The 53484-nt window shown below is 70.0% G+C and carries 59 protein-coding genes (1 of these 59 only partly in view); 31 read left to right on the plus strand and 28 right to left on the minus strand.

Going from position 1 to position 53484, the window contains the following annotated elements:
- The 3 genes from AFL01nite_RS00005 to AFL01nite_RS00015 all read right to left on the minus strand — a co-directional run.
- Positions 1-624 (minus strand): DUF6801 domain-containing protein (locus tag AFL01nite_RS00005; protein WP_146825042.1); only part of this gene is annotated, 624 nt, incomplete at its 3' end.
- Positions 625-978: 354 nt separating this feature from the next.
- Positions 979-2256 carry a fatty acid desaturase family protein gene (locus AFL01nite_RS00010; protein ID WP_146825043.1) on the minus strand — a complete coding sequence of 426 codons (1278 nt, stop codon included), beginning with the start codon at positions 2254-2256 and terminating at the stop codon, positions 979-981.
- 11 nt (positions 2257-2267) lie between these two features.
- On the minus strand, positions 2268-3359 hold the full coding sequence (locus tag AFL01nite_RS00015) for a ferredoxin reductase (protein ID WP_146825044.1): 1092 nt from the start codon (positions 3357-3359) through the stop codon (positions 2268-2270).
- Between the two features lie 158 nt (positions 3360-3517).
- On the opposite strand from AFL01nite_RS00015, the gene AFL01nite_RS00020 reads away from it, so the two are divergent.
- The 4 genes from AFL01nite_RS00020 to AFL01nite_RS00035 all read left to right on the plus strand — a co-directional run bounded on the left by AFL01nite_RS00020 (position 3518) and on the right by AFL01nite_RS00035 (position 7151).
- Complete coding sequence (locus tag AFL01nite_RS00020) at positions 3518-4144, plus strand: TetR family transcriptional regulator (protein WP_186813756.1); 627 nt, start codon at positions 3518-3520, stop codon at positions 4142-4144.
- A 43-nt stretch (positions 4145-4187) separates the two neighbouring features.
- Complete coding sequence (locus tag AFL01nite_RS00025; RefSeq protein ID WP_146825046.1) at positions 4188-4892, plus strand: GTP pyrophosphokinase; 705 nt, start codon at positions 4188-4190, stop codon at positions 4890-4892.
- Between the two features lie 51 nt (positions 4893-4943).
- Entirely contained in the window at positions 4944-6740 is a 1797-nt protein-coding gene (locus AFL01nite_RS00030; protein ID WP_146825047.1) for an acyl-CoA dehydrogenase, read from the plus strand.
- A gap of 105 nt (positions 6741-6845) precedes the next feature.
- On the plus strand, positions 6846-7151 hold the full coding sequence (locus tag AFL01nite_RS00035; RefSeq protein ID WP_146825048.1) for a hypothetical protein: 306 nt from the start codon (positions 6846-6848) through the stop codon (positions 7149-7151).
- A gap of 127 nt (positions 7152-7278) precedes the next feature.
- Here AFL01nite_RS00035 and AFL01nite_RS00040 read toward each other — a convergent pair whose 3' ends face one another.
- Positions 7279-7830, minus strand: a complete 552-nt coding sequence (locus tag AFL01nite_RS00040) for a MarR family winged helix-turn-helix transcriptional regulator (RefSeq protein WP_146825049.1) — start codon at positions 7828-7830, stop codon at positions 7279-7281.
- Positions 7831-8036: 206 nt separating this feature from the next.
- Here AFL01nite_RS00040 and AFL01nite_RS00045 point away from each other — a divergent pair, with 206 nt between their 5' ends.
- The 5 genes from AFL01nite_RS00045 to AFL01nite_RS00065 all read left to right on the plus strand — a co-directional run bounded on the left by AFL01nite_RS00045 (position 8037) and on the right by AFL01nite_RS00065 (position 12669).
- The gene (locus tag AFL01nite_RS00045; RefSeq protein ID WP_146825050.1) at positions 8037-9224 is read left to right on the plus strand and encodes an ABC transporter substrate-binding protein; all 1188 of its coding nucleotides are present in this window, start codon (positions 8037-8039) and stop codon (positions 9222-9224) included.
- A 76-nt stretch (positions 9225-9300) separates the two neighbouring features.
- Positions 9301-10167 carry a branched-chain amino acid ABC transporter permease gene (locus tag AFL01nite_RS00050; RefSeq protein ID WP_146825051.1) on the plus strand — a complete coding sequence of 289 codons (867 nt, stop codon included), beginning with the start codon at positions 9301-9303 and terminating at the stop codon, positions 10165-10167.
- Positions 10164-11186: a branched-chain amino acid ABC transporter permease gene (locus AFL01nite_RS00055; RefSeq protein ID WP_146825052.1), complete on the plus strand. Its 1023-nt coding sequence runs from the start codon at positions 10164-10166 to the stop codon at positions 11184-11186. Before AFL01nite_RS00050 ends, AFL01nite_RS00055 begins: the two co-directional genes overlap by 4 nt.
- The gene (locus tag AFL01nite_RS00060; RefSeq protein WP_146825053.1) at positions 11186-11965 is read left to right on the plus strand and encodes an ABC transporter ATP-binding protein; all 780 of its coding nucleotides are present in this window, start codon (positions 11186-11188) and stop codon (positions 11963-11965) included. Before AFL01nite_RS00055 ends, AFL01nite_RS00060 begins: the two co-directional genes overlap by 1 nt.
- Positions 11962-12669 (plus strand): ABC transporter ATP-binding protein, encoded by a 708-nt coding sequence (locus AFL01nite_RS00065; RefSeq protein ID WP_146825054.1) that lies wholly within the window; start codon positions 11962-11964, stop codon positions 12667-12669. The genes AFL01nite_RS00060 and AFL01nite_RS00065 overlap by 4 nt, the downstream gene beginning before the upstream one ends.
- Here AFL01nite_RS00065 and AFL01nite_RS00070 read toward each other — a convergent pair.
- Positions 12654-13253, minus strand: a complete 600-nt coding sequence (locus AFL01nite_RS00070) for a TetR/AcrR family transcriptional regulator (RefSeq protein WP_146825055.1) — start codon at positions 13251-13253, stop codon at positions 12654-12656. The genes AFL01nite_RS00065 and AFL01nite_RS00070 overlap by 16 nt on opposite strands.
- A gap of 188 nt (positions 13254-13441) precedes the next feature.
- Between AFL01nite_RS00070 and AFL01nite_RS00075 the strand changes: the two genes are divergently transcribed.
- The 4 genes from AFL01nite_RS00075 (at position 13442) to AFL01nite_RS00090 (ending at position 17940) form a co-directional block, all read left to right on the plus strand.
- Positions 13442-14551: a ScyD/ScyE family protein gene (locus AFL01nite_RS00075; RefSeq protein WP_146825056.1), complete on the plus strand. Its 1110-nt coding sequence runs from the start codon at positions 13442-13444 to the stop codon at positions 14549-14551.
- Between the two features lie 151 nt (positions 14552-14702).
- Positions 14703-16418 (plus strand): AMP-binding protein, encoded by a 1716-nt coding sequence (locus AFL01nite_RS00080; protein ID WP_146825057.1) that lies wholly within the window; start codon positions 14703-14705, stop codon positions 16416-16418.
- A 43-nt stretch (positions 16419-16461) separates the two neighbouring features.
- Positions 16462-17055, plus strand: a complete 594-nt coding sequence (locus tag AFL01nite_RS00085) for a DUF8817 family protein (RefSeq protein WP_146825058.1) — start codon at positions 16462-16464, stop codon at positions 17053-17055.
- A 45-nt stretch (positions 17056-17100) separates the two neighbouring features.
- Entirely contained in the window at positions 17101-17940 is an 840-nt protein-coding gene (locus AFL01nite_RS00090) for a sulfurtransferase (protein ID WP_146825059.1), read from the plus strand.
- Here the strand turns inward: AFL01nite_RS00090 and AFL01nite_RS00095 are convergent.
- Positions 17937-19238 carry a DUF7168 domain-containing protein gene (locus tag AFL01nite_RS00095; RefSeq protein ID WP_146825060.1) on the minus strand — a complete coding sequence of 434 codons (1302 nt, stop codon included), beginning with the start codon at positions 19236-19238 and terminating at the stop codon, positions 17937-17939. The two genes, AFL01nite_RS00090 and AFL01nite_RS00095, sit on opposite strands and share 4 nt — an antisense overlap.
- A gap of 92 nt (positions 19239-19330) precedes the next feature.
- Between AFL01nite_RS00095 and AFL01nite_RS00100 the strand changes: the two genes are divergently transcribed.
- Entirely contained in the window at positions 19331-19807 is a 477-nt protein-coding gene (locus tag AFL01nite_RS00100; RefSeq protein ID WP_146825061.1) for a TspO/MBR family protein, read from the plus strand.
- Between the two features lies 1 nt (position 19808).
- On the opposite strand, the gene AFL01nite_RS00105 is transcribed toward AFL01nite_RS00100, so the two are convergent.
- A complete protein-coding gene (locus AFL01nite_RS00105; RefSeq protein ID WP_146825062.1) occupies positions 19809-20858 on the minus strand; it encodes an FUSC family protein in 1050 nt (349 codons plus the stop codon).
- A 173-nt stretch (positions 20859-21031) separates the two neighbouring features.
- Between AFL01nite_RS00105 and AFL01nite_RS15515 the strand changes: the two genes are divergently transcribed.
- Together AFL01nite_RS15515 and AFL01nite_RS00115 are read left to right on the plus strand one after the other, a co-directional pair.
- Positions 21032-21295 (plus strand): dihydrofolate reductase family protein, encoded by a 264-nt coding sequence (locus AFL01nite_RS15515; RefSeq protein ID WP_246119526.1) that lies wholly within the window; start codon positions 21032-21034, stop codon positions 21293-21295.
- Positions 21296-21393: 98 nt separating this feature from the next.
- Positions 21394-22029: an alpha/beta hydrolase family protein gene (locus AFL01nite_RS00115; RefSeq protein WP_146825064.1), complete on the plus strand. Its 636-nt coding sequence runs from the start codon at positions 21394-21396 to the stop codon at positions 22027-22029.
- A 72-nt stretch (positions 22030-22101) separates the two neighbouring features.
- Here the strand turns inward: AFL01nite_RS00115 and AFL01nite_RS00120 are convergent, their stop codons facing one another.
- The 4 genes from AFL01nite_RS00120 to AFL01nite_RS00135 form a co-directional block, all read right to left on the minus strand.
- Positions 22102-22569, minus strand: coding sequence for a hypothetical protein (locus AFL01nite_RS00120; protein ID WP_146825065.1), 468 nt, complete (start codon positions 22567-22569; stop codon positions 22102-22104).
- Positions 22570-22647: 78 nt separating this feature from the next.
- Positions 22648-24213 (minus strand): peptide chain release factor 3, encoded by a 1566-nt coding sequence (locus AFL01nite_RS00125; RefSeq protein WP_146825066.1) that lies wholly within the window; start codon positions 24211-24213, stop codon positions 22648-22650.
- A 45-nt stretch (positions 24214-24258) separates the two neighbouring features.
- On the minus strand, positions 24259-25125 hold the full coding sequence (locus AFL01nite_RS00130) for a PhzF family phenazine biosynthesis protein (RefSeq protein ID WP_146825067.1): 867 nt from the start codon (positions 25123-25125) through the stop codon (positions 24259-24261).
- Positions 25126-25282: 157 nt separating this feature from the next.
- On the minus strand, positions 25283-25915 hold the full coding sequence (locus AFL01nite_RS00135) for a TetR/AcrR family transcriptional regulator (protein ID WP_146825068.1): 633 nt from the start codon (positions 25913-25915) through the stop codon (positions 25283-25285).
- Positions 25916-26107: 192 nt separating this feature from the next.
- On the opposite strand from AFL01nite_RS00135, the gene AFL01nite_RS00140 reads away from it, so the two are divergent.
- The 5 genes from AFL01nite_RS00140 (at position 26108) to AFL01nite_RS00160 (ending at position 31965) form a co-directional block, all read left to right on the plus strand.
- Positions 26108-27127 carry an ABC-2 transporter permease gene (locus tag AFL01nite_RS00140; RefSeq protein WP_146825069.1) on the plus strand — a complete coding sequence of 340 codons (1020 nt, stop codon included), beginning with the start codon at positions 26108-26110 and terminating at the stop codon, positions 27125-27127.
- Between the two features lie 43 nt (positions 27128-27170).
- The gene (locus AFL01nite_RS00145) at positions 27171-28175 is read left to right on the plus strand and encodes an alpha/beta fold hydrolase (protein WP_186813757.1); all 1005 of its coding nucleotides are present in this window, start codon (positions 27171-27173) and stop codon (positions 28173-28175) included.
- A complete protein-coding gene (locus AFL01nite_RS00150; protein WP_146825071.1) occupies positions 28172-29074 on the plus strand; it encodes a 3-hydroxyacyl-CoA dehydrogenase in 903 nt (300 codons plus the stop codon). Before AFL01nite_RS00145 ends, AFL01nite_RS00150 begins: the two co-directional genes overlap by 4 nt.
- 5 nt (positions 29075-29079) lie before the next feature.
- Positions 29080-30846, plus strand: coding sequence for an oleate hydratase (locus tag AFL01nite_RS00155; RefSeq protein ID WP_146825072.1), 1767 nt, complete (start codon positions 29080-29082; stop codon positions 30844-30846).
- Positions 30847-30960: 114 nt separating this feature from the next.
- On the plus strand, positions 30961-31965 hold the full coding sequence (locus tag AFL01nite_RS00160; protein WP_146825073.1) for a zinc-binding dehydrogenase: 1005 nt from the start codon (positions 30961-30963) through the stop codon (positions 31963-31965).
- A 132-nt stretch (positions 31966-32097) separates the two neighbouring features.
- Here AFL01nite_RS00160 and AFL01nite_RS00165 read toward each other — a convergent pair whose 3' ends face one another.
- From AFL01nite_RS00165 to AFL01nite_RS00185, 6 genes are all read right to left on the minus strand, one after another.
- Positions 32098-32403, minus strand: coding sequence for a HigA family addiction module antitoxin (locus tag AFL01nite_RS00165; RefSeq protein ID WP_146825074.1), 306 nt, complete (start codon positions 32401-32403; stop codon positions 32098-32100).
- Between the two features lie 25 nt (positions 32404-32428).
- A complete protein-coding gene (locus tag AFL01nite_RS00170) occupies positions 32429-32710 on the minus strand; it encodes a type II toxin-antitoxin system RelE/ParE family toxin (RefSeq protein ID WP_146825075.1) in 282 nt (93 codons plus the stop codon).
- Between the two features lie 170 nt (positions 32711-32880).
- Positions 32881-33090, minus strand: a complete 210-nt coding sequence (locus tag AFL01nite_RS00175) for a site-specific integrase (protein ID WP_146825076.1) — start codon at positions 33088-33090, stop codon at positions 32881-32883.
- A 98-nt stretch (positions 33091-33188) separates the two neighbouring features.
- Positions 33189-33842 carry an amidohydrolase family protein gene (locus AFL01nite_RS00180; protein ID WP_222593333.1) on the minus strand — a complete coding sequence of 218 codons (654 nt, stop codon included), beginning with the start codon at positions 33840-33842 and terminating at the stop codon, positions 33189-33191.
- Positions 33815-34012 carry a hypothetical protein gene (locus AFL01nite_RS15410; RefSeq protein ID WP_222593334.1) on the minus strand — a complete coding sequence of 66 codons (198 nt, stop codon included), beginning with the start codon at positions 34010-34012 and terminating at the stop codon, positions 33815-33817. The genes AFL01nite_RS00180 and AFL01nite_RS15410 overlap by 28 nt, the downstream gene beginning before the upstream one ends.
- On the minus strand, positions 34009-34740 hold the full coding sequence (locus AFL01nite_RS00185) for an enoyl-CoA hydratase/isomerase family protein (protein WP_222593335.1): 732 nt from the start codon (positions 34738-34740) through the stop codon (positions 34009-34011). The genes AFL01nite_RS15410 and AFL01nite_RS00185 overlap by 4 nt, the downstream gene beginning before the upstream one ends.
- 79 nt (positions 34741-34819) lie before the next feature.
- Here AFL01nite_RS00185 and AFL01nite_RS00190 point away from each other — a divergent pair, with 79 nt between their 5' ends.
- Positions 34820-35431, plus strand: a complete 612-nt coding sequence (locus AFL01nite_RS00190; RefSeq protein ID WP_146825078.1) for a TetR/AcrR family transcriptional regulator — start codon at positions 34820-34822, stop codon at positions 35429-35431.
- 179 nt (positions 35432-35610) lie between these two features.
- On the opposite strand, the gene glnA is transcribed toward AFL01nite_RS00190, so the two are convergent.
- Entirely contained in the window at positions 35611-37032 is a 1422-nt protein-coding gene (glnA, locus tag AFL01nite_RS00195; protein ID WP_146825079.1) for a type I glutamate--ammonia ligase, read from the minus strand.
- A 217-nt stretch (positions 37033-37249) separates the two neighbouring features.
- On the opposite strand from glnA, the gene AFL01nite_RS00200 reads away from it, so the two are divergent.
- A complete protein-coding gene (locus AFL01nite_RS00200; protein WP_146825080.1) occupies positions 37250-37768 on the plus strand; it encodes a hypothetical protein in 519 nt (172 codons plus the stop codon).
- A gap of 61 nt (positions 37769-37829) precedes the next feature.
- Entirely contained in the window at positions 37830-38210 is a 381-nt protein-coding gene (locus AFL01nite_RS00205; RefSeq protein ID WP_146825081.1) for an RDD family protein, read from the plus strand.
- On the opposite strand, the gene AFL01nite_RS00210 is transcribed toward AFL01nite_RS00205, so the two are convergent.
- Both AFL01nite_RS00210 and lipA read right to left on the minus strand, forming a co-directional pair.
- A complete protein-coding gene (locus AFL01nite_RS00210; RefSeq protein WP_146825082.1) occupies positions 38211-38918 on the minus strand; it encodes a DUF4191 domain-containing protein in 708 nt (235 codons plus the stop codon).
- 15 nt (positions 38919-38933) lie between these two features.
- Positions 38934-39830: a lipoyl synthase gene (gene lipA, locus AFL01nite_RS00215; protein WP_078701445.1), complete on the minus strand. Its 897-nt coding sequence runs from the start codon at positions 39828-39830 to the stop codon at positions 38934-38936.
- Positions 39831-39925: 95 nt separating this feature from the next.
- Between lipA and AFL01nite_RS00220 the strand changes: the two genes are divergently transcribed.
- Entirely contained in the window at positions 39926-41128 is a 1203-nt protein-coding gene (locus AFL01nite_RS00220; protein WP_246119527.1) for an MFS transporter, read from the plus strand.
- A gap of 9 nt (positions 41129-41137) precedes the next feature.
- On the opposite strand, the gene lipB is transcribed toward AFL01nite_RS00220, so the two are convergent.
- Both lipB and AFL01nite_RS00230 read right to left on the minus strand, forming a co-directional pair.
- On the minus strand, positions 41138-41830 hold the full coding sequence (gene lipB / locus AFL01nite_RS00225; RefSeq protein WP_146825083.1) for a lipoyl(octanoyl) transferase LipB: 693 nt from the start codon (positions 41828-41830) through the stop codon (positions 41138-41140).
- Positions 41831-41834: 4 nt separating this feature from the next.
- Positions 41835-42332: a GNAT family N-acetyltransferase gene (locus AFL01nite_RS00230; protein ID WP_146825084.1), complete on the minus strand. Its 498-nt coding sequence runs from the start codon at positions 42330-42332 to the stop codon at positions 41835-41837.
- A 68-nt stretch (positions 42333-42400) separates the two neighbouring features.
- Between AFL01nite_RS00230 and AFL01nite_RS00235 the strand changes: the two genes are divergently transcribed.
- Positions 42401-42796 carry a hypothetical protein gene (locus AFL01nite_RS00235; RefSeq protein ID WP_146825085.1) on the plus strand — a complete coding sequence of 132 codons (396 nt, stop codon included), beginning with the start codon at positions 42401-42403 and terminating at the stop codon, positions 42794-42796.
- A 3-nt stretch (positions 42797-42799) separates the two neighbouring features.
- Here the strand turns inward: AFL01nite_RS00235 and AFL01nite_RS00240 are convergent, their stop codons facing one another.
- From AFL01nite_RS00240 to lpdA, 3 genes are read right to left on the minus strand one after another with little or no spacing between them, the layout of a single operon-like run.
- On the minus strand, positions 42800-43693 hold the full coding sequence (locus AFL01nite_RS00240; RefSeq protein WP_146825086.1) for a TIGR01777 family oxidoreductase: 894 nt from the start codon (positions 43691-43693) through the stop codon (positions 42800-42802).
- 2 nt (positions 43694-43695) lie between these two features.
- On the minus strand, positions 43696-45507 hold the full coding sequence (gene sucB, locus AFL01nite_RS00245; protein ID WP_146825087.1) for a 2-oxoglutarate dehydrogenase, E2 component, dihydrolipoamide succinyltransferase: 1812 nt from the start codon (positions 45505-45507) through the stop codon (positions 43696-43698).
- A gap of 19 nt (positions 45508-45526) precedes the next feature.
- Positions 45527-46903, minus strand: a complete 1377-nt coding sequence (gene lpdA, locus AFL01nite_RS00250; RefSeq protein ID WP_146825088.1) for a dihydrolipoyl dehydrogenase — start codon at positions 46901-46903, stop codon at positions 45527-45529.
- Positions 46904-47038: 135 nt separating this feature from the next.
- On the opposite strand from lpdA, the gene AFL01nite_RS15415 reads away from it, so the two are divergent.
- Entirely contained in the window at positions 47039-47587 is a 549-nt protein-coding gene (locus AFL01nite_RS15415; protein ID WP_222593336.1) for a hypothetical protein, read from the plus strand.
- Positions 47588-47666: 79 nt separating this feature from the next.
- On the opposite strand, the gene AFL01nite_RS00260 is transcribed toward AFL01nite_RS15415, so the two are convergent.
- Together AFL01nite_RS00260 and AFL01nite_RS00265 are read right to left on the minus strand one after the other, a co-directional pair.
- Complete coding sequence (locus AFL01nite_RS00260) at positions 47667-48977, minus strand: serine hydrolase domain-containing protein (protein ID WP_146825089.1); 1311 nt, start codon at positions 48975-48977, stop codon at positions 47667-47669.
- A 5-nt stretch (positions 48978-48982) separates the two neighbouring features.
- A complete protein-coding gene (locus AFL01nite_RS00265) occupies positions 48983-50398 on the minus strand; it encodes a leucyl aminopeptidase (RefSeq protein ID WP_146825090.1) in 1416 nt (471 codons plus the stop codon).
- 33 nt (positions 50399-50431) lie between these two features.
- Between AFL01nite_RS00265 and gcvT the strand changes: the two genes are divergently transcribed.
- Entirely contained in the window at positions 50432-51532 is a 1101-nt protein-coding gene (gene gcvT, locus AFL01nite_RS00270) for a glycine cleavage system aminomethyltransferase GcvT (RefSeq protein ID WP_146825091.1), read from the plus strand.
- A 1-nt stretch (position 51533) separates the two neighbouring features.
- Positions 51534-51728 (plus strand): hypothetical protein, encoded by a 195-nt coding sequence (locus tag AFL01nite_RS00275; RefSeq protein WP_146825092.1) that lies wholly within the window; start codon positions 51534-51536, stop codon positions 51726-51728.
- 10 nt (positions 51729-51738) lie between these two features.
- Here the strand turns inward: AFL01nite_RS00275 and AFL01nite_RS00280 are convergent, their stop codons facing one another.
- Positions 51739-52287, minus strand: a complete 549-nt coding sequence (locus AFL01nite_RS00280; RefSeq protein ID WP_146825093.1) for a DUF3043 domain-containing protein — start codon at positions 52285-52287, stop codon at positions 51739-51741.
- Positions 52288-52342: 55 nt separating this feature from the next.
- On the opposite strand from AFL01nite_RS00280, the gene AFL01nite_RS00285 reads away from it, so the two are divergent.
- Both AFL01nite_RS00285 and htpX read left to right on the plus strand, forming a co-directional pair.
- Positions 52343-53062, plus strand: a complete 720-nt coding sequence (locus tag AFL01nite_RS00285) for a PspA/IM30 family protein (RefSeq protein ID WP_146825094.1) — start codon at positions 52343-52345, stop codon at positions 53060-53062.
- A protein-coding gene (htpX, locus tag AFL01nite_RS00290) for a zinc metalloprotease HtpX (RefSeq protein ID WP_146825095.1) crosses the window boundary here: on the plus strand, positions 53037-53484 show its 5' portion. 443 nt of this gene lie beyond the right edge of the window; the window shows 448 of its 891 coding nt (coding positions 1-448); its start codon is at positions 53037-53039; the stop codon falls past the right edge of the window. Before AFL01nite_RS00285 ends, htpX begins: the two co-directional genes overlap by 26 nt.

A 53484-nucleotide genomic window follows, 5' to 3' on the forward strand; every position in this document is an offset into this window, starting at 1 on the left:
CTCCGTCGTGGGCTCCGTGGTCGGCTCCGTCGTGGGCTCCGTGGTCGGCTCCTCGTCCGGCGTGACGGCGATCGAGCCCAGGGTCAGGTCCGAACCGGCGGCGGCGGTGCAGGCCAGGGTCGCGGGGACCTGGTCGTCCGGGGCGGGCGCGGCCGTGTAGATCGTCGCGACGACGTTGAAGGACGCCGGCAGGCCGACGGCGATCGAGTCGACCGCGTAGTCGGGGGTGGTGATGTCCGGCACCGTGCCCGCGGCGGGGATGATCCACGGCGTGCCGGCCTCCTGCGGGATGTCCCGGCGCGGTGAGTCGAGGCTCGGGATCGCCACGTTGGTGGTCTGTCCGCCCGTGGTCAGCGTGACCACGGAGTCGGTCGATCCGCCGCTGGCGGCGATACCGCCGATGATGTCCACCGTGGAGGACCGCAGCACCTCGGGCATCGACAGCGTGATGGTGACGGGGGTGGCCGGGATGACCTCGCCGGGGCTGACGCTGTCGGGCACCGTGGTCTGAGCGCGGACGCCGACGGGGCGGTTGCCGAGGTTCAGGCCACCGGCCTTCACGACGCACATGTAGTTGAAGTTCTTGTCGAGTTCAGCCGCGTTCGCGACGCTGCTCCCGATCACAGTGAGGGTGCCGGCGCTGAGGGCTGCAACTGCCCCTGTCGCCAGGACCCTTCCGGTTGTTGTCATCTTCTTCACAGGGTGTCCTTCTATGGGAGTTGGGCCGACTCCGTGAGGGCGCGAGAGGTGCTCTCAGAGGAGGCGGCTGTGACAGACACCACACAACCTAGGACGGCGAAAACGAAAGTGCAACAGTGTGTTACAAAGTCAGTGATCACTCCAGTCACATGAGTCACACACCCCGCTGAGGCCGCTGCGCCCCCTTGGACAGGAACGGCAAAACGCACCGAATCACAGGGGATTCGGCGCGTTCTGCGGTGGTGCGAACGATCCGGCGCGGGTGGCCAGATGGTGGGATCAAGCGGCCTGCGTGGCCTTCATCGCCTCGCGCTTGGCGCGTCGCAGGGCTCGGGACTCCGGCGAGCGGCCGACCTTGTACGGGTCGGACGGCTTCTTGGAGTACATCGCCAGCTGACGCACGACGCTGGCGAGCTGCTTGGAGAACCGGCCCTCGTTGTAGCGCAGGCCGTACTTCTCGACGAGGCGCTGCACGTCCACCTTGACCTCGCGGTAGCGACGAGCCGGGATGTCGGGGAACAGATGGTGCTCGATCTGGTGGCTCAGGTTGCCGGTCATGACGTGGAACGGCTTCGAGCCGGAGATGTTCGCCGAGCCGAGCAGCTGGCGCAGGTACCACTGGCCGCGGGTCTCGTTCTGGGCGTCCTCCTCCTGGAAGGTCTCGGCTCCGGCGGGGAAGTGGCCGCAGAAGATGACCAGGAACGTCCAGATGTTGCGGACCAGGTTGGCGACGAAGTTGGCGCCGAGCACGGCCACCGGGGCCCACCAGCCGACGAACGGGATGGCGGCGCAGGCGATCAGCGGGTAGACGACGTAGTCCTTGAACAGCTGGCGACGGACCTTCACGTAGGCGCGCTTCTTGCGGGCCTGGAACTCTTCCTTGCTCATCTTGCCGCCGAGGTACTCGTCGAGCTCGATGCCGTGGTACATGACGCCCCACTCGAAGAACAGCATCAGCACGAACGACAGCGGCAGGTTGAAGCGGTGGTTCGGGTACCAGGGCTGGTCGTCGTCGATCCGCAGCAGGCCGTAGCCGATGTCGCGGTCCATGCCGTGGATGTTCGTGTACGTGTGGTGGATGAAGTTGTGGCCGTGCTTCCAGTCCTGCGCGGGGGCCACGTTGTCCCACTCGTAGCGCTTGCCGTCGATCATCGGGTCGTTCATCCAGTCGTACTGACCGTGCATGATGTTGTGCCCGATCTCCATGTTCTCGATGATCTTCGAGAGGGAGAGGAACACGACGCCGGCGATGAACGCGGGCGGGAAGATCGGCAGGAAGATGCCGATGCGGCCCAGCACCTCGAACCACTTCTGCAGCCGGATGACGCGACGGATGTAGTCGGCGTCCTCCTGGCCGAGGTCGTCGAGCACGCGCTGGCGCACGGCGTCGAGCTCGCGGCCGAACTCCTCGAGCTGCTCGTAGCTCATGTACTCGAGGCCGACCGTCGACTTGCGGTTCGGATCATAGACGTCGACCAGCGGGATGGGCGCCTCGTTGTGGCCCGAGGCGCTGAGCTTCTCGATGGGGGCGGGGCGGGTGCGTTGGAACAGGGACATGTGTCTCTCCTTCACAGATCAACCGCGACGTCGCCCACGGGGACGTTGACGCAGACCTTGATGGTTTCGTCGGTGTCGGCACAGACCTCACCGCTGATGACATGGCGCACAGCGCCGTGGAGCTTCTTGACCGCGCAGGTGTTGCAGACGCCCATGCGGCAGCCGTAGACGGGGGACAGGCCCGCCGCCTCGGCCTGTTCGAGGATGGTGGCGCCGGAGTTGGCGGCCGCGACGCCGCTGGCGTCGAAGGTGACGCTGCCGGTCGCGTCCTCGGCGTCGAGGTTCACCGACGGCACCTTGAAGTACTCGGCCGTCAGCTGGTCGGCGGCGCCGAGCTCGTCGTAGAGGTCGCGCACGGTCGCGATGAGCCCAGCGGGTCCGCACACCCAGGTGGGGGTCGTCCGCGGGTCGAGGCCCAGGCGCTCGAGGTGGTCGAGCGTGATGCGGCCGTTGAGCGCGGCGCCCGGCTCGGGGTCGCGGGTGTAGACGCGCACCATGTCGACGAAGGGCAGCTCACCGAGGGCGTCGAGCTCGATCGAGAACATCTCGTCCTCGCGCGAGCGGGCGTAGTGCAAGAAGGTGACGTGGCCGGTGTGCCCGCGGTCGGCGAGCGTGCGGAGCATGCTCATGACCGGGGTGATGCCGGAGCCGCCGCTGATCAGCAGCATCTCGCCGGGCACCTGCTTCGGGAGCACGAAGTCGCCCGAGGCGGGGGACAGGAACACGACGGTGCCGGGCTTGAGGTGGCCGGCGTGCAGGAACTGCGAGACGTAGCCGTCGGGGTGGGCCTTGACCGAGACGCTGAACAGGCCGTCCTTGCGCTCGGCGGAGCTCGAGACGCTGAAGACCCGGACCCGGCGGGTGCCGTCGACCTCGACGCCGAACTCGACGTGCTGGCCGGGCACGAAGCCGGACCAGGCGCCGTTGGGGCGCATCAGGACGGTGCTGGCGGCGCCGGTCTCGCGGATGACGTCGACGACGCGGCCGCGGACGGCCTCGACCGTGAGCATGGGGTGCACGAGCGACAGGTACTCGTCGGGGTGGTGAGGAGACGTCACCTTGGCGATGACCGGGGAGGCCAGGGCCTTGCGGATCAGTCCCATGGGACTCCTGTCGGGTCGGGTGTCGCACCTGCGAAATCAGTGAACAACTGTTCACCCAACTATCTCAGGTGCTCCCCGCGTCGGTCAACACGACTGGCCGTGTCGTGGAACACGTGTTCACCGAAACGCGAGGCGTCGGAACGCCCTAGGCTGTGGCCGTGTCCGAGGCCGTCAGTGCGCGTCAGCTGCAGAAGGAGCGCACCCGCGGTGCGCTGCTCGAGGCGGCCCTCGAGCTGAGCAGCGAGCAGGGCTTCGCCCAGACCAGCCTGCGGCAGGTGGCCAAGCGCGCGGGCGTCGTCCCGGCCGCCTTCTACCGGCACTTCGAGTCCATGGACGAGCTCGGCCTGGCGCTCGTCGAGCGGTGCTTCGGCACCCTGCGCACCATGATCCGCGACGCGTCGCGCGATCCCCAGGTCTTCCTGCAGATCATCGACGCCGCGGCCGAGATCCTGGTCGAGGCCGTCAAGCAGAACAAGGCCGACTTCGCCTTCGTCGCCCGCGAGCGCATCGGCGGGTCGGAGGTCGTGCGCCGGGCCATCGGCCACGAACTCGACCTCTTCGTCTCCGAGCTCGCCGTGGTGCTGGCGCGCCTGCCCAACATCGAGACGTGGAGCGCCGACGACGTCCAGATGGTGTCGCGGCTCTTCGTCCGCAACATGGTCGCGAACGCCGAGGAGGTCGTGGAGATGCCCGAGGGGCGGCCCGACCTGGAGGAGCGGATCCGCGAGGGCGCCCGTCGTCAGATGCGCCTGATCGTGCTCGGCTTCAAGGACTGGCGCAGCTGACGCTCGCCGCGCGCTTCACGGGTCGGGCGACACAATGGAGCCCATGACGAGCCCAGACGCGTCCGACTCGCTCGACCTGGGGATCCTGCGCCAGCTGGCCGGGACGCCTCACGGTCCGGTCGAGTGGCGCCGCCGGCTGCGCGAGACCCAGCAGCAGATGTCCGCCTTCCTGATGGAGTACAAGTTCGCCCTCGACGAGGTCGAGACGAAGATCTCGATCCTGCGCGAGGAGTTCGAGCTGGCCCACGAGTACAGCCCGATCGAGCACGTGAAGTCGCGCCTGAAGACGGTCGAGAGCCTCGTGGCCAAGGTCGATCGGCTCGACGTCCCGCGTGATCTGCCGACGATCCGCGAGACCATCCGCGACATCGCGGGCATCCGCGTCTCCTGCGTCTTCGTCGAGGACACCTACCGCTTCGCGAAGATGCTGACCCAGCAGCAGGACCTCACGGTGCTCGACACCAAGGACTACATCGCGCACCCGAAGCCCAACGGCTACCGCAGCCTGCACCTGATCGTGGAGCTGCCGGTCTTCCTGTCCGACCGCACGGTGCACGTGCCCGTCGAGGTGCAGATCCGCACGATCGCGATGGACTTCTGGGCCAGCGTCGAGCACCGGATCTACTACAAGTACCGCACCGCGGTGCCCGAGGACCTGAGCGCCCGGCTGCACGACGTCGCCAGCACGGCCGCCGAGCTCGACGCCCAGATGGGCCGGCTGCGCGAGGAGATCCAGTCGCTGTCCTGACGGGGGATCGGTTAGGGTCTGACTAAGCAAGCGCTTAGTCAGGAGACTCTCATGTCCGTGGTGCTGTCCCGTCGCGATGTCGACTTCCTGCTGTTCGAGTGGCTCGACGCCGCCGGTCTCACCGAGCGGGAGCGGTACGCCGAGCACTCGCGCGACACGTTCGACGCCGTCCTCGACCTGGCCGAGACGATCGCGACGCGCCAGTTCGCGCCGATCAACCGGCTGCTCGACACCCAGGAGCCCGTGGTGGGCGAGGACGGCAAGGTCGTCCTGCCCGCGGAGCTCTCCGAGGCCCTGCGCGTCTACGCCGAGTCGGGCATGCCGGCCGCCACGTTCGACGCCGAGGTCGGCGGGATGCAGCTGCCCTTCGCGGTGGGCCAGGGCGCGTTCGCGTTCCTGCAGGCCGCCAGCGCCGCCGCCGCGTCCTACCCCTTCCTGTCGACGGGCAACGCCAGCCTCCTGGTCGAGCACGGGTCGCCCGAGCAGGTCGAGCGGTACGCGCTGCCGGTGATCGAGGGTCGCTGGTACGGCACGATGGCGCTGTCCGAGCCGCAGGCCGGCTCGTCGCTCGGAGACATCACGACGCGCGCGGTGCGTCAGCCCGACGGCACCTACCGCCTGTTCGGCACCAAGATGTGGATCTCGGGCGGCGACCACGAGCTCAGCGAGAACATCGTCCACCTGGTCCTGGCGAAGGTCGAGGGAGCCCCGGCCGGCGTCAAGGGCATCTCGCTGTTCATCGTGCCCAAGTTCCTGGTCGAGCCGGACGGCTCGCTGGGCGAGCGCAACGACGTGGCGCTGGTCGGCCTCAACCACAAGATGGGCTGGCGCGGCACCACGAACACCCTGCTCAACTTCGGCGAGGGCCTGGCCACGCCGGGAGGGGCGGCCGGCGCGGTCGGAGACATCGTCGGCGAGGAGGGTCACGGCCTGGCCCAGATGTTCCACATGATGAACGAGGCCCGCATCTCGGTCGGCATGGGCGCGGTCGCCCTCGGCTACACCGGCTACCTCCACTCCCTGGAGTACGCGAAGCAGCGGACCCAGGGTCGCGTCGCCGGCGCCAAGGACCCGTCGCTGCCCCAGGTGCCGCTCACCGAGCACGCCGACGTCCGCCGCATGCTGCTGGCGCAGAAGTCCTACGTCGAGGGCGGGTTGGGCCTCTTGCTCTACTGCGCCCGGCTCGTCGACGAGCAGGTCAGCGGCGCCGACGAGGCGGCCCGCACGCGGGCGCACGACCTGCTCGAGGTGCTCACGCCGATCGCGAAGTCCTGGCCCTCGCAGTGGTGCCTGGCCGCCAACGACCTCGCGATCCAGGTGCACGGCGGGTCCGGTTACACCCGCGACTACGCCGTCGAGCAGTTCTACCGCGACAACCGGCTCAACCCGATCCACGAGGGCACCCACGGCATCCAGAGCCTCGACCTGCTCGGCCGCAAGGTCGTGGCCGGTGGGGGAGCCGGGCTCGCGACCCTCGTCGGGGCGATCAAGGACACGACGGGCCGCGCCGTGGCGGGCGACGCCACGCTGGCGGCCTATGCGGCCCAGCTCGACGAGCGCGTCGACCGGCTCGCCGAGGTGACGGGCACGCTGTGGGCCGGCGGGGATCCCGCCGTCGCCCTGGCCAACTCCGCGGTCTACCTCGAGGCCGCGGGCCACGTCGTGATGGCGTGGATCTGGTTGGAGCAGCTGCTGGCGGTGGGCGACCGCCGGGACGCGTTCTTCGACGGCAAGCGCGCCGCCGCGCGGTACTTCTTCGCGTTCGAGCTGCCGAAGGTGGGGCCGCAGTTCGACCTGCTGGCCTCGCTGGACCGCACCGTCCTGGACGTCGATCCCGCCGTTCTGTGACCGGGTGCGACACCCGCCCGCGGTGGGTTTGAGAGGCGCCGCGGAACCGCCTAGACTGGCAGAAAGTTGTAGATACAACTATCTGGTCGTCGAAAGGGGATTCCCATGGGCACCTCGGAGGAGCTGGCTCTTCGCCACCGTGACGAGATCGACCTGACGGGTCGAGGAACCGAGTCGGACACCGATGTCGTTGCCCCGGGTGAGCCGACCAGGCTCGGCGGCCGCTTCCTCGTGGGCTTGATGACCTTGGCGGCGGTGGTGTGGGTGGTGTCGCTCGTCCAGCTCGTGCAGCTCCCGGCCCAGCAGGGATCGACCACCACGGAGTGGAACATGGCGATCTGGGTGGCGCTGGCGCTCGCGTCAGCGATCTCTACCTTCATCCTGGGGTTCTGGAAGGTCCACCGGATCTGATCAGCGCCCGGTGCCGGTGTCGGCTCGACGCGGCGCGCGACCGGACGCATGGGTTCGGGCGACGTGGATACGTCACCTCCGAAGCAGGCCGGTGACAGGTCGTCGTCCCGACGGCGACCCGGCGCGATCAGTCTTCGGTCCGCGGCCGCGTGGGGAACCGAGAGAGTCCCTGACGGCCGCGGGCCGAGCCCCTCGTCCCGGCCAGCACGCGCTGCGCCGGGTCGATCCCCGCGAGGATGCGGTCGCCGATCCGGCGCACCTGCCGCACCTGCTCGCGGGTCAGGCGCTCGACGAAGAGCTCGCGGATGCGGGCGACGTGCCCCGGCGCGGCCTGCGCGAGCCGTTCCCACCCCGTGTCGGTGAGGTGCGCATGCCGCGAGCGCGCATCGTCGGAGCTGACCTGTCGCGTCACCAGGCCGTCGGACTCCAGGCCGGCGAGCACCCGTGACAGCCGGGGCAGGGTCGCGTGGGTCGCCGACGCGAGCTCGGAGAGGCGCATCGGCTCGTCGCCCACCTCGGCCAGCTGTGCCAGCACGAGGAACTCGAAGAACGTCAGGTCGGCGTCGTGGGTCAGCTGGGCGTCCAACGCCGCCGGCAGCACCTGGAGGATCGACGCGAGCGCCAACCAGGCTTCGGCCTCGTCGTCGTCCAGCCACGATGTGGACGCGTTCGCCGTCATGCCGCGACGCTAACAGGGCTCGTCACGGCAACCATTTTCCCCCGTCGTCCCCGCGGGGACGCCCACTCGCTCTATCAGATGAAGTCCGGCCACGTGGCCAAGTCCATGTGTCATGGGTCACCCCGGTGGTTGATCCCTGTGACTGCTGTGCTTACAGTTGAGTTCAGTTTCAGGTGATCTACACCACACCGAGGGGAAGAGTGACGATGACCCATTTGACAGGGCGCACGTTCAAGAAGATGGCCGCCATGGCCAGTGTCGGTCTGCTCGCCACCGTCGCCGCGTGCGGCGGCTCGGGCGAGGGCGGCGAGGAGACGATCGTCATCGGCTATTCCGCCGGTCTGAGCGGTGGCGCGGCCGAGTACGGCGTCAACGTCCAGAACGGACTGAAGATGGCGATCGACGAGGTCAACGAGGAAGGCGTCGAGATCGACGGCAAGAAGTACCAGGTCAAGCTCGAGTCGCTCGACGACCAGTACCAGCCCGGCACGACGGGCACCAACGTCCAGCGCCTCGTCGAGAAGGAGGGCGCCTCGGTGGTGTTCATCCCGCACGCCGGTGGCATCAAGGCGGCGCAGGAGCTGAACTCCGGACGCACCGAGTTCCTCATCGGCGCGTACTCGTCCGACCCGGCGATCCTGGACGCCGACAACCCGCTGACGGTCATGATCCCGCCGAGCTTCGACAGCTACGTCCAGCCCTTCATCGACAAGGTGAAGAAGAAGGACGACGCGAAGCTCGGGCTCATGGCGACGGCGAGCGAGTTCGGCCAGGAGTGGACCAAGACCACGATCAAGAAGTGGGAGGAGTCCGGCGGCGAGGTGCTCGCCAAGAACAACATCGACTACGGCACCGTCTCCGACTTCGCCGGCCCGGTGGCCAAGACGCTCGCGGGCAAGCCCGACGTGATCCTGGTCGGCGGTCCCTCGCAGCCCACCGCGCTGCTCATCGAGGAGGCCCGTGAGCAGGGCTTCACGGGCGCCTTCCTGATCGCCGACCAGGCGAAGTTCGAGGAGCTCGAGGAGTTCACCGACCCGAAGAACCTCAACAACTCCGTCGGCATCATGCCGCTGCCGCTGTTCGAGGGGACGAAGGACTTCATCGCGGACTACCAGGAGAAGTACTCCTCGGAGAAGCCCGTCAACGCCGACATCGCCCTGAACTACCAGGCGCTGCCGATCTTCATCGAGGCGATGAAGATCGCCAAGTCGGTCGACGACCCGAAGGCCATTCGCCAGGCGATGCCCGAGGCCGTCAAGTCCGTCGAGGGCGTCTTCTTCGTGCCGAACGCGGTCACCGACAAGGGCCACCTCCAGGCCGACGGCCTGCAGGCCGCCTACCGCAACGCCGACGGCCAGTACGAGCCGTTCGACATCGAGCAGCCCAAGGAATGACCCGCTGGGCCCCGCCGCCGGTGACGGCGGCGGGGCCCCTCGACCCCACCCTCCCGCTTTCCCTCGAAGGTGACCGATGACCCTCTTCGTTCAGCAACTGGCCAACGGCTTGGCCCTGGGCGGCATCTACTGCCTCGCCGCCATCGGGCTGACGCTCGTGTTCGGCGTGCTCGGCTTCCCGAACCTGGCGCACGGCGCCCTCTACATGCTCGGCGCGTACCTGACGTTCTTCTTCCTGACCGACGTGGGCCTGCCGTACGTCGTCGCGATCCTGGCCGCGGCCGTCGTCCTGGCCTTCCTGGGCGTCGTGCTCGAGCGGCTGGTGTTCCATCCCCTACGGAACTCACCACACACCCACCACATGATCGCGACCGTGGGCGTGATGTTCTTCCTCGTCGCGGTCGTCCAGGAGATCTGGGGGACCGGGTTCCTGCGGATGGAGTCGCCGGTCAACGGTCAGGTGAGCGTGGCCGGGGCCCAGGTCTCGTGGCAGCGCATCATCATCATCGTCACCGCGGTCGTCGTGCTGCTCCTCCTGACGTGGTTCCTCAAGCGCTCGCCGCACGGGCAGGCCATCGAGGCGATCGAGCAGGACCGCACCGGCGCCGCGCTCGTCGGCATCAACCCCAGCATGGTCTCGATGGTGACCTTCGCGGTCTCCCTGGCCCTCGTGGCCATCGCGGCCGGGCTGGTCGCGCCCATCAACCTGCTCTCGCCGGGCATGGGCGACTCCCTGAGCCTCACGGTCTTCGCCATCATCATCCTGGGCGGGCTCGGCTCGCTCCCCGGCGCGATCATCGGCGGCTTCACGATCGCGATCGCCGAGGTCATGGCGGCCACGTACATCTCGGTCGGCGCCGGCGAGGCCGCGATCTTCATCATCCTCATCGCCGTTCTGGCGATCAAACCCACGGGCATCTTCGGGACGGTGACGCAGCGATGACGAATCGACTCAACCCGCGACTTCTCGGCGTCGCGCTCATCGCGATCGCGCTGCTCGTCGCGCCCTTCGCCCTCAGCGGCCAGCAGTACCTGCTGCGGGTCGTGACCACGGCGGCCATCTACGCCATCGCGGCGTACGGCCTGAACATCATCCTCGGCCTGACCGGGCAGCTCTCGCTCGCCCACGGCGCGTTCTTCGGCGTCGGCGCCTACACGGTGGGCCTGCTCACGACCGACTACGACTGGTCGTTCTGGACCGCGTTCCTCGCGGCCATCGTGGGCACGACGGTGCTGGGCTACGTCTCGGGACTCATCGCACTGCGAACCCAGGGCGCCTACTTCGCGATCTTCACGATGGCGCTGGGGTTCCTGATCTTCATCATCGTCGTGCGGTGGGAGTCGGTGACGCACGCCCACTCCGGCGTCAGCGGCGTCAAGTTCCCCGAGAACATCGGCCCGATCGACTTCACCGAGCCCGCGACCATGTACTACTTCGTGCTGCTGTTCCTGGCCGGCGCGGCGTACACCACCCACGCGCTGCTGCACTCCAACGCGGGGCGGTCGCTCGTCGCGATCCGCACCTCCGAGGACCTGGCGAAGTCGATCGGCGTGAACGTCGCCGTGAGCAAGCAGCTGGCGTTCACGGCCTCGGCCACGATCGCCGGACTGGCGGGCGGGCTGTTCGCGTCGCTGAACGGGTTCATCGGCCCGGACTCGACGGGCATCGACCGCACCTTCGAGATGCTGCTGTTCCTGCTCATCGGCGGCCTCGGCACGGTCATGGGGCCGATCCTCGGTAGCCTGCTGGTCGCGTTCCTGTTCGAGATGCTGCAGGACCTCGAGACCTACCGGTTCATCGTCCTGGGTCCGATCATCGTGCTGCTGGTGATCTTCGCCCCGCGCGGACTCATCGGCTACCTCAACGAGCTCGTGCCGGCGCGGTTCCGGCACCGCGACACCACGCCCGAGCCGGTCGCCTCGACGACCGTCTCCGACACCACGAAGGACGGGGCGCTCTGATGCTTCTCGAAGTACGCGGACTCGGCAAGAAGTTCGGCGGCCTGGACGCCGTCAAGGGCGTGGACCTCGACGTCCCGGAGGGTCAGGTCACGGCGATCATCGGCCCCAACGGCGCCGGCAAGTCGACGCTGTTCAACCTGCTGGCCGGCTTCTACCGGCCGACCTCGGGCACGGTGACGTTCGAGGGCAAGGACATCACGGGGATGAAGCCGCACCGGACGGTTCGCGAGGGCATCGCCCGGACGTTCCAGACGACCAAGCTGTTCGACGACGCCACCGTCCTCGACAACGTCCTCGCGGGGCGGGTCGTCCGCTCGAAGTCCAACGCCCTCGACGCCGTCTTCCACACGCCGCGGCACCGCCGCGACGAGCGGGCGAGCAAGGCCCGGGCGATGGAGGAGCTGGAGTTCGTCGGAGCCGCGCACCTGCGCGACCGGCTGGCCTCGAAGCTGCCGCAGGAGGCGCAGAAGCGCGTCTCGATGGCGCAGGCCCTGGCCACCGAGCCGCGCCTGCTGCTGCTGGACGAACCGGCGGCGGGCACGAACGACGAGGAGACCGAGGCGTTCGGCCTGCTCATCCGCCAGATCGTGGCGCGCGGCATCACCGTGTGCCTCGTCGAGCACAAGATGTCGATGGTGATGAACCTGGCCGACCAGATCGTCGTCCTGGACCACGGCCAGCGGATCGCCACAGGGACGCCCGCGCAGATCAAGAGCGACCCGCTCGTCATCGAGGCCTATCTGGGCGCCAACACCGATCAGGCAGGAGCACCGGCATGATCACCATCACCGGACTGAGCGCGAGCTACGACGCCGTCGACGTGCTGCACGCGGTCGACATCACCGCCAACGACGGTGAGCTGACCGTCATCCTCGGCGCGAACGGCTCGGGCAAGTCGACACTGTTCAAGGCCATGAGCGGTGTGCTGCGTCCCACCGCCGGACAGGTCGAGTTCAACGGCGAGGACATCACCCGCAGCAGCCCCGCGGGGATCGTCAAGAAGGGACTCGCGCACTGCCCGGAGGGCCGGCACTTGTTCCCGCAGATGTCGGTCGAGAAGAACCTCATGCTGGGCGCCTACGTCCGGCGCGGTGACAAGAAGCGCGTCAAGGCGCTGCTGGAGCGGTCGTACGAGCTCTTCCCGATCCTGCACGAGAAGCGCAAGCAGGCGGCCGGGTCGCTGTCGGGCGGTCAGCAGCAGATGGTGGCGATCGGCCGCTCGCTCATGTCCGATCCCACGATGCTGATCCTCGACGAGCCGTCGATGGGGCTGGCGCCGCTGATCACGCAACAGGTCTTCGACACGATCGTCGAGATCAACAAGGAGGGCATCGGCGTGCTGCTCGCGGAGCAGAACGCGAACTCGGCGCTGCAGATCGCCACCTCGGGCTACGTCCTGGCCGAAGGCCGGGTCGTGCTGTCGGGCACCGCGAAGGAGCTGCAGAACGACCCGCGCGTGCAGAGGGCCTACTTGGGCGTCTGACGCGAGGCGGGCGAGCCCATCAGGCCCTGTGTCGCGACGGTCACGAGCACCTCGGTGACGTGATCGAGGTCCAGTTCGACGCCGCGGAAGTGGGCGTCCACCGTGACGCCCCAGCTCATGCCGATGCACATCGGTGTCGTGATGGCCGGGTCGAGCGTCTGCGGCCACGGCTCGCCCGCCGTGCGGGCCCGCGCTGCCAAGGCGTCGATGAACGGTTCCAGGCGGCGGTTGAAGAAGGCCTGCCCGTGGGCGCGATCGCTGAACAGGACCATGTTGAACAGGTCGAGGTAGTCGTCGAAGATCTCCAGCAGCGAGCGGAAGAAGACGTCGACCGAGGCCGCCGGGCCGTCGTCGTCGACGGTGTCGTCGAGCATGGTCGACAACAGCACGTCGAGCGGCTCGACGATGGCCTCCTCGAAGAGCTGCTCCTTGGAGTCGAAGTAGCGGTACAACAGGGCCACGTTGACCCCGGCACGATCGGCGATGTCACCGATCCGGGTGCCGTCGGGGCCGCTGCGCAGGAACTCCTCGCGTGCGGTCGCGAGCAGCTGCCTGCGACGTTCCTCGGCATGCAATCGAGCCACGGGTCACCTCTCCTCAGCTCCCCCGAGACTAGGCCCGAATCACCAGCCGCACCCGGTGCGCGCGCGTGGTGTGCGTAGGCCCTTTGGACCATACCTGTCCATAAGTCTTCCGTCGCGCCGAAGCGTGTGGTTAACGTGACGAGGAATCGAAGATCTCGGGAACCGTCGTCCATGCCGAGGAGTCCCAGATGAGCCCAGCAGTCAAAGTTCTTACGACCGTCGCCACCGTCACCTGCGTCGCGCTGACGTTCGCCCCGACGTCCGCGTCGGCCCACGGCGGCAAGCACCGTCCTCACCATCGTGCTGCGATCACCGTGGTGGCCGACGGCCTCGAGAACCCGTTCCAGGTCGCCCGGGCCGGGGGGAAGCTGCTGGTCACCGAGTCCGGCGCCGGACGGATCGTCACGGTCGACCCGCGCCGCAAGAACCGGGTGCGGACCGTGGTGGACGGGCTCGGACCGAACGCCGCTGCGGGTGCGGTGGCCGCGGACGGACGGATCTACATCGGCACCGGCGAGGCCGACTCCTCGGCGCCTCCCGGCCCGTACCCGGGGTCCTCGGTCCTGGTCGCGAGGAAGGGCAAGGTCACCCGGCTCGCCGACCTCATGGCGTACGAGCTGGCGAACAACCCCGACGGGCAGACCCAGTTCGGCCCCGGCGGTGAGCAGCTCGACGCGCTGTCGAACCCCTTCAGCCTGCTGGCCGTGCGCGGGCACGGTGGCGGTGTCCTGGTCGCCGACGGCGGTGCGAACACCGTCTTCCGGGTCAGCGCCAAGGGCAGGATCTCGACCTTCTTCGTGCCACCCACGGTGAACACCGGTGCCTGCGAAGGTCGCCCGAACAACGACGAGGCGCACACCGGCTGCGACGCGGTGCCCACGGGTCTGGCCTACGGACCGAGGAACACGATCTACGTCTCCGCGCTGACCGGCGAGGCGCCCGGCGAGGGACGTGTCTACGTGCTCGATGCCAGGACCGCGAAGGTGCGCAAGGTCATCTCGGGCTTCACGGCCCCGACCGGGATCGCGGTCGGGCGGGACGGCACGATCTTCGTCTCGGAGGTGCTCGAGGGCATGCCCGAGGGTGAGCCCGGTCCCGAGTTCGATCCGTCCACGGTGGGTCAGATCGTCCGGGTCTCGCCGAGCGGGAAGCGCAGCTACGCGCAGGTGACCATGCCGACCGGTCTGGTGCTCGCCGGGCGACACCTCTACTCGACGGCGTGGTCGATCGCCGGGTTCCTCGGCATCGAGGGCGCCGGGCAGGTCGTGAAGGTCTCGCCGAAGGCCTTCCGCCGCTGAGGGACAGGGCGTGGCCCGTGTGCCGGTGGGGAGCCGGCACGCGGGCCACGACCTTCCTGCGCGGGCGCTCCGCCGGGGCCGGAGAGCGGCTCCTAGACTCGGAAGGTCGGTCGCACCGTCGCGCCCGATCCCGATTCGCAAGGCAGGAACGATGCACGAGCACGCTGAGCGCCCTTGGTCCGTCCACTACGGCCCGGGGGTGCCGACGCAGATCGACATCCCGGACGAGCCCGTCACGGCGGGGCTCGCGCGGGCCGCCGAGCGCTGGCCCGACCGGATCGCGACCGACTTCCTCGGCGCCACGGCGACCTACGCGCAGACCGAGCAGGCCGTCCGCCGCGCGATGGTCGTGCTGGACGACCTCGGCGTCCGCCTCGGCGACGCCGTCGCGCTGGTGCTGCCGAACTGCCCGAGCCACCTCGTCGCGTACCACGCGGCCCTGCGCCTGGGCGCGGTCGTCGTCGACCTCAACCCCACGTACACCGAGGCCGAGCTGGCCCACCTGCTGGCCGACTCCGGTGCGAAGGTGGCCCTCGTCTTCCACCGGGCGGTCGCTGCCGTCGTCGCGGCGAAGCCCTCGACCGAGCTGCGGGCCGTGGTGAGCGTCGACGTCAGCCGCGACCTGCCCGCCTCGGCGCAACTGCTGCTGAAGCTGCCGGTGAAGGCGGCGCGGGAGAAGCGCGCGGCGCTGCTGGGCACGGTTCCGGACGGGGTCCGGGACTGGCACACACTCATCAAGCGGGCCCGGGGCGAGGTACCGGCCGCGCCCGTGGGCGCCGACGACCTGGCCCTGCTGCAGTACACCGGCGGCACCACCGGCACGCCGAAGGCCGCGATGCTCTCGCACCGGAACCTCGTGGCCAACGTCGTGCACGGGCAGGCGTGGGCGTCCTTCCGGGAGGGCGAGGAGACGGTCTACGGCGTGCTGCCGTTCTTCCACGCCTTCGGCATGACGTTCTGCCTCAACCTGGCCGGGCACATCGGCGCGACGCTCGTGATGTTCCCGAACTTCGAGCCCGAGACCGTGCTCAAGGCGTTCGGCCGCCGCCCCGCCACGTTCATGGCCGGCGTCGCGCCGATGTTCGACCGGATCGCCGCCGCCGCCGAGGCCTCGTCGCGGCCGCCCACCGAGGGCCTGCGCCAGGCGCGGCTCGGCTTCGCCGGGGCGATGCCGATCCCGCCGTCGGTCGTCGAGCGGTGGGAGCGGCTGACCGGGGGACTGCTCATCGAGGGCTACGGCATGACCGAGTGCGCACCCATCGCGCTGGGCAACCCGTGCGCGCCGACGCGCCGGCCGGGCACCCTGGGTGTGCCGTTCCCCAACACCGACATGAGGGTCGTCGACATCGACGACCACACGCGCGAGGTCGAGCCGAACGAGGACGGCGTGCGTCGCGGCGAGCTCCTGGTCCGCGGACCCCAGGTCTTCGCCGGCTACCGCAACCGTCCCGAGGAGACCGCGCACCAGCTGCTCGAGGGCGGCTGGCTGCGCACGGGCGACGTCGTCGAGGTCGACCCGACCGGCTGGGTGACGCTGGTCGACCGGGTCAAGGAGATGATCATCGTCGGCGGCTTCAAGGTCTACCCCTCCACCGTGGAGGAGCACCTCCGCTCGATGACCGGCATTGCCGACGTGGCCGTGGTGGGCGTCCGGGCGCCCGGCGGTGACGATCACGTGCTGGCCGCGTTCGTGCTCGAGGACGGGGCCCAGGCGCCGACCGTCGACGAGGTGCGCGCCCATGGAGAGCAGCGCCTCGCCCGCTACGCGCTGCCGCGGCGGATCGAGTTCGTCGCCGAGCTGCCGCGCTCGCAGATCGGCAAGGTCATGCGTCGTCAGGTGCAGGAGATGTTCACCCGGGACGAGTAGGCCGGCTCTTGTCGGCGGGCCCGTCCGGGCGCACGCTGGAGGGATGGCGCCCCAGGTCGTCGCCGCCCTGCCGTGTGGTGACATCGACGAGATCGCCGAGTTCTTCGGCGTGCTGGGCTTCGACGTCACGTACCGGCAGGTGAGGCCGAACCCCTACGTCGTCGTGGAGGGGCACGGCTTCCCGCTGCACTACTACGGCCTTGCCGGACACCGGCCCGAGGCGTCGCACAGCACCTGCATCGTCCTGGTGGACGACACCGAGCCGATCTTCAGCGCGTTCGCGGACGGCCTGCGCGCGGCGTACGGCAGGCTGCTGGTGAGGGGATTCCCGCGCATCACCCGGCCCCGACCGCGGAAGAACGCCGAGGGCCGGACGGGGTTCAGCCTGATCGACCCGGCGGGGAACTGGATCCGCTTCATGCGGGTGACACCCGAGGAGGCCGAGCGGGAGGAACCGGCGGCGTCGAGGCTCGGCGAGGCCTTGCTGAACGCGATCGTGCTGGCCGACAGCAAGGGCGACGTGGAGCAGGCGCTCAAGGTCCTGCGCGGCGCGGTCGGGCGTGCTGATCCGCGCGACGAGGCGCTGCCGCGGGCGCTGGGGTTCCTCGCCGAGCTGGAGGAGCGCAGCGACGCCTGATGAGACGCGGTCGGCCGGGGCGCCCCGTCGACCTAGGCTCGCACCATGAGCGCCTCGCACCCCCGCCTCGTCGACGCCCGATGGGTCGCCGACCATCTCGACGACCCGTCGATCCGTCTCGTCGACGCGACCGTCCACCTCACGTTCGACGCCGACGGCGCGCACACCGAGTCCGGTCGCGAGACCTATCGTCAGGCGCACCTGCCGGGCGCGGTGTTCGCCGACCAGCTCACCGACCTCACCGTCCACGGCGGTGAGGCGCCGTTCGAGGCCACGTCGTCGCAGGAGCTCGCCCGGGTGATCGGCGGGCTCGGGATCGGCGACGAGCACACGGTCGTCGCCTACGACACGGTCAACGGCATCTGGGCCACGCGGCTGTGGTGGCAGTTCGCGTTCGAGGGTCACGACGACGTCGTGGTGCTCGACGGCGGACTGAAGGCGTGGCGGGACGCGGGCCTCCCGGTCGAGTCCGGCGACGTCCAGCACGAGCCGGCCTCCTTCACCGCCGAGCGCCATCTGGAGCGCAGCGTCGGCACCACCGATGTCGAGGCCGCGACCCGGGACTCGGGGGTCCTGCTGATCAACGCGCTCGACCGCGAGTCGTTCGCGTCGGGTCGCATCCCCGGCAGCGTGAACGTGCCGTTCCCCGAGCTCGTCGACGAGCAGGGCCGACTCAAGAGCCTCGACGAGCTGCGCCCGCTGTTCGAGTCCGTCGGCGCGCTCGATCCCAAGGTCGCCCCCGTCACGTACTGCGGGGGAGGCATCGCCGCGACCGCGGTCGCCTTCGCGCTCAAGGGCCTGGGCCGAGACGACGTCGCGGTCTACGACGGCTCGCTCAACGCGTGGACGGCCGATCCCGACCGGCCGATCGAGAAGGACGCCTAGGCCGAGAGCTCCTTCTCACGGCCGAGGCGCGCCCGTTCGGCCGCGTCGCGTCCGTGCTCGGACGAGCGCTCGTCGGCCACGGCGCTGCTGCCTCGCCACGTGCCGCGGACGCCGTGCTGGCGCCTCATGTGGTCGAAGAAGTCGCGCACCTCGACCTCCTTGGCGACCAGCGCCGGGAGCTGGGCGCCGCTGGGCTCGCCGGTGACCTGGTCGATGCCCCGCTCGTACGCACCCGCGCTGGCCTGCGCGGCCCAGCGGGCGCGCTGGAGGCGCTGCTCGATCCGGGTGGTCCAGCCCGAGTAGAACGCCGCTCGCGCGGTGCGGCCGTGCACGGGTCGATGGGCACCGGACCGGATGTAGGCGTCCGCGTCGGCCACCATCTGCACGACCAGCGACACGTACAGGGCCTTGGCCACGTCGATGTCGCCCGGGAACCCGTACAGCGTGACGGCCGTGTTGTCGCCACGGATCGTGCAGCGCAAGTCGTTGGTGCGGGCGATCGCCAGCATCAGCTCGATGTAGCGCACGTTGGACTGCTGGCCGCGGTGACCGAGTCGGACGGCCTCGAAGCGCGGGGCCGGCGACACCTCGCCCGCTGCGTGGGCCGCGCGCGCGACCGCGAGCTCGATGGAGTGCGTGGTGGCCAGCTCCTGGGCCTTGGTGAGGAAGGCGTCGCGCTCGGCCTCGGTGGCGGCGCCCTCGGCATGGCGGAGCATCTTGCCGACCTTGGCGAGCATGCCGTCGCCACTCGGGCCCTGGCCGTCGAGGCCCAGCTGGCGGTGCGCCTCACGCAGCATCGCAGCGATCTCGGTCCATCCGATGTCCTCGAGCAGCTGCAGCATCGTGGCGCGGAAGCCGGCCCCGTGCGCGTCGATGATGGCGCCGTCGAGGCCGGTGTTGAGGTGGTGCGCCAGCTCGTGCACGACCACGAGGCCGCGCAGCGCCCAGGCGCCGCCGCGCTCGCGCTCGGGCAGCAGGATCATCCCGTCGCGGTACGTGGCCTTCTTCCAGCCGCGGAACGCCTGGACCTCGACGGGCTTCTTCTCGCGGCCGCGATAGTTCGATCCGTAGGTGCGGGCCTGCTGACGCAACCGCTCCAGGACCTGGTCGACGAACTGCGTGACGTCCGGCGGGTTCGAGAAACGCGGCTCGGTCTCGGGGGTGAAGTCGACGGAGCGTCGCCGTCCGCCACGACTCACGGCGACCTGCACCACGCCGGTGTCGGAAGAGACGGCGTCCAGCCACGTGGTCACCATGTCCTCGGCGGCGTAGGTCGACTTCTGGTCCGCGTCATCCATGTCGCAGACGATGCCACCCGGCACCGACACCGCCGTGGCCGGAGGGCCGCGGTCGAGTCGCGAGGGCTCGACGGCCTGCCTAACGTGGCCGCATGGAGCCTCGCAACCTCGCCACCAGCATCGGACTGCCCGTCGCCGCCGCGGCCCTGGGATCGGTCGCGACGTCCACCGGGATGAGGAGCCTCTGGTACCGGACGCTGCGCAAGCCGTCGATCCAACCGCCCGGACCGGTGTTCCCGATCGTCTGGACCGGGCTCTACGCCTCCACCGCGTGGGCGTCCGCGGACGCGCAGTCGATGATGACCCCCGCCGAGGCCACGGTCTACCGGCGCAAGCTCGCGCTCAACATGGCGCTGAACGCCGGGTGGTGCTTCTCCTTCTTCCGCGGTCAGCAGCTCGCGCCGTCGATCGCGGTGGCCGGCGCGCTGGCCGCGAGCACCGCCGACCTCGCCCGCACCGCGGGAGCGGCGTCGCCGCGCGCCGGCTGGGCCCTCGTGCCGTACACGGTGTGGAACACGTTCGCGACCGTCCTCACCACGGCCATCTGGCGCAGGAACCGGGGCCGCTGACCTACACGAACGTGTCGAGCGCCCGCCTCAACGAGAGCACGACGCTGTGCACCAGCAGCTGCTCGTGCGTCTGGTCCGGCTCGGCCTGCAGCAGCCGCTGGAGCTCGGCGTCCGCCGCCTCCAGCTGGGGGTCGGTGTCCGAGCCGTGACCGTAGGCGTCCAGCGCGTCGGCCACCCGGTGCATGGCCCTGGCGATCGGCTCGCGCAGGGAGTCGCTGAGCGTCGTCGCGGTGGCGGACGACTCGCTGGGCACGCCCCGCGGGCGCAGGATGAGGTCGCTGACGTCGGCCACCAGCAGCGAGACCCGGTCGAGCGAGTCGGCCTCCTCGGCGAGCTGCTCCATGGCGTCGCGGTGTCGCCGGGCCCGCGCGTTGCCGGCGCGCGACTCCTGGACGCGCGACATCGCGTCCCGCATCGCCGTCCGGGCGCGGCGCAGCTCGGTGTGCTCGCGGTGCCACTGCTCGAGGGTGGGGAGCTCGTGCGCGACCATCAGGTCGCCGAGCTCGCGCAACTGCTTGGCCAGCACGCCCCGGGTGCGACCCACCGTCTGGCGGGCCGGGGCCAGCGGCAGCGGCGGCGCGATGATGTTGATCAGGATCCCGACCACCGCGCCGAACAGGGTGAGGCCGCCGTACGCGCCGATGAAGAACGCCTCGCCGTGCCCGATGATCAGGGTGAAAAGGGCGGCGGTGGGCGCCCACCCGCCCATGACGCCCAGCGGTCGCCACCCGGCGACACTGACCGAGAGCAGCACGACGATCCCCACCGTGAGGGGAGCGGCGTCCCCGGTGACGAGGTCGACCAGCCACGCGATCGTGCCGCCGACGACGATCGCGCCGACGGCCTGCAGCGACTCGCGGACGGAACCCGCCAGCGTGGACGTCGTGGCGATGATCGCGCCGAACGGCGCGTAGTACGGGTAGTCCTGGGCTCCGGGCACGAACCGCACGAGGGTCCACGCGATCGCGGCCGCGCACGCTGCCCGCAACGCGAGGGCGATGCGCGGATGGTGCGCCCACCGGTCGAGGAGCCAGGTACGTGCGGGATGCATCCCTTCACCGTGGCACGGTTCGGCCCCGGTGGCATGTCAGGCCTTCCCCGACGGCGACGACGGTGGTGGGATCGCTGCCGGGGGAGGACCGCCATGGGCACCGTGATGATCGATCTCAGCGTCTCGCTCGACGGCTACATCGCCGGGGGACCTGGAGCCCGCGCGTCACCTTCGTGACGGAAGGGTTCGAGCGTGCCCTCGCGCTGGCGCGCGAGGCGGCCGGCGACGGTGTGATCTCGCTGGCGGGCGCCGACGTGGCGCGCCAGGGCCTCGAGGCCGGGGCCGTCGACGAGATCCAGCTCAGCCTCGCGCCGGTCCTGCTGGGCGGCGGCGTCCGGCTGCTCGACGAGATCGGTCCGGTGACCCTCGAGCAGGTGCGCGTCATCGAGGGCGACGGCGTCGCGCACGTGCGCTACCGGCTCGTCACACCCGCCTGAGCGTCGACCGACGGAGCAACTCGGACGCGGCGGGTTCAGGTCGCGCGGACCCATCGCTTCCACGAGCGCCCGTGCTCGACGCTCCGTAGGGTGCGAGCATGATCCCGTTCCTGCTGACGCACGACGCAGCCCGCGGCATCCTGCTCTTCGCCCCCGGAGCCGGCGGCGATCCGACCCGGTACGAACGCCTGCTCACCGCGGCGAACGAGGCCGGGTTCATCGTCGCCGCGCCGGCGCACGACCTGGCCGAGTCCTACCCGGACGACGTGCTGCGCGGGAGGGTCGCGGCGCTCCAGGCGCTCCTGTCCGAGATCGCGCGCGACGAACTGCCCGTGGTGGCGGCCGGCCATTCGCTGGGCGGCTTCGCGGCCGTGAGCCTGGCGGGCGGGCGGCCTCGTGATCTCGACGGACGCCTGATCGAGGTCCCCAGCGTGCCCCGCATCGCCAAGGTGGTCGTGCTGGCCCCGGCGGCCGGCTGGTTCCGCGGCCCCGACGCGCTGACCGACGTGACCGTGTCGGTCACCGCCTTCGTCGGCTCCGAGGACGACGTGACGCCGCCGGAGTCGGCCGAGGTCCTGAGCGCGGCTCTCGCGGGTCTCGACCTGCGCCGCTACGAGGGCGTCGGCCACTTCGACTTCATGGCGCCGCTGCCCCCGAACAAGGTGCCCGTCGTCGACGACCACGACGCCTTCTACGAGCGCTTCACCCAGCACTTCGTCGCCGCGCTGGGGTGAGACGAACGATGATGCCGCCGGCGCCGTTCGGGTACCCGAATGCCTCACCTCTTCGAGCGAAGCGAACGTCTTCTACGCGTCGCGGAGCGTCGAGATGAGGCGCTTTGCGGCCGCCGCGACATCGGCGGCTTGTTCCTCACGTTCCTCCGCGGGGGAGACCGGCCACGCCACCATCAAGGCGTTCGACCTCTGAACCAGGACCTCGGCAGCATCACGAATTCGCATGAGCCACGCCGAGTCGGTGGACGGAGGTAAACCGAATCCGAGGAGAACGTCAGGTACGACCGAGGGGTCCGTCCCAGTGAGTCGGACGACCAGCTCTTCAGCGGTCATGACCACGGGGCGCAGTTCGCTGGCGAAGCCGTCGACCCGGGGAATCATCGCGCTCGGAGATCCGGTGATGTCGACGTCCGGATTGGACTCGACGTCAACCAGCCACTGGCACGAGGCGCGGAACGATGACCACTTCTTCACTCGCTTCTCCGCTTCCTTGGCGTCGGCCAACTCGCGAAGATCCTTCAACCACGTGGACAGCCCCATGTGGACATGCTGGCAGCGAGAAGCGCGATCACGCAGATGTTTGCTTCACTCCCACCCCGTGTCCTGGCAGGACCGAGGTCAGTTGCCGCCGGCGGGCAGCTCCTCGAGCAGGACGTCGGGGTTGTCGCGGGCGACCTTGTTCGCGCGCCACTTGTCGGTGAACAGCGCCAGGTAGGTGCCGTCGGTGCGCTGCAGGATCTCCATGCTGCGCGTGCCGGCCAGCTCGCGCGCGCCGTCGGCGTCGGTGCGCCGCGCCACCTGGTAGTCCAGGCGCGAGAGCCGGATCGGCGAGTTGAACTCGTTCTTCATCCGCTCCTCGACGACCTCGAACTGCAGGGGGCCGACGGCGGCGAGGACCGGGCTCTGGTCGCCGCGGAGGTCCGATCGCAGGACCTGGACGACGCCTTCCTGGTCGAGCTGCTCGATGCCGCGGCGGAACTGCTTGTACCGGCCGATGTCGGCGGCGGTCGCGGTCATGAAGTGCTCGGGCGCGAAGCTCGGCACCGGCGGGTAGTCGATCGGGTCGCCGTCGTAGACCGTGTCGCCGACACGCAGCGCCTGGGCGTTGACGAAGCCGATGATGTCGCCCGGCGACGCCTGCTCGACCGAGGAGGTGGTCCGGCCGAAGACGGCCTGGGCGTACTTCGTGGCGAAGGGCCGGCCGGTCGAGGCGTGGGTGACGATCATGCCGCGGTCGAAGGTCCCCGACACCACCCGTGCGTAGGCCAGGCGGTCGCGGTGGGCGCTGTTCATGCCGGACTGCACCTTGAACACAAACGCGCTGAAGGCGTCGTCGACCTCGCGGACCGTGCCGTCGACCCCGGCGGTGGCGCCCGGTCCGGGCGCCAGCTCGAGCAGCAGCTCCAGCAGCTGGGCCACGCCGAAGTTCTGCAGCGCCGAGGCGAACATGACCGGCGTGGTCTCGCCGCCGAGGAAGCGCTCCTGGTCGTGGTCGGCGCCGTCGAGCGAGAGCAGCTCGCTCTCGTCCATCGCGGCGGCCCAGACATCGGCGTCGACGTCCTCGACCTCGGACGCCGTCATCCGGCGCTCGGGCGCGCGCTCGGCGCCGCCGGCCGTGCGCGTGTACTTCACGAATTCGCCCGTGCGGCGGTCAAGGACACCGCGGAAGTCGCCCGCCTCGCCCACCGGCCAGGTCAGGGGAGTGGGGCGCAGCTTGATCTGCTTCTCGATCTCGTCCATCAGCGCCAGCGGCGACAGGCCGGGCCTGTCCCACTTGTTGATGACGGTGATGACGGGGATGCCGCGCAGGGCGCACACGCGGAAGAGCTTGAGGGTCTGCGGCTCGAGCCCCTTGCCGGCGTCGACCAGCATCACGGCGGAGTCCACGGCCGAGAGCACGCGGTAGGTGTCCTCGGAGAAGTCGCTGTGGCCCGGGGTGTCGACGAGGTTGACCACGTGGTCGCGGTAGACGAACTGCAGCGCCGCCGACGTGATGGAGATGCCGCGCGCCTTCTCCATGTCCATCCAGTCCGAGACCGTCGCCTTGCGGTCGTCCTTGCCGTGGACGGCGCCGGCCTGGTTGATCACGCGGGCGTGCAGCGCGAGTGCCTCGGTGAGCGTGGACTTGCCCGCGTCGGGGTGGCTGATGACGGCGAAGGTACGCCGGGGGCGCTTGTCGGACACCCATCGAATCTACTCGGCGGGCATGGGGGGCAGGGACGGCACGGGTCAGGCGCCGGAGCCGGACTGCTCGATCGGGGCGGCGCGGCCGCTGACGGCGACGGTCTCCGCGTCCTCGACGAGGTCGACCAGCAGCTCGCTCGGCCGTCCCATGTCGTGCCCCTGGTGGATCGTGACGCGTGACGGGAGCGGGACGAGCGCGAGGTCGCGCAGGTACCCGCCGAAGGCCGCTGCGGCGGCGCCTGTGGCAGGGTCCTCGATCACGCCGCCCGGCGGGAACGGGTCGCGGGCGTGGAAGGTGGTGACGTCCTCGGCCCAGAACAGGTGGGCCGTCGTCCACCGCTCCTGCGCCATGAGCGCCTGGAGGGCGGCGTAGTCGTAGTCGAGCGCAGCCAGCGTCGCGCGGTCGCGAACGGCCACGAGGAGGTGGTCGTTGCCGGCGAACCCAACGTGCGCGGGGTAGGCGGGGTCGAGGTCGTCGCGGCTCCATCGGAGGGCGTTCAGCGCCTCGTCCAGGACTTCCGGGTCCACGGGGCGCGTATGCGCCGGGGGAGACGTGAGGGTGCCGACGAGGTGCCCGTCCTCGAGCCGGGTGTCGACGCTGACCGGCCCCGCGGGGGTGCTGAGCCGGAGGGCTCCGGGGCCGTGGCGCTCGGCCCGGGCGACCGCGGTGGCCACCGTGGCGTGCCCGCAGAAGGCGACCTCGGCGACAGGGCTGAAGTACCGCACGTCCGCCGCGACCTCGCCGTCCTTCGATCCGCCCGCCACGAGGAAGGCCGTCTCGGAGTAGCCGACGTCCTGCGCGATCGCGAGCATCTCCGCGTCGGACAGGCCGTGCGCGTCCAGGACCACGCCGGCGGGGTTGCCGCCGCCCTGGTCGGTCGTGAACGCGGCGTACCGCAGCACCTCGGTCATCGTGGCTCCTCTTCGTCGGGCGGCTGCTCCACGTCGATGATCTCGCCGTTGCGGGGCAGCCGGCCGCATCACGCGATCGGGACGGCCGTGGCGTTCGGCACGGTCGAGTGCGCCAGCGCCCCACCGTGCCACCCGCCCGGTGGCGGTGCGCCTTGCCTCAGGGACTGGCCGACGAGGAGCCGAGGAGGACGGCCCTGACAGCGCTCTGGAGGAAGGCGTGGGCACGGTCGGGGTAGAGGACAGCGTGCAGCATGGCGCCGTCGTAGGCGGCGAGCATCGCCTCGGCCAGTGCCGACTCCGGCACGGTTGACGTTCGCCGGGCCGCGCGCAGGCTCGCGGTGCCGAGTGGGCCGAGGCGATCCACGAGGTCTTCGTGGTGTCGGCGCAAGAGGTCGGCGGCCATCGGTCGGGCGGCGGCTTGGGCGATGAACACACTGCGTGCTGCGACCCAGGAGGGGTCGAGCGGTAGGACCTCCACGACCTCGCTGACTGCGTGGTCGAGGTCGAGCGGACCCGGGCGCGCGGTGATGCGCTCGTCGATGGCTGCTTCGAGACGGTCCAGCAAGGCTCGTGCCCGGTCGTCGCAGACGGCGAGGTAGAGCTCGTCCATGGAGGCGAAGTTCGAGTAGAACGCGCCACGGGTGTAGCCGGCGCGGGAGCAGACGTCGTTGACGCCGGCGCCGGTGGTGCCGGTCTCGTCGAAGAGCTCACCGGCGGCCCGGACCAGGCGAGCGCGCGTCTCTTCGCGTCGCCTGGTCCGCAGTGGACTACGTGTCTCGGCCCCGGCCATCGCGATGCTTCCCTTCGCCCTGCGAGTCAACCGTCATGTGGCGGTCCCGCCTCGCTTCAACGTTATGACGACGACCACAATAATACGTATTGCATTGAATACGTTTTGCATCGTATCGTCCGTGGTATGGGCAGTCCTCGTTTTCCTGACTCCTGGCGCGGTGAGCTGCGGCTGTCGGTCGCGCCCCGGACGGTGGCGCTGCTCTTCGGCACGCTGCTGCTCTCCCTGGGCTTCATCTACAGCTACGCGGCCGCGTTCCATGACCCCACGCCGCACGGCGTCCCCGTCCAGGTTTCCTCGACGTCCGCGAACGGTGAGGCGGCTGTCGATCGCGTGGTGGCACAGCTCAACGGGCTCGAGGGCGCGCCGCTTGAAGCCAGTGCCGCAGGCTCGGCCGATGCGGTGCGAGAGGCGGTTCGAGATGGCGGCGCGAGCGCCGGGCTCGTGATCGATCCGGCGGGTGACTCCGACGTGCTCTATGTCGCCTCGGGCGGCGGCGCATCCGTCGTCACCGCCGTCGAGCAGGTTGTCGAGGGTGTCGCCCACGCGCAAGGCCGTACCTTCACGGTGACCGATCTGGTTCCGGTGGCCGAGGGTGATGCTCGTGGTCTGACGGGGTTCTACCTGGCGGTGGGCTGGGTCGTCGGCGGCTACCTGGTCGCCAGCCTTCTCGCGATCGCCGAGGGGGCGAGGGCGACGACGCGGCGCCACGCGGTGGTGCGTCTCGGGTTCCTGGTGCCCTACGCCCTGCTCCTGGGCTTCGGAGGTGCGTCGATCGTCGGACCAGGCCTGGACGTCTGGACCGGACATGTGCTGCCGCTTGGACTGGTCGGGTCCCTGACGGTGTTCGCTGTCGCGGCCGCGACGGTGGGGCTGCAGGCCGTGCTGGGCACGTTCGGCATCGGTGCGGCGGTGCTGCTGTTCGTGGTGCTCGGCAATCCCAGCGCAGGCGGCCCGTATCAGTCGAGTCTGCTCCCGGGATTCTGGAGCGCGATCGGCCCCTTCATCCCGACCGGGGCCGTCACGGAGCTGGTGCGCGACACCGTCTACTTCGGTGCCGGGGGAGTGGGGTGGGAGCTGTGGGTCCTGGTGGCCTACCTGGTGATCGGCTCGGTTCTGGCGATCACGATCACCCACACCCTGGGTGAGCCGGCTGCGGACCGTGCCGGTGACGACGAGTCCACCGACGAGCCGGTCGGCGCGGGGGTGTGATCGCATGCGGCCGGGAGGATCGACGTCGGCGTCGGACTGCGAGATGAGGCGGATCGAGCTGTGGGGCCACGAGGTCGGCTATCTCGAGCGCCCGGGATCCGGCCCAGCAGTGGTCCTCGTGCACGGGCTCGGCGGGACCCACGATGCCTGGACGCGTCTCGTGGACCATCTGCCCACCGACTTCCACGTCCTTGCACCTGATCTACCCGGGCACGGCACCTCACAGGCCGGACACGGGGATCACTCGGTGGGCGCGGCCGCTTCCGCGATCCGCGATCTGATGGTGGCCGTTGGCCTGCGGAGCGCGACGTTGATCGGGCACAGCCTGGGGGGCGGGGTCGTGATGCAGTTCGCCTACCAGTTCCCGGACCGGACCGAGCGACTGGGCCTGATCGGGAGCGCGGGCCTGGGCGCGGAGGTGGCCGCGGGCCTCCGCATCGTCAGTACGGTTCCCGGCTCGTCCGCGGCGCTGTGGGGCGCGAGCAGGGCGCCCCGGCGTGTCCAGGAGACCCTGCTGCGACCCGCGACCTGGTGGGCGGCGAGCCGCGCGGAGACCACCGCGATCACCGATGACCTGCGCCGGCTTCGCGACTCCGGACACCGTCGTACGTTCCTCCAGACTGCGCGGAGCGTCATCGACCATCGCGGCCAACGCGTCGACGCCGTGTCCCGGCTGCCGGCGTTCGCCGACCTCCCGATGCTGATGGTGTGGGGCGCACGCGATCCCGTGATCCCACCAGCACAGCAGCAAACGGCCGCTCGCGCCGCGCAGCTGCCTTCCGCACTCGCCGTCGAGCTGCGCACAGCCGGCCACTATCCACACCGCACCCACCCCGCCGAGGTCGCCGAACTCGTCACCCGACTGGTCAGGACGACCAGGCCGTATCGGCACGACGACGCGACCTGGCGGGCCGCCCTGACCGGCGATCGGCGCGAAGCCGACGCGGCACCACCGGCACCCCAGGCACCACGGACGCTGTCAGCATCAGCAGCGCGGCGACCAGACCAGATCAGCACCAGCAATCACAGGAGTAGGACCCGATCATGAGCAGCAGCTTCACCAACGTCACAGTCCTGGGCACCGGGGTTCTCGGCGCCCAGATCGCCTTCCAGGCCGCAAGCCACGGCTTCGAGGTGACCGCCTACGACATCGACGACCGCGCTCTCGCGACCGCCACCGAACGGCTCGACGACCTGGTCGAGGTCTACGAGGCCGAAGCGCCCGGGGTGACCAGAGCCGCCGCGGCGGCGCGCGCCTCGATCACGCTCACCACCGACCTGGCGCAGGCGGCCGAGCACGCGGACCTGGTGATCGAGGCGATCCCCGAGGTCCTCTCGATCAAGCAGGAGACCTATCGCAGGCTCTCCGAGCTCCTTCCGGAGCGGACCGTGCTGGCCACCAACTCCTCGACGCTGCTGCCCAGCGACCTTGCGGATGCCACCGGACGACCGGACCGGTTCCTCGCCCTGCACTTCGCCAACCAGGTGTGGAAGTACAACACCGCCGAGGTGATGGGCACCGCACAGACCGACCCCGCGGTCTTCGATCGCGTCGTCGAGTTCGCCGGCGAGATCGGCATGGTGGCCATCCCGATCCACAAGGAGAAGGCTGGCTACGTGCTCAACTCCCTGCTGGTGCCGTTCCTCAATGCGGCCGCCGGACTCGCCGCGTTCGGGTACGCCGAGCCTGCGGACGTCGACAAGGTCTGGCGGATCGGGACGGGCGCGCCGCTGGGTCCGTTCCAGATCTACGACGTGATCGGACTGATGACGCCGTACAACATCCTCTCCCACGGCGACGAGACCGACCAGCAGATCGCCGCCTGGCTCAAAGAGCGCTACATCGACCAGGGCAAGCTCGGAATCGCCAGCGGCGAGGGCTTCTACGCCTACCCGTCCCCCGACCAGTCGAGCCCCGACCAGCAGACCACCGAGAAGAAGGGATGAGGCACATGCGATACACCAGTGGCAACTATGAGGCGTTCGCCCGGCCCCGCAAGCCGGTCGGAGTGGAGGACAAGACGGCCTGGTTCGTCGGCGCGGGTCTCGCCTCCCTCTCGGGTGCGGCGTTCTTGATCCGCGACGGTCAGATGGACGGCTCCAAGATCACGATCCTGGAGCGACTCGACCTTCCCGGCGGCGCACTCGACGGGATCAAGGAGCCCAAGAAGGGCTTCGTGATCCGAGGGGGCCGGGAGATGGAGGACCACTTCGAATGCCTGTGGGACCTGTTCCGGTCCATCCCCTCGATCGAGATCGAGGGCGCCAGCGTGCTGGACGAGTTCTACTGGCTCAACCGCGATGACCCCAACTACTCCCTCCAGCGGGTCACCGAGAAGCAAGGCCTCGACGCGCGCACCGATGGTCTCTTCACCCTCAACGACAAGGCTCAGAAGGACGTCGTGAAGGTCTTCCTCGCCACTCGGGAGGAGATGGAGAACAAGCGAATCGACGAGGTGTTCGGTCCCGACTTCCTGGCCAGCAACTTCTGGCTGTACTGGCGCACCATGTTCGCCTTCGAGGAGTGGCACTCCGCGCTGGAGATGAAGCTCTACCTGCACCGCTTCATCCACCACATCGGGGGGCTCCCGGACTTCTCGGCGCTGAAGTTCACCAAGTACAACCAGTACGAGTCTCTCGTGCTGCCGCTCTACCGCTGGCTGCTCGACCAAGGCGTCACCTTCCACTTCGGCACCGAGGTCACCGACGTCGACTTCGACATCACCAAGCAGGCCAAGCAGGCCACCCGGCTGCACTGGGTGCGCGACGGTGAGCCCGGCGGTGTCGACCTCGGAGTCGACGACCTGCTGTTCATGACGATCGGGTCGCTCACCGAGAACTCCGTCAACGGAGACCACCACACCCCTGCCGAGCTCGACGAGGGCCCCGCGCCCGCCTGGGACCTGTGGCGTCGCATCGCCGCCAACGACCCCGCCTTCGGACGCCCCGACGTCTTCGGCGCCCACATCCCCGAGACCAAGTGGGAGTCCGCCACCGTCACGACCCTGGATCGCCGGATCCCCGAGTACATCCAACGTGTCTGCAAGCGCGACCCCTTCAGCGGCAAGGTCGTGACCGGCGGCATCGTCACCGCCCGGGACTCCAGCTGGCTGCTGAGCTGGACCGTCAACCGGCAGCCGCATTTCAAGCAGCAGTCGGCCGAGGAGATCGTGGTGTGGGTCTACTCGCTGTTCGTGGACGTGCCCGGCGACTACGTCAAGAAGCCGATGCAGGAGTGCACCGGGGAGGAGATCACCGCCGAGTGGCTCTACCACCTCGGCGTCCCGGTCGAGGACATCCCCGAGCTCGCCGCCAGCGGCGCCAAGACCGTGCCCGTGATGATGCCCTACGTGACCTCGTTCTTCATGCCGCGCCAGGCCGGCGATCGGCCCGACGTCGTGCCCGAGGGCTCGGTCAACTTCGCGTTCATCGGCCAGTTCGCCGAGTCCGCGCAGCGCGACTGCATCTTCACCACCGAGTACTCCGTGCGTACGCCGATGGAGGCCGTCTACACGCTTCTCGACATCGAGCGCGGCGTTCCCGAGGTCTTCAACTCGACCTACGACGTCCGCAGTCTGCTGAACGCGACGAGTCGGCTTCGAGACGGGGAGGAGATCCACGTGCCCGGTCCGAACTTCTTCCGCAGCCGAGTCATCGACAAGCTCGACCACACCGAGGTCGGTCAACTGCTCTCGGACTCCGGACTGCTTCCCGACTGAGCGCCCGGGTCCCGGCAGCTCCCCCTCGGGAACCGCCAACGCGGGGGATGTCCTTCGCCTGAGCGTGAGCTAGGCGAGAAAGAAACATTGAAAGGAATGCAAGTGTCAACCACCATGACTGCGGTGCGACTCAACGTCGCCACGCATGAACTCTCCGTCGAGAACGTCCCTGTTCCCGAGCCGAAGGCGGGGGAGGTCCGGATCGCGGTGAAGGCGGCCGGCGTCTGCCTCTCCGACGTCCACCTGGCCGACGGCACGATCAGCCCCCTCTTCCTCGAGGGTGACGTCGTCACGCTCGGTCACGAAGTGGCCGGCGTCATCGATGCCACCGGCCCAGGCGTGACCCGGTTCAGCGTGGGTCAGCGAGTCGTTCTCCAAGCCGGTCACCAGACCGCCGAGGGGCAGGTGCTCACGCGGGGCGTCGACTATGACGGCGGGTACGCCGACTACGCGATCAGCGTCGAAAGTGCGGTGATCGCGATCCCCGACAGCCTCAGCTTCGAGCAGGCGTGCATCATCCCGGACGCGGTCTCGACGCCTTGGGCCGCGATCTCGGCCACCGCCGAGATCCGCGCGGGCGAGTCGGTCGGCATCTGGGGCCTCGGCGGCCTCGGCGCCCACGGGGTGCAGTTGCTCCGCTTCGCCGGCGCGGCCCCCGTGATCGCCATCGACCCACTGGAGGCCGCTCGCACACGAGCCCTCGCGCTGGGCGCCGACTTCGCCGTGGCACCCGAGGACCTGGAGAGCCTGCTCAGCGAGCAGGTGCCTGACGGCCTCGACGTCGCCCTCGACTTCGCCGGCGTGGCCCCGGTGCGCACCCAGGCGCTCGCCTCCCTGCGCCGCGGAGGTCGGCTCATCGTCACCGGGATCAGCGGTAAGCCGATCGAGACCCAACCGGACTTCGAGTACACGTTCCGCAAGCTCCAGATCCGCGGCCACTACGGCTCGGGTCCAGAATTCGTTCCGCAGCTGGTACGTCTGCTGGAACTCGGCCGTCTCGACTTCGGCTCCAGCGTGACTCGCACCTTCCCGCTGTCCCAGGCGCCCGAGGCCATCAAGGCACTCGAGCGCAAGGACGGCAACCCCATTCGGTTCGTGCTGCTTCCCGACGGCGCCTGAGCACGCAGTCGTCACCGTTGGTCGCTCCGAGCAGGTCAGATGTCGTAGTAGTGACGGGTGCACCCGGGCTGACCTGCGCAAACGGGTTTCTGGCTGGTGCTGTGGCCGCGGTGGGCCTCCGGCGACCGACTTTCAGCTCGCCACCAGTCTGGTCACCTTGGCCAGTTCGGCGCCGTGGAGGTCGCGCTCGACTTCGAGGTCGTAGTCGGTCTGGATGTTGATCCAGAACCGGTCGTCGACGCCGAGCGCCTTGGACAGTCGCAGGGCGGTGTCGGTGGTGATGGAGCGCTTGCCGCGCACGATCTCGCTGATCCGGGTCTGGGGGAGCCCGGTGGCCTGCGCGAGGCGGTACTGGGTGATGCCCAGTGGCTCCAGGAACTCGGTCAGCAGGATCTCGCCCGGCGTGATCGGGTCGTGTGCCTTCGATGTTGCAGCCATGGTCGGGTTCTCCTCTCTCGCTCGGTCAGTGGTAGTCGGTGATCTCGACGTCGGTGGGACCGGTGTCGGTCCAGCTGAAGCAGATTCGGTACTGGTCGTTGATGCGGATGGAGTGCTGTCCGGCGCGGTCCCCGACCAGTTTCTCCAGACGGTTGCCGGGCGGCACTCGCAGGCTGTTCAGTTCGGAGGCTGCGCTGAGGAGGCGGAGCTTCTTCTGTGCGGCCCGTTGTAGTTCGGGTCCGAAGGCTCGGACGTGTTCGCGATTCCAGACCTTCTCGGTGTCGGTGTTCTTGAAGGACCGAATCACGACACAACCCTAACGTGAAACGATACTAACGACAAGCGTAAGTATCGGAGTGGTCCGGCAGATTGGCTCCGCTTGCGGGTCGCTTTCGTGTTTGCCAAGGATGCGGCGTCGATGGCCCGCTTGTTGCCGCTCGGAGCTGCCTTCCATCGGGTGGGTGTCGGTCCGGAGTGTCAAGCCGATTCCGCATGGCCGAGGTACTCGCTGACTGCCGTGATGGTCTCGCCCTCGTGGAGTGCGGTATGGGCGAAGAAATGCCGCAGCGCGTGGCGCCCGTTCTCGCGGAGGTCGGGCACGCCAGCGCTCTTGAGAGCAGGACGCCAGAGCAAGGTGTTGAAGTAGTTGCGTCCCAACGCCTTCTTCTTGCGCGACGTCAGCAGCACAGACCGCTCCCTTTGCTACCTCGCCCTGGCTGAACGCTAGGAGCATTCGCATGCCGGTCCACGGCACCCGCAGCCCATGCTGGGGTGCCGCGGAACAGTCATTTCGCTCGTAGGCCCAGGAGGTGGCTGGCGTTGCCGCCGAGGTACGCGGCGCGCTGCTCGGTGCTGAGGTCGAGCTGGGCGAGGCCGTCCAGGGCATGGGCGGGTTGGATCATCGGATAGTTCGTGCCGAACAGCACTTTGCGGCTCCCGGTCCCGGTGCGCATGAAGTCCACCAGTTCGCGAGGTAGCCGCTGGGTCGTGTAGGCCGAGGTGTCGATGTAGACGTTCTCGTGCTTTCGGGCCACGGCAATCATCTCCTCGGTCCAGGGGTAGCCGATGTGTCCGCAGACGATCACCAGTTCAGGGAAGTCGAGCGCGACCTTGTCGATGTAGGGGATGGGACGTCCGGTCTCGGAGGGGCGTAGCGGTCCGGTGTGGCCGACCTGGGTGAAGAACGGGACCCCGAGGTCGATGCAGGCCGCGTAGAGCGGGTAGTAGCGCCGATCGGTGGGCGGTGCCTGCCACAGCCATGGCACGACACGCAGGCCCTTGAACCCCAGTTCGGTAACGGTCCTGCGGAGTTCGCGGACAGCCTCCATGGGTTTGTCGAGGTCGACGCAAGCCAGTCCAGCGAACCGGTCGGGGTGGGCGGTGACCCATTCCCCGACCTCGTCATTGCTGATCAGTGGAGCGTTGTTGGGCGGGACCATGCCGAGAGCAAGCCGAAGTCGACGCCGCCGGCATCCATAGCGGCAATCGTCATGTCGATGCCGGGGACTGCGGCTGACTCATCTGCGTTCGTCCACCGCCGAAGTGAGGCAAACATGTCGTGCTGACTGAACCGCTCGGTGGGGTGTTGCATCCACACGTCGACGATCATCGATCGATCTCCTTCGCATTCGGCGCGGTGAGCGTGGCCAGTTTCTCCCGTTGGGCCTCCGGGCTGCCCGGGTCGGTGAAGTCATCTCCGGTGGACCGGTCGAAGGGGTCGGCCAGATTCTCGATGATCCACATCGTCGGCGCCTGAAGTCCCTGCTTGGCCAAGGCGTAGGCCTTGAGGGCGCTGTTCGTTACGCGGGCCCGAGCGATTGCGACGTCGAGCAGATCGTCGGCCTCGACGAGCTGATGAACCAGGCCAAGCCGCAACGCATCTTCGGTGCCGAAGGTCTCACCGAATATCGTCGTCAGCGAGGCATTCGGCGTCCCGATCGCGTGGCGAATGATCTCCGAGTGCACCGCCGGCATCGAGATGCCGATCGGCACCTCGTTGAGAGCGAACTTCGACTCGCCGTGTACGCCGATGCGATAGTCGCAACACAAGGCAGTGATCAGTCCGCCGGCGTAGGCGTAGCCGTCCACCGCGGGGACCAGGGGGCGACCGAAGCTGAACAGTCGGACGTTGGTGGCCCGGTAGCGCTCGAACCAAGCGTCGATCGCTTCGCGGTCACACGTCGCGAACAGCGGCAACGTGTACTTCAGATCCAGGCCGGCCGAGAAGATGCTCCCCGTCCCCGTCAGGACGACTGCGCACGGCGGCATCTCCTCGGTCTGCGCATTGACCTTGTTCGTGCTCATCGTGACGACGGCCACGCCGTCGTCGGTCGTCATGTCCCAACTCATCAGGACACCTCCAGCTCGTTATAGAGAGTTGTCTCTACAAAAGTACTAGAGGGTAGTCTCTATTGCTATGGCGCGGACTGCTCAGCACACCACCGACTCGTTGCTCGACGCTGCGGTTGCGCTCTTCGCCAGCGGCGGTCCAGGTGTCGTCACGATGTCTGGTGTCGCTCGAGAGGCGGGTGCGCCCAGTGGATCGGTCTACCACCGCTTCCCGGACCGTGCGTCGTTGCTCGCGGCGATGTGGATTCGAACGGCCGCGCGATTCGGTGACGGGCTGGCAGAGGTGCTCGGCGATGAGCCAGACGCCGCTGACGTGATCAAGGCGGCAGTCTGGTGTGTCGAGTGGTGCCGTGAGCACCTCGCCGAAGCTGCGGTCCTCCACGCTGGTCGCAGCGCCTTCATGCCAGACGCCTGGCCGCCGGACCTGATCCAACACGAGGAAGCCGCCGAGAAAGCCCGCCGCGACGCGACCGCACGCCTTGCCCGCAGCATCGCGGTCTCTTCTGAGGCAGATGCCGACGAGATCGCTTTCGTCCTCCTCGACCTCCCCCTCGCCGTGGTGCGTCCGTACCTCCAGGCTGGCCGACCTCCCACGGCGGGCGCACGTGATCTCGTTCGCCGAATCGCTGGCCGTACGCTCGGGAACCCTCGGCCGAGGACCCGGACCGGCCGGGGTTGATCGTCATCCTGTACCCCCGAGGTGCCCAGCGCTGGTCGAGTCAGTGCCGCTGGCGCTGGGGCCGCGGTGGGGCCGCAGAACAATGAAGAACGACCCCTGACGCTGACAGACGCCGAAAGGCATTTGTGCAGGTCAGGGGCCGTTCTCGCGGACTGCTGACAGAGGGTGAAACCCTCAGATCAGATGTCGTAATAGAGCTCGAACTCGTGCGGGTGCGGGCGCAGCGCGATCGGGAGGATCTCCTCCTGGCGCTTGTACTCGATCCACGTCTCGATCAGGTCGGGCGTGAACACGTCGCCCACCGTCAGGAACTCGTGGTCGGCCTCGAGCGCGTCGAGCACGGCGCCGAGCGAGGTCGGGACCATGTCGATCTCGGCGTACTCCTCCGGCGGAAGCTCGTAGATGTTCTTGTCGATCGGGGCCGGCGGCTCGATCTTGTTCTTGATGCCGTCGATGCCGGCGAGCAGCAGCGCGGAGAACGCCAGGTACGGGTTGCTCGACGGGTCGGGGCAGCGGAACTCGATGCGCTTGGCCTTGGCGTTGGCACCCGTGATCGGGATGCGGACGCAGGCGGAGCGGTTGCGGGCCGAGTAGACCAGCGCGATCGGCGCCTCGAAGCCCGGCACCAGGCGTCGGTAGGAGTTCACCGACGGGTTGGTGAACGCCAGCAGCGAGGGCGCGTGCTTCAGGATGCCGCCGATGTACCAGCGGGCGGTGTCGGACAGGCCGCCGTAGCCGGCCTCGTCATAGAACAGCGGCTCCCCGTTGTTCCAGATCGACTGGTGCACGTGCATGCCCGAGCCGTTGTCACCGAAGATCGGCTTCGGCATGAACGTCACGGTCTTGTCCTGCGCCCACGCGGTGTTGCGCACGAGGTACTTGAACTTCATCGTGTCGTCCGCGGCCTTGAGCAGCGTGTCGAAGCGGTAGTTGATCTCGGCCTGGCCGGCGGTGCCGACCTCGTGGTGGCCGCGCTCGAGGATGAGGCCCGCGTTCGACAGGTTCGTCATCATGTCGTTGCGCAGGTCCGCGAAGCGGTCGGTCGGCTGGACGGGGAAGTAGCCGCCCTTGTAGCGGACCTTGTAGCCGCGGTTGTCGGCCACGTCGTCACCGGTGGACCAGGCGGACTCGGCGGACTGGATCTCGTAGTAACTCTTGTTCGGGCTGGTGCCGTACGAGACGCGGTCGAAGATGTAGAACTCGGCCTCGGGGGCGAAGAACGCCGTGTCACCGATGCCGGTGGTCTTGAGGTACGCCTCGGCCTTGCGCGCGATGTTGCGCGGGTCGCGCGAGTAGGCCTCGCCCGTGATCGGATCGTGGACGAAGAAGTCCATCGCGATCGTCTTGGGGTTGCGGAAGGGGTCGACGTACGCCGTGCCGTAGTCCGGCAGCAGCTTCATGTCCGACTGGTCGATCGTCTGGAACCCGCGGATCGACGAGCCGTCGAACGCGACGCCCTCGGCGGCGGTGTCCTCGTCGAAGCCCGAGATCGGCATCGTGACCTGCTGCTGGATGCCCGGGAGGTCGGTGAACCGGATGTCGATGTACTCGACGCCCTCGTCCCGGACAAACTTGAAGAACTCGTCGGCATTGCCGAACATGTGGCCTCCTCGACCGCGGTGCGGCGGATAGATCGGTGCGGACGGGATCTTCCTGCGTCCGCCTAGAGGCTAGGCGGAGGCAGTTTCCCGTCCATCACCGGATTGTTACATGCAGGTTACGGGCTCGCCCGTCGTCGCCGGCGAGGTATCTCCGGGGCGCGAGGCGTCTCGTGCGAGGTGACGGACGGGCACCTCGCCCGGACCCAGGAGGTTCATCATGAGACGTTCGCAGCTGATTCCCGCGGCGATCGCAGGAGCCGCGCTCGTCGGCGGGCTGGCCGCGCCGGCCGCCGCCGACAGCGCCACGCGCCGCGACCCGAGCGGGGACGCCCCGGCCCGCATCGACATCACCAAGGTGCGCTACTCGCACCTGTCCGACCGGGTGCGGGTCTCGGCGAAGATCCCCGAGCTCGGCAGGTCCGGCACGGCCGAGCTCACGGTCTCGCAGTACGAGATCTTCGAGGCCGGGTACATCGTCCGGATCCGCAAGCACCGGGGCGAGAAGGCCCGCGTCGCGCTGCTGTACTTCGACCACTTCGACGTGAAGAAGCAGAAGTGCCGGGGCGTCTCCGGCACGTGGGGCGAGCAGGTGATCAGGCTGAAGGTGCCGCGGTCCTGCCTGAAGAAGCGTGGCCACGCCACGGAGGAGCTCACCCTGCAGCTCTTCACCTCGTTCGGCACGACCGGCGAGCAGGTCGACGAGGCGCCGCAGGCCACGAGCCTGCCGAGGTCGTAGGCAGGGGCGGCGCCGGCGGCCCGGACACCGGGACGCCGCCGGCGCTGCCTAGGCTGGAGCCGTGCCCGAGATCCACGACGAACCCTCGCTGGGCCGGCGCCTCGTCGCGCTGCTCATCGACTGGGTCATCGCCTCCCTGTCCGCCGTCGCGATCTTCGGCGCCATCGGGGTGCGGTTCCCGCCGGAGGGCATCCGCGACCAGCTGATCATCAACGGGGTGTTCCTGGTCGAGGTCGCGATCCTGCTCGGCCTGGTGGGCTTCTCGATCGGCAAGCGGATCATGGGGCTGCGCCTCATCAACCCCGACGGCCGGCCCATCGGGATCCCGCGGGCGGTGCTGCGCACCCTGCTGCTCAGCCTCGTCCTCCCGGCCATCATCATGACCGACGACAAGCGTGGGCTGCACGACCTCGCGGCCGGCAGCAAGGTCGTGCGGGCCTGATCAGCCGCGCATCGCCTTGCGGGCGCCCTTCATGCTCGTGGGGATCGGACCCCGCGGCATCGGAGCGGCCGGACGCATCGCGTCGAGTGCCTTGAGCTTGTAGAGCACGTCGGTCTGCTGGGCGGGCTTGATCGCCTTCGGCAGCTTCTTGACCCGCTTGACCAGCTGGGGCAGGGGCACCTCGCCGTCGCCGCGGCCGACGATGAGGGTGGTCACCGGCACGCTGTCGCCGACGATCCGCTGGTGCTTCTTGACCTCGGAGCCGAGCAGGTTCTTCACCCGCGCGTGCTGGCCCTCGCCGACGAGGACCACGCCGGGGCGGCCGACGAGGCGGTGGATGACGTCCTGCTGCTTGGTGAAGGCGACGGCGGGCTTGACGTCCCAGCCACGGCGCAGCATCTGCAGCGCACCGGCACCTGCGCCCAGCTGGCCCTCGGCCTGCTCGTACATCGACCGCTCGGCGCGCTTGCCGAAGACGATCATCGTGACCAGCAGCGAGACCGTCAGGGTCAGGATGACGGTGATGACGATGGCGAACCAGCCCGTGCCCATCAGCAGCACGCCGAGCGCGGCCACGACGGCGGCGGTGAGGACGAAGACGCCCACCAGGAGCAGGCCGATGCGCGGCTGGGTCTTCTTCGTCATTCGGTATGCCTGGCGCAACTGCGCGAGGCGACCGGCGGGCACGGCGGGGGCGGGGCTGGACATGAGGGCGATTCTACGTCAGGCCCGGGCGTCCATCGCCTGCTGGTAGAGCCTTCCGGCACGGTAGGACGAGCGGACCAGCGGACCGGACATCACGCCGGAGAAGCCGATCTCGTCGGCCTCCTGCTGCAGCTCGACGAACTCCTCGGGCTTGACCCACCGCTCGACGGGGTGGTGACGCGCCGACGGACGCAGGTACTGCGTGATCGTGATGAGCTCGCAGCCGGCGGCGTGCAGGTCGCGCAGGGCCTGCGAGACCTCCTCGCGCGTCTCACCGAGGCCCAGGATGAGGTTCGACTTCGTGACCAGGCCGAAGGCGCGGGCCTGGGTCAGCACGTCGAGCGAGCGCTCGTACCGGAAGGCCGGGCGGATGCGCTTGAAGATGCGCGGGACGGTCTCGACGTTGTGCGCCAGCACCTCGGGGCGCGACTCGAAGACCTCGGTCAGCAGCTCGGGGATGCCGTTGAAGTCAGGGATGAGGTTCTCGACGCCCGTGCCCGGGTTGAGCTCGTGGATCTTGCGGACCGTCTCGGCGTAGAGCCAGGCGCCGCCGTCGGGCAGGTCGTCGCGGGCGACGCCGGTGATCGTGGCGTACTTGAGCTCCATCGTGCGGACGCTCTCGGCGACGCGGCGCGGCTCGTCGCGGTCGAGGTCGGAGGGCTTGCCCGTGTCGATCTGGCAGAAGTCGCACCGGCGCGTGCACTGCTCGCCGCCGATGAGGAACGTGGCCTCGCGGTCCTCCCAGCACTCGAAGATGTTGGGGCAGCCGGCCTCCTGGCACACCGTGTGCAGGCCCTCGCTCTTCACGAGCTTCATCAGCTCGTTGTACTCCGGGCCCATCTTGGCCCGGGTCTTGATCCAGGCGGGCTTCTTCTCGATCGGCGTCTCGGCGTTGCGGACCTCGAGCCGCAACATCTTGCGTCCTTCGGGAGCGATGGTCACGGTGACCACCCTACGCCGAAGACCTGATCGGGTCGGGTCGGGCGCGAGGCACCGCCTACGCTGAGCCGGTGAGTACTGCGGTCGCCACGGCGCAGCGCTGGGCTTACCCCCTCGTCATGGTGCTGCTGGCGCTCAGCCTGGGCATCTCCGCCGCCCCCGCCCCGCTCTACGGCGTGTACGCCTCCGCCTGGGGCTTCGCCCCGATCACCACCACCGTCGTCTTCGCCGTCTACGCCTTCGGGGCGCTGGTCAGTGTGCTGCTGACGGGGCCGGTGTCCGACCGGATCGGCCGCCGTCCCGTGCTGCTGGCCGCCGCGCTCGGACTGCTGGTCGGCCTGGTCCTGTTCGCCCTGGCGCAGTCCGTGACGTGGCTGATCGTGGCCCGGGCGATCCACGGGGTGTCGGTCGGCGCGATCGTCGTCGCCGGCAGTGCGGCACTGCTGGACCTCGAGCCCGATCACGGAGCACGCTCCGGCAAGCGGTCGGGGGTGGCCTTCAACGTCGGGATCGCGCTCACGATCGTGGCCGTCTCGCTGATCGCGGAGTACGGCGAGCACCCGCTCGTCACGCCCTACGTGCTGCTGGCCGTGGTGGTGGCCGTGCTGCTGGCGGCGGTCGTCGTCATGCGCGAGCCGCACGGGCGCAGCGGCGCGACCGAGCTGCGGATCGCCCGGCCGCGCGTGCCTCCATCGATCTCGGCCGACTTCCGGTTCGCCGCGATCGGCGTCATGGCGTCGTGGTCGGTCCTGGGTGTCTTCCTGTCGCTGTTCCCGAAGATCGCGTCGGACGCCGTCGACACCGACAACCTGCTCTTCGGCGGCGCCGTGGTGGCGGCGATGGCGGTCGCCGCGGCCGTCAGCCAGCTGATCGCCGTGCGGTGGACGCCGCGACTGGCGGCGGTCTCCGGCGACGCGGGCACCGCGGTGACCCTGCTGGCGTGCATCGTCGCGGTCCACAGCGGCTCGGCTGTGGCGATCCTGGCCTGCTCCGGCGTGCTCGGGTTCTTCTTCGGGATGGCGTTCGGCAGCTCGCTGCGGCACCTGGGCGACGTCGTGCCGGCCGATCACCGCGGCGAGGTCATGAGCGCCTTCTACCTGCTCGGTTACGGCGCGATGGCGGTGCCGACGATCCTGGCCGGGTGGGCCGCCACGGTGTGGAGCCCAGAGCAGATCCTCGCGCCGTTCCTGGTGTGCGTCGCGATGGCCAGCGTCGTGGCGGGCGTCCTGGGCTGGCGCCTCGACGCACCCGACGCCGACGCCGACATCGACTGACGGGGCGGATCAGAGCAGGGGCACGGAGACGTGCTCGACGCGATCGATGTCGGGGGACGGCTCGTACGGGCGCCAGGTCATCAGCTCGGCGAGGTGGGCACCGACGATCGGCGCCACGTCGGGCGGACTGATGTCGCGGCCGAGCTCGCGATCGAGCGACGTCACCCCGGCGTCGGCGATGCCACACGGGACGAAGCGGTCGTACCAGGCCATGTCCACGTCGCAGTTGAGGCTGAAGCCGTGCATCGTCACGCCCCGCGAGACGCGGATGCCGATCGCGGCGATCTTGCGCTCGGGACGCCCGGGCTCGGGGGCGAGCCACACGCCCGACCGCCCGGGAACGCGGCCGGTGGCGACGCCGAGGCCGGCGAGGGAGCGGATCAGCGCCTCCTCGATGCGGCGGACGTAGTCGACGACCAGCACGTGGGAGGGCAGCTTCACGATCGGGTAGCCGACGAGCTGGCCCGGGCCGTGGAAGGTGATCTTGCCGCCGCGGTCGACGTCGACCACCGGCGTGCCGTCCCGGGGCCGCTCGTGCGGCTCGGTGCGCTTGCCCGCGGTGTAGACCGGCGGGTGCTCCAGCAGCAGCGCCGTGTCCTCGATGCGGTCGGCGACGCGCTCGGCGTGCAGGTCGCGCTGGAGCTGCCACGCCTGCGTGTACTCGATCGCGGCGTCGCCGTACCAGTCCTGGAGGAAGCGCACGGTCTCAGCCTACGGCGCAGCGCAGGATCGTCAGGTCGAGCCAGCGGTCGAACTTGCGGCCGACCTCGGCCAGGTGGCCGACCTGCTCGAAGCCCAGGTCCTCGTGCAGCTCGATCGACACCGTGTTGCCGGACTCGATGAGGGCCAGCACGACGTGCACGTCGGGGGCGTCGCAGGCCTCGCCCAGCAGCGACACCAGCAGCTCGCGCGCGATGCCGCGGCGCCGGTGGTCGCGGTGGACGTACACGGAGTCCTCGACCGTGTGGCGGTAGGACGAGCGAGGCCGGAAGGGCCCGTAGCTGGCGTAGCCGGCCACCTGGCCGCCGGTCTCGGCCACCAGCACCGGGTGGCCCGACGTCACGAGGCGCTCGTACCAGCGCACCCGGTCGGCGAGCTCGACGGGCGTCTCGTCCCAGATCGCGGTCGTGTTCTCGATCGCCTCGTTGTGGATGTCCAGGATCGCGGGGAGGTCGGCCGGTGTCGCTGCTCGGATGGTCGCCACGGGTCCATCGTGTCAGGGCTGTGGACGAGCGGTCGACACTTGCGGCCGTGTGGCGCGAGGCTGCGGGCATGGGGGAGTTGATCGCGGCACTCGTCGCCCTGGTCCTGCCGGCCACCGGCCGGTGCGACGCGCTGGCCGCACTCGACGTCGTCCGGGCAGCGGCGTGGACGTCGGGTGACGAGCGGATGCTGTCCCACGTCTACGGTCCGGAGGCGGGCCGCACCGACCTCGCGAGGCTGGACGCCTGGCGCGAGCGAGGGGTCAGGCTCGAGGGCGCGCGCACCGTCCGGGCGTCGTGTCACGACGGGGGCGCGGGCGGTGTGGAGGTCGTCGAGCGCCTGGGACCCACGGTCGCGGTGCTGCCCGACGGCGGGCACAGGACGCTCCCGGCCGACGGCTGGAGCCGGCGGGTGGTCACGCTCGAGCGTGAGCAGGGCAGGTGGCGGATCGCCCGGGTGTCGTGACCCTCAGGCGCCGCGGCCGAGCGCCGTGCGCAGCACCCGGTCGATGCCCGGGTCGGAGAACGAGAACCCGTCGGCCATCAGCGCGGCCGGCCGCAGCCGCAGCGATCCGAGCAGGTCGTCCGCCAGTCCGCCGAGCGCCAGCCGGACGGCGAAGGCGGGGGCGCTCAGCAGCGCGGGGCGCCGCACGGTCGCGGCGAGCGTGCGGGTGAAGTCGCGGTTGGTCACGTCGTCGGGGATCGCGAGGTTGACCGGACCGCTCAGGTCGCCCTCCAGCACGTGGGTCACCGCGGCCACCCAGTCGCGCCGCGAGATCGTCGAGAAGTACTGGCGGCCGTCGCCGAGCCGGGCACCCAACCCGAGCTTGAACGGCAGCACCATCAGCTTGAGCGCCCCGCCGGAGCGATCGAGCACGATCGAGGTGCGCAGGTAGGCGACCCTGGCTCCGGCGTCGACCGCGGGAGCGGCGGCGGCCTCCCACTGCTGGGCGACCTCGGCGAGGAAGCCCGTGCCGGGGCCGGACGTCTCGTCCAGCTCGTCGTCACCGCGGTCGACCCCGTACCAGGACATGCCGGAGCCGGAGAGGAACGCCGGGGGAGTGGGAGCCGCGGCGATCGCCCGGGCCAGGGTGCCCGTGGCGCCGAGGCGCGACGCGAGGATCTCGCGCTTGCGGGCGGGCGTGCGCGGCCACTGCGAGATCGGCGACCCGGAGAGGTTGACGACCGCGTCGCACGAGTCGATGAGCGTCTGGTCGATGAGGCCCTCGGAGGGCTTCCACCATGACTCGTCGCTGCCGGCCGTGCGCCGGACCAGCGCGGTGACCCGGTGCCCGCGCTGGCGCAGGTGATGCGCCAAGGGCGCGCCGAGAAAACCCGACGCGCCCCCGATCACCACGTGCATGGTCAGCCCAGCTCGCCCTCGAAGGCACCGGCCTGCAGGCGCTCCTTGATGGCGGTCAGGAAGCGACCGGCGTCGGCGCCGTCGATGATCCGGTGGTCGTACGTCAGGGCCAGGTAGGCCATCGACCGGATCGCGATCGACTCGGAGCCGTTCGCGTCGGTGATGACGACCGGGCGCTTGACGATCGAGCCGACGCCGAGGATCGCGACCTGCGGCTGGTTGATGATCGGCGTGTCGAACAGGGCGCCGTTGCTGCCCAGGTTCGTGATCGAGAACGTCCCACCGGACAGTTCGTCGGGCAGGATCTTGTTGTTCCGCGTGCGATCGGCCACGTCGGCGATCTTGCGGGCCAGCCCGGCGATGTTGAGGTCGCCGGCGTCCTTGATCGTGGGCGCCAGCAGGCCGCGCTCGGTGTCGACCGCGATCGAGAGGTGCTCGCCGTCGGGGTAGGTGACGGTGCCTCCCTCGAGGTCGAGCGCCGCGTTGACCTGCGGGTACTGCTTGAGCGCCTCGATGGCCGCCTTCGCGAAGAACGGCAGGTACGTCAGCTTGACGCCCTCGCGCTCCAGGAACGCGTCCTTGTGCTTGCCGCGCAGGCGAACGACCTCGGTGACGTCGACCTCGTGCACCTGCGTGAGCTGGGCACCGACCTGCAGCGACTCGACCATGCGCGTGGCGATGGTCTTGCGCAGGCGCGTCAGCTTCTCGGTGCGACCGCGCAGCGGCGAGGGCTCGCTCGACGGGGCGGACGCCGCGGCGGGAGCCGACGACTCGGCAGGAGCCTCGGCGGCCTGGTTCTTCTCGGCCGCGTCGAGAATGTCCTGCTTGCGGATGCGGCCGCCGACGCCGGAGCCGGTGACGGTGGCCAGGTCGACGCCGTGCTGCTTGGCGAGCTTGCGGACGATCGGGGTGACGTAGCCCTCCGACGAGCCGGCGTCGGACGAGGAGGACTCCTCGGCCTTCGGCTCCTGGAGGGTGGTCTCCTCGGGCTTGACCTCTTCAGCCTCGGGCTCCTCGGCCTTCGGCTCCTCGGCCTTCGGCTGCTCGGGCTCTTCGGCCTGGGGCTCCTCAACCTTCGGCTCCTCGGCCTTCGGGGCCTCGGGCTCCGGGGCGGACTCGGACGACGCAGCGCCCTCCTCGCCGATGATGGCGAGTTCAGCACCCACCTCGACGGTCTCGTCCTCCGCGACCTTGATCTCCAGCAGGGTGCCGGCGACGGGGGAGGGGATCTCGGTGTCGACCTTGTCGGTCGAGATCTCCAGCAGCGGCTCGTCGACCTCGACGGAGTCGCCCACGGACTTCAGCCACTGCGTGACGGTGCCCTCGGTGACGGACTCGCCGAGCGCGGGCAACGTGACGGCCTGGCCGCCGGAGGCGGTGGGCTTGGCCTCCGGCTCGGGAGCCGGGGCCTCCTCGTCGGGCTCCTCGGCGGGCGCGGGCTCCTCGGCCGGAGCCGGCTGCGGCTCCCCCTCGGCCTCCTCGGGCACGGGGGCGGGCTCGTCGGCCTGCTGCGGCTCGGCCTCGGCCTGGGCCGACTCGGCGGCGCCGGAGTCACCGGCGTCGGACGACGACTCGTCGGAGTCGCCGATGATCGCGAGCACGGCGCCGACCTCGACGGTGTCGTCCTCCTCGGCGCGGATCTCGAGGATCGTGCCGGCCACGGGGGAGGGGATCTCGGTGTCGACCTTGTCGGTCGAGATCTCCAGCAGCGGCTCGTCGACCTCGATGGTGTCGCCGACGGCCTTCAGCCACTGGGTGACGGTGCCTTCGGTGACGGACTCTCCGAGCGCGGGGAGGGTGACTTCGGTTGCCATAGGGGTTCCTGTTCCGTTCTCAGGCGTGCGAGTGCAGCGGCTTGCCGGCCAGGGCGAGAGCCGCCTCGCCGAGGGATTCGTTCTGGGTGGGGTGCGCGTGGATGAACTCCGCGACGTCGTCGGGGTAGGCCTCCCAGCCGACCCACAGCGTCGCCTCGCCGATCTGCTCGCCCATCCGTGAGCCGAGCATGTGGACACCGACGATCGGGCCGTCCTTCTCGCGGACCACCTTGACGACGCCGGCGGTCTGGAGGATCTGGCTCTTGCCGTTGCCGCCGAGGTTGTACTCGACGGTCTGGACCTCGCCGTGCTTCTCCTTGGCCTGGGCCTCGGTGAGGCCGACCGAGGCCAGCTCGGGCTCGCAGTAGGTGACGCGCGGGATGTTGATGTCGACGATCGGGCGGGGGTTCAGGCCCGCGATCTCCTCGGCGACGAAGATGCCGTGCGCGAAGCCGCGGTGCGCGAGCTGCAGGCCGGGCACGAGGTCGCCGACCGCGTAGACGCCGTCGACGTTGGTGCGCAGGCGCTCGTCGGTGGGGACCCAGCCGCGCTCGACGGTGATCCCGGCCTCCTCGAAGCCCATGCCGGCCGAGCGCGGGCCACGGCCCACGGCGACGAGCACGACGTCGGTCTCGATGGTGTCGCCGTTCTCGAGGGTGACGACCGCGCCGTTGTCGTTCTGCTCGACGCCGGTGAACTTCACCCCGGTCTTGAAGGCGATCTTGCGCTTGCGGAAGGCGCGCTCGAGTCCCTTGCTGAGGACCGGGTCCTCCAGCGGGACGAGCGTCGGCAGGGCCTCGATGATCGTGACCTCGGCGCCGAAGGAGTTCCAGACGGAGGCGAACTCGACGCCGATGACGCTGCCGCCGATGATGACGGCGCGCTTCGGGACCTCCTCGAGCTTGAGGGCCTGGTCGCTGGTCATGACCCGGCCGCCGATCTCGATGCCGAGCGTGCGCGGCTCCGATCCGGTGGCGAGCACGACGTTGGTGCCGGTGTAGCGCTGCCCGTCGACCTCGACGGTCTTGGCGTCGACGAGCTTGCCCTCGCCCTCGACGACGGTGATGCCGCCGGACTTCACGAGTCCCTGCAGGCCCTTGTAGAGGCGGTCGATGACGCCCTGCTTGTAGGCGTTGACCTTCACCATGTCGACGCCGTCGAAGCTGGTGTGGACGCCGATGGAGTCACCCTCGCGGGCGACGTGCGCGACGTCGGCCGCGTGGAGCAGCGCCTTGGTGGGGATGCAGCCTTCGTGGAGGCACGTGCCACCCACCTTGGCCTTCTCGATCATGGCAACGGACTTGCCGAGCTGGACGGCGCGCAGTGCGCACGCATAGCCCCCGCTTCCGGCTCCGAGAATGACGATGTCGAACGAATGGGGTGCGTCGTCGGGCACGATGTCCTCCGGGTAGGTGGTCTGCTGTTCATCTTGTCACCCGTCCGGTGAGGGCCGCCACCGGGGAGTCGCGGTGCGGGTGCGACTCGGGCGAGGTGCACCCCGCGAGTGGGTCCGGTCCGGCAGAATCAAAGTGTGGGCCTCTTCAACCGTCGTCGCCGCACCTCCGCCGGTGCTGTCGTGTCCGACCGTGATGCGACCAGGGCGGATCTGGCCGCGCTGCGCGAGTTCGCCACGACGCGTTCGGGGGTCGAGGCGTTCGTCGAGCCCAAGACCACCGTCACCCAGACCACCGTGGTGTTCGTGGCGGCCGACGGCGAGTGGACCCGGCGCCGCATCCCGAACGAGAAGGCTGCGGCCGACCTCGCCCGCAGCCTGAAGATCCCGGTCTACGACGCCAACCGTGTCGGCTACCCGCAGCGGATGCGCGACTACAACGCCCGTGCCAGCGCGAAGAAGACCAGCGTCGAGGTCGAGCGAGGCGACTACAGTCCCGCGCAGTTCGGCGCGATCATGACGCTCGAGACCATCGCGGGCACCGAGCCGCTGCCGCGCAACCCGTCGAAGTCCGACCTCGAGCGGGTGCTGCGCGCCGCCCGCGCCAAGGCGCACCCCGACCGCACCGGGGGAGACCGCAGCCGCTGGGACCAGGTCGAGCAGGCCGCGCGCAAGCTCGGGCTCTAGCTCCCCGGCCCGCTGAGTTGCACGTTTGGCCAGCGACACGCCGTCTTCACGTGGTGGAACGTGCAACTCAGCGAGTCGGTCAGTGCCAGCCGCGGGGGTCCAGGCCACCGGGGTGGTCGACGGCGGGGTCGTAGGGCTCGCGGCTGAGGACGAACGTCGCCAGGTCGAGCGCGCCGTCGGGACGCACGACGAGCCGCTCCCCGGCGAAGTAGGTGTCGAGGCCGCGCCAGCCGTCGCCGTCGCGCACGAACCGCGACCGCCGGTTGGCGTTGACGTCCGAGAGGTGGAACCCGTCGGCCGTGGGCTCGAGGCGGTACGGCACCGGTCCCCAGTACCAGTCGCCCACGAGCGCGGCCACGTCCGGCGCGGGCTCGACGGCCACGGATGGCTCAGGACGCTGGTCGAGCATGCGGGCCGCGTCCAGCAGGCGCGTGGCCAGGTCGCCGAGTCGCAGCGTGTCGTTCGCCAGCACGACGACGCCCCACCCGCTCTCCGGCTCGGCGATGGCGGTGGCGAGGAACCCGGGCATCGACCCGCCGTGCCCGACCCAGCGCCCCGAGCCGGTGCCGGGCCACACCCGCCAGCCCAGACCCTGGGCGGTCGCCCACGGCACCCCCGGGCGGTCGTCGACGGCGAGGGGCACGGCCATCTCGGTCCACGTCGAGGAAGCCAGGACGTCGCCGGTGTCGCCGGCCGCGAAGGCGGCCCACCGCGCCAGCTCGTCGGCGCTCGCCCACAGCTGTCCTGCCGGGGCCATCGCGCCCGCATCGTGGTGCGGCTCGACCATGAGGCGGCCGTCGGACGGGTGGTGCGACAGGCCCACCGCCGCGCCCGCGGCCGGCGCCTGCGTGACGCCACCCATCCCGAGCGGCTCGAGGATGCCCGCCCGGATCGCGTCGAACCACGAGGTCCCGCGCAGCACCCCGACGAGGCGCCCCAGCACCGCGAAGCCCACGTTCGAGTAGTGGAAGCGGGTGCCTGGCGTGTGCACGAGTCCCAGCCCGGAGCCGATGAGCTCGCCCCAGTCGCCACCCGGCGTGCGCTCCCACCAGGCTCCGTTGGTCTCGGCCTGCAACCCCGACGTGTGGGTCAGCAGCTGCGCGACCGTGACGTGTCCGAACGGCACGTCGGGCAGGTGCCGGTCGATGCGGTCGGCCAGGTCGAGCCGACCCTCGTCGCGCAGCCGCAGGACCTCGACCGCGACGAACGTCTTGGTGATCGAGCCGATGCGGTACTGCGTCGAGGTCGTGGCGGGCGCACCGTCACGGCCGTCGACCGTGCCGACCGCCCCGGACCAGTGCAGGGCGCCGTCGTGCACGACGGCGGCAGCCACCGACGCCGATCCGGAGGCCTCGTGCTCGGCGCGCAGCAGGTCGTCGAACGCCGCCATCGGCGTCAGCCGAGGTCGCGGGCGAGGCGGACGAGCGTGCGCACGCCGGCGCCGGTGCCGCCGACGGGCGTGTAGTCGAACGCGCCACCGTCGTTGAACGCCGGGCCGGCGATGTCGAGGTGCGCCCACGAGGCGTCGCCGACGAACTCGCGCAGGAAGGCCGCCGCGTACATCGTGCCGCCGTAGGGCTTCGGGTTGTGCTGGCGCAGGTCGGCGATCGAGGAGCTGGTCACCGCGGTGCCGATCTCCTCGGTGATGGGCAGGCGCCACATCGACTCGCCGGCGAGCTCGGCGGCGGCCAGCACGCGGTCCTGGAGGGCGTCGTCGTTGCCCAGGACGGCGCTCGTGCGGGTGCCGAGCGCGACCATGGCCGCGCCGGTGAGCGTCGCGACGTCGATCACGTGGTCGGGCTTGGCCTCGACGGCGAGCGCCAGGCCGTCAGCCAGCACGAGGCGACCCTCGGCGTCGGTGTTGTGCACCTCGACCGTCGCGCCCGAGCGCATCCGCAGGACGTCGCCGGGACGGGTGGCGGTGCCGCTGGGCAGGTTCTCGGCGATGCACACGAACGCGGTGACGCGGATCGGCAGACCGAGCCGGGCGATGGCGTTCGTGGCGGCCACGATCGCGGCGGCGCCGCCCATGTCGCACTTCATCGTCATCATCGAGGCGCCCGGCTTGAGCGAGAGGCCGCCGGAGTCGAACGTGATGCCCTTGCCCACCAACGCAAGGTGCTGCTTCGCGCCCTGCGGGTCGTAGGAGAGCTGGACCAGGCGCGGCGGGGCCTCGGAGCCGGCGCCGACACCGAGGATGCCGCCGCAGTTCTCCTTGGCGAGGCGCTTCTCGTCCCAGACGGTGACGCGGACGCCGGCCGGGGCGGCCGCCTTGATCGCGTCGGCGAACGAGGGCGGGCGCAGGTCGCCCGGCGGGGTGTTGACCCAGTCGCGGGCGACGCAGGTGGCCTCGGCGACGACCACGGCCTCGTCGACGAGGCGCTTCGCCGCGGCCTTGCGGGCGTCGGCGCTCAGGATCGTCACGGTGTCGACGACCGTCGTCTTCTTGCGGGCGTCGTCGCCCTTGTACTCGAGGTACTGGTAGGTCGTCAGGACGGCGGCCTCCGCGATGGCGGCGAGGTCGGCGTCGGGCAGGCGGCTGGGGTCGATGCCGATGCGGGTGGCCTTCGGCACGGCCCGCAGGCCCTTGGCGACGGCGCGGCGCAGCTGCTCGGCGGTCGGCTCGGCGGCGGTGGCGACCCACACGGTGAGCTCGGCGTCGCCGCTCGGGACGACGGCGACCTCTCCGGACTCGCCGCTGAACCCGAACGCCTTCCAGGGGATGCCGTCGGGCAGCCCGGAGCCGGAGGGCAGCAGGGCGACGACGGCGTCGACGGTGGGCAGGGTGGCACGCAACTGGACCGTGGACATGCCGCCACTGTAGTCAGCGGTAGTTTGGCTCGCATGGACCTGCTCCAGTCGCCCCTGCGCCAGCGGCACGAAGCCCTCGGCGCCAAGTTCTCCGAGTTCGGCGGCTGGTCGATGCCGCTCGAGTACGCCGGCGGCGGGGTGCTGGCCGAGCACAAGGCGGTCCGCGAGGCCGTCGGCCTGTTCGACGTCAGCCACCTGGGCAAGACGCTCGTGCGAGGCACCGGCGCCGCCCAGTTCGTGAACTCCTGCCTGACGAACGACCTCGCCCGCATCCGCCCGGGCAAGGCGCAGTACACGCTGTGCTGCTCCGACGACGGCGGGACGGTCGACGACCTCATCGCCTACCTGCGCAGCGACTTCGAGGTGTTCCTCATCCCCAACGCGGCCAACAACGCCGAGGTCGTCCGCCGGCTCCAAGCCGCGGCGCCCGAGGGCATCGAGGTCGAGAACCAGCACCGCGACCACGCCGTGCTCGCGATCCAGGGCCCGCTCAGCGACGAGACGCTCACGGCGCTCGGCCTGCCCGTCGACCACGAGTACATGTCCTTCACCACCGGCACGGTCGAGGGCGTCGAGCTCACGGTCTGCCGCACGGGCTACACCGGCGAACGGGGCTACGAGCTCGTCGTCGCGGCCGAGGAGGTCGTGCCGGTCTGGGACGCCGTCATGGCGGCGGGGGAGTCGCTGGGCATCCGCGCCTGCGGCCTGGCCGCCCGCGACACCCTGCGCACCGAGATGGGCTACCCGCTGCACGGGCACGAGCTCTCGGCCGAGGTCAGCCCCGTCATGGCCCGCACCGGCTGGGCGGTCGGCTGGTCGAAGCCCACGTTCTGGGGCAAGGAGGCGCTCGAGCGTCAGCGCGCCGCGAAGACGGTGCGCACCCTGCGCGGCCTGCTCGCCCAGGACCGCGGCATCCCGCGGCCGGGCATGGCCGTCCACGACGACGACGGCGCCGTGCTGGGCGAGGTCACCTCGGGCACGTTCTCGCCGACCCTGCGCCAGGGCATCGGCCTGGCCCTGCTCGAGCCGTCGGTCGAGGACGGCGCCACCGTCCTGGTCGACGTGCGCGGCCGGCCGCAGTCCTTCACCGTCACCAAGCCCCCGTTCGTCCAACCGTCCACCAAGGAGGACTGACATGACCTGGTCCTGGCAGTACGAGAACAGCACCGGCGAAGCGGTCGGCACGTCCGAGGCGTTCGACCAGCGCGCCGAGGCCGAGACGTGGATCGGCACGAGCTTCGAGGACCTGCTGGAGGACGGGGTCGAGCAGGTGCGCCTGCTGGAGGACGGGGCCGAGGTCTACGGACCGATGTCGCTGCGCCCGGAGTGACGCGCCCGGCTCAGTAGTGCTCGGGCAGCGGCTGGCCGACGGCGATGGCCGGCTTCGGCAGCCGCATCCGGCGGATCTGCGTGCTGCGCAGCACCGCGTAGAGCAGCGCGCCGCGGCTCTCGCTCTTGGTGAAGCGCTTCTTCAGCTCGCGCTTGAGCGAGATCAGCAGCCAGACCTCGTCGATGATCGTGGCGAAGATGGTGACGGTCCAGAGGGTGAAGACCACCGAGGACAGCGCCGGGAAGAAGCTCATCACGAGGATGAGCACCAGGATCGGCAGCATGAACTCGGCCACCGTGCGCCGGCGGTCGACGACGTCGCGGGCCAGCGCCTTGGCCGGGCCGCGGTCGCGGGCCGGCAGGTCGGCGGTGGACCCGCCGCCCATCAGGGCCTCGCGCTGCTTGTCGCGGGCGGCGGCGCGGCGGCGGCGCTCACGCTCGGCCTGCTCCTTGCGGGTCAGGGGCCGCTTCATCTGCGCCTTGCGGGCCGCCTCGGCCTCCTTGCGGCTGCGGGTCGGGCCGCCCTTGCGCTGGGGAGTCGGTTCGGCTGCGTCGTTCACGCCATGGACCCTACAAGGGCGGGCCGAGTGCTGGACTGCTGGTTAGGGTGGGGCCATGGCAGAAGGCGGGCTCTGGACACGTGTCGTGCGACTGTTCCGATCGAGAACGGCGAGCGACGGCCCGGACCTCGAGCAGGTGCGTGAGCGCCTCGACGAGGCGTACCGCACCCAGTCGCGCCTGCTGTCCCAGGTCCGTCGCGGCGTGGCCGACGTCGCCACGAGCCGCAAGCGGGTCGAGATCCAGCTGGCGTCGCTGCGCCGCGAGATCGACACCGCCGGCACCGAGGCCAGGGCCGCGGTCGACCGCGGCGACGACGGCGGCGCCCGCCGGGCGCTCGAGCGCCAGCTCGCGCTGGAGAAGGCCGCCACCGAGCTCGACGACCGGCACGCCCAGCTGCGCTCGGAGGAGGAGCAGCTGCTCAACTCGGCGGCGGGCATCGAGCGCCAGATCGAGGACTTCCGGATCCGCAAGGACACGCTGTCGGCGCGCTACTCCGCGGCCCAGGCCCGCAACGAGATCCACGGCGCCACGTCGGGGATCGGCGCCACGGCCGGCGAGGTCGGCCGGGTGATGGCCGACGCCGAGCGGCACACGCGCGAGCTCGAGGCCACCGCCGACGCGGTCGACGAGCTCATGAACGAAGGCATCCTGGCCCGGCCGGGAGAGTCGCAGGACGAGGCGCTGCTGCGGCGCTTCGACGAGGCGCTCGGCTCGGTCGACGAGCCGCGCGGCGTGGAGGGAGACGGCCATGGCCCGCACCAGATTCCGCAGTGACCGGGGGCTGACCCTGCGCATGGGCGGGGTCGGGCTCGGCCTGGTCCTGCTCTACGTCCTGTTCGGGGCGTTCCTGATCAGCGCGACGAACAGCGTGGCGCTGGCCGCGATCATCGTGATCGGCATGTCCTGGGGCCAGTGGTACTTCTCCGACTCGCTCGCCCTCAAGTCGATGGGCGCCCACGTCGTCACTCCGGAGCAGGCGCCTGAGCTGCACGCCATGATCGACCGGCTCGTCGCCTTGGCCGACATGCCCAAGCCGCGCGTCGCGGTGGCGGTCACCGACATGCCGAACGCGTTCGCCACGGGGCGGTCCCCGAAGCACTCGGCCGTCTGCGTCACGACGGGCATCATGCAGCGCCTCGACGCCGACGAGCTCGAGGGCGTGCTGGCCCATGAGCTGGCCCACGTCGCCAACCGCG

Origin of the sequence: Aeromicrobium flavum, from assembly GCF_007992115.1 — a bacterium.
Taxonomy (GTDB): Bacteria; Actinomycetota; Actinomycetes; order Propionibacteriales; family Nocardioidaceae; genus Aeromicrobium; species Aeromicrobium flavum.

What these genes read in the sequence shown, in the direction of transcription:
- AFL01nite_RS00010 (WP_146825043.1), bottom strand. Translation starts at nt 2,256, where the DNA reads ATGTCCCTGTTCCAACGCACCCGCCCCGCCCCCATCGAGAAGCTCAGC.
- AFL01nite_RS00015 (WP_146825044.1), bottom strand. Translation starts at nt 3,359, where the DNA reads ATGGGACTGATCCGCAAGGCCCTGGCCTCCCCGGTCATCGCCAAGGTG.
- AFL01nite_RS00025 (WP_146825046.1), top strand. Translation starts at nt 4,188, where the DNA reads ATGACGAGCCCAGACGCGTCCGACTCGCTCGACCTGGGGATCCTGCGC.
- AFL01nite_RS00030 (WP_146825047.1), top strand. Translation starts at nt 4,944, where the DNA reads ATGTCCGTGGTGCTGTCCCGTCGCGATGTCGACTTCCTGCTGTTCGAG.
- AFL01nite_RS00035 (WP_146825048.1), top strand. Translation starts at nt 6,846, where the DNA reads ATGGGCACCTCGGAGGAGCTGGCTCTTCGCCACCGTGACGAGATCGAC.
- AFL01nite_RS00040 (WP_146825049.1), bottom strand. Translation starts at nt 7,830, where the DNA reads ATGACGGCGAACGCGTCCACATCGTGGCTGGACGACGACGAGGCCGAA.
- AFL01nite_RS00045 (WP_146825050.1), top strand. Translation starts at nt 8,037, where the DNA reads ATGACCCATTTGACAGGGCGCACGTTCAAGAAGATGGCCGCCATGGCC.
- AFL01nite_RS00050 (WP_146825051.1), top strand. Translation starts at nt 9,301, where the DNA reads ATGACCCTCTTCGTTCAGCAACTGGCCAACGGCTTGGCCCTGGGCGGC.
- AFL01nite_RS00055 (WP_146825052.1), top strand. Translation starts at nt 10,164, where the DNA reads ATGACGAATCGACTCAACCCGCGACTTCTCGGCGTCGCGCTCATCGCG.
- AFL01nite_RS00060 (WP_146825053.1), top strand. Translation starts at nt 11,186, where the DNA reads ATGCTTCTCGAAGTACGCGGACTCGGCAAGAAGTTCGGCGGCCTGGAC.
- AFL01nite_RS00065 (WP_146825054.1), top strand. Translation starts at nt 11,962, where the DNA reads ATGATCACCATCACCGGACTGAGCGCGAGCTACGACGCCGTCGACGTG.
- AFL01nite_RS00075 (WP_146825056.1), top strand. Translation starts at nt 13,442, where the DNA reads ATGAGCCCAGCAGTCAAAGTTCTTACGACCGTCGCCACCGTCACCTGC.
- AFL01nite_RS00080 (WP_146825057.1), top strand. Translation starts at nt 14,703, where the DNA reads ATGCACGAGCACGCTGAGCGCCCTTGGTCCGTCCACTACGGCCCGGGG.
- AFL01nite_RS00085 (WP_146825058.1), top strand. Translation starts at nt 16,462, where the DNA reads ATGGCGCCCCAGGTCGTCGCCGCCCTGCCGTGTGGTGACATCGACGAG.
- AFL01nite_RS00090 (WP_146825059.1), top strand. Translation starts at nt 17,101, where the DNA reads ATGAGCGCCTCGCACCCCCGCCTCGTCGACGCCCGATGGGTCGCCGAC.
- AFL01nite_RS00095 (WP_146825060.1), bottom strand. Translation starts at nt 19,238, where the DNA reads ATGGATGACGCGGACCAGAAGTCGACCTACGCCGCCGAGGACATGGTG.
- AFL01nite_RS00100 (WP_146825061.1), top strand. Translation starts at nt 19,331, where the DNA reads ATGGAGCCTCGCAACCTCGCCACCAGCATCGGACTGCCCGTCGCCGCC.
- AFL01nite_RS00105 (WP_146825062.1), bottom strand. Translation starts at nt 20,858, where the DNA reads ATGCATCCCGCACGTACCTGGCTCCTCGACCGGTGGGCGCACCATCCG.
- AFL01nite_RS00115 (WP_146825064.1), top strand. Translation starts at nt 21,394, where the DNA reads ATGATCCCGTTCCTGCTGACGCACGACGCAGCCCGCGGCATCCTGCTC.
- AFL01nite_RS00120 (WP_146825065.1), bottom strand. Translation starts at nt 22,569, where the DNA reads ATGGGGCTGTCCACGTGGTTGAAGGATCTTCGCGAGTTGGCCGACGCC.
- AFL01nite_RS00130 (WP_146825067.1), bottom strand. Translation starts at nt 25,125, where the DNA reads ATGACCGAGGTGCTGCGGTACGCCGCGTTCACGACCGACCAGGGCGGC.
- AFL01nite_RS00135 (WP_146825068.1), bottom strand. Translation starts at nt 25,915, where the DNA reads ATGGCCGGGGCCGAGACACGTAGTCCACTGCGGACCAGGCGACGCGAA.
- AFL01nite_RS00145 (WP_186813757.1), top strand. Translation starts at nt 27,171, where the DNA reads ATGAGGCGGATCGAGCTGTGGGGCCACGAGGTCGGCTATCTCGAGCGC.
- AFL01nite_RS00150 (WP_146825071.1), top strand. Translation starts at nt 28,172, where the DNA reads ATGAGCAGCAGCTTCACCAACGTCACAGTCCTGGGCACCGGGGTTCTC.
- AFL01nite_RS00155 (WP_146825072.1), top strand. Translation starts at nt 29,080, where the DNA reads ATGCGATACACCAGTGGCAACTATGAGGCGTTCGCCCGGCCCCGCAAG.
- AFL01nite_RS00160 (WP_146825073.1), top strand. Translation starts at nt 30,961, where the DNA reads ATGACTGCGGTGCGACTCAACGTCGCCACGCATGAACTCTCCGTCGAG.
- AFL01nite_RS00165 (WP_146825074.1), bottom strand. Translation starts at nt 32,403, where the DNA reads ATGGCTGCAACATCGAAGGCACACGACCCGATCACGCCGGGCGAGATC.
- AFL01nite_RS00180 (WP_222593333.1), bottom strand. Translation starts at nt 33,842, where the DNA reads ATGGTCCCGCCCAACAACGCTCCACTGATCAGCAATGACGAGGTCGGG.
- AFL01nite_RS15410 (WP_222593334.1), bottom strand. Translation starts at nt 34,012, where the DNA reads ATGATCGTCGACGTGTGGATGCAACACCCCACCGAGCGGTTCAGTCAG.
- AFL01nite_RS00185 (WP_222593335.1), bottom strand. Translation starts at nt 34,740, where the DNA reads ATGACGACCGACGACGGCGTGGCCGTCGTCACGATGAGCACGAACAAG.
- AFL01nite_RS00190 (WP_146825078.1), top strand. Translation starts at nt 34,820, where the DNA reads ATGGCGCGGACTGCTCAGCACACCACCGACTCGTTGCTCGACGCTGCG.
- glnA (WP_146825079.1), bottom strand. Translation starts at nt 37,032, where the DNA reads ATGTTCGGCAATGCCGACGAGTTCTTCAAGTTTGTCCGGGACGAGGGC.
- AFL01nite_RS00200 (WP_146825080.1), top strand. Translation starts at nt 37,250, where the DNA reads ATGAGACGTTCGCAGCTGATTCCCGCGGCGATCGCAGGAGCCGCGCTC.
- AFL01nite_RS00210 (WP_146825082.1), bottom strand. Translation starts at nt 38,918, where the DNA reads ATGTCCAGCCCCGCCCCCGCCGTGCCCGCCGGTCGCCTCGCGCAGTTG.
- lipA (WP_078701445.1), bottom strand. Translation starts at nt 39,830, where the DNA reads ATGTTGCGGCTCGAGGTCCGCAACGCCGAGACGCCGATCGAGAAGAAG.
- AFL01nite_RS00235 (WP_146825085.1), top strand. Translation starts at nt 42,401, where the DNA reads ATGGGGGAGTTGATCGCGGCACTCGTCGCCCTGGTCCTGCCGGCCACC.
- AFL01nite_RS00240 (WP_146825086.1), bottom strand. Translation starts at nt 43,693, where the DNA reads ATGCACGTGGTGATCGGGGGCGCGTCGGGTTTTCTCGGCGCGCCCTTG.
- sucB (WP_146825087.1), bottom strand. Translation starts at nt 45,507, where the DNA reads ATGGCAACCGAAGTCACCCTCCCCGCGCTCGGAGAGTCCGTCACCGAA.
- AFL01nite_RS00260 (WP_146825089.1), bottom strand. Translation starts at nt 48,977, where the DNA reads ATGGCGGCGTTCGACGACCTGCTGCGCGCCGAGCACGAGGCCTCCGGA.
- AFL01nite_RS00265 (WP_146825090.1), bottom strand. Translation starts at nt 50,398, where the DNA reads ATGTCCACGGTCCAGTTGCGTGCCACCCTGCCCACCGTCGACGCCGTC.
- gcvT (WP_146825091.1), top strand. Translation starts at nt 50,432, where the DNA reads ATGGACCTGCTCCAGTCGCCCCTGCGCCAGCGGCACGAAGCCCTCGGC.
- AFL01nite_RS00275 (WP_146825092.1), top strand. Translation starts at nt 51,534, where the DNA reads ATGACCTGGTCCTGGCAGTACGAGAACAGCACCGGCGAAGCGGTCGGC.
- AFL01nite_RS00285 (WP_146825094.1), top strand. Translation starts at nt 52,343, where the DNA reads ATGGCAGAAGGCGGGCTCTGGACACGTGTCGTGCGACTGTTCCGATCG.